This window comes from Marinobacter sp. MDS2, assembly GCF_030718085.1.
In the GTDB taxonomy this organism is placed as follows: domain Bacteria; phylum Pseudomonadota; class Gammaproteobacteria; order Pseudomonadales; family Oleiphilaceae; genus Marinobacter.
Window position 1 is genome coordinate 972,306 of the sequence record NZ_JAVAJF010000001.1, and the last position, 57,671, is coordinate 1,029,976.

General features: G+C 56.2%; 54 protein-coding genes (2 of these 54 cut by a window edge). 25 read left to right on the plus strand and 29 right to left on the minus strand.

All coding sequences use genetic code 11. From position 1 onward, the window contains the following. Positions 1-67, plus strand: the 3' end of a protein-coding gene (locus Q9245_RS04565) for a fumarylacetoacetate hydrolase family protein (RefSeq protein WP_305896041.1). Its footprint begins 596 nt before the window's first position; 67 of the gene's 663 nt are visible here — the last part of the coding sequence; its start codon lies beyond the left edge, outside the window; it ends in the stop codon at positions 65-67. Positions 68-123: 56 nt separating this feature from the next. After that, complete coding sequence (locus Q9245_RS04570) at positions 124-1,428, plus strand: AarF/ABC1/UbiB kinase family protein (protein WP_305896042.1); 1,305 nt, start codon at positions 124-126, stop codon at positions 1,426-1,428. A gap of 139 nt (positions 1,429-1,567) precedes the next feature. Here the strand turns inward: Q9245_RS04570 and Q9245_RS04575 are convergent, their stop codons facing one another. Both Q9245_RS04575 and Q9245_RS04580 read right to left on the minus strand, forming a co-directional pair. Further along, positions 1,568-2,245: an NAD-dependent deacylase gene (locus Q9245_RS04575; protein ID WP_305896043.1), complete on the minus strand. Its 678-nt coding sequence runs from the start codon at positions 2,243-2,245 to the stop codon at positions 1,568-1,570. Beyond that, the gene (locus tag Q9245_RS04580) at positions 2,245-3,648 is read right to left on the minus strand and encodes an FAD-binding oxidoreductase (RefSeq protein ID WP_305897175.1); all 1,404 of its coding nucleotides are present in this window, start codon (positions 3,646-3,648) and stop codon (positions 2,245-2,247) included. The genes Q9245_RS04575 and Q9245_RS04580 overlap by 1 nt, the downstream gene beginning before the upstream one ends. A 189-nt stretch (positions 3,649-3,837) precedes the next feature. On the opposite strand from Q9245_RS04580, the gene serA reads away from it, so the two are divergent. Further along, positions 3,838-5,067, plus strand: a complete 1,230-nt coding sequence (serA, locus tag Q9245_RS04585) for a phosphoglycerate dehydrogenase (protein WP_305896044.1) — start codon at positions 3,838-3,840, stop codon at positions 5,065-5,067. Positions 5,068-5,140: 73 nt separating this feature from the next. On the opposite strand, the gene Q9245_RS04590 is transcribed toward serA, so the two are convergent. The 3 genes from Q9245_RS04590 to Q9245_RS04600 form a co-directional block, all read right to left on the minus strand. After that, on the minus strand, positions 5,141-6,442 hold the full coding sequence (locus Q9245_RS04590) for a S8 family peptidase (protein ID WP_305896045.1): 1,302 nt from the start codon (positions 6,440-6,442) through the stop codon (positions 5,141-5,143). A 184-nt stretch (positions 6,443-6,626) separates the two neighbouring features. Continuing rightward, positions 6,627-7,283: an OmpA family protein gene (locus Q9245_RS04595; RefSeq protein WP_305896046.1), complete on the minus strand. Its 657-nt coding sequence runs from the start codon at positions 7,281-7,283 to the stop codon at positions 6,627-6,629. Positions 7,284-7,332: 49 nt separating this feature from the next. Then, positions 7,333-8,322: an alpha/beta hydrolase gene (locus Q9245_RS04600; protein ID WP_305896047.1), complete on the minus strand. Its 990-nt coding sequence runs from the start codon at positions 8,320-8,322 to the stop codon at positions 7,333-7,335. Positions 8,323-8,392: 70 nt separating this feature from the next. On the opposite strand from Q9245_RS04600, the gene Q9245_RS04605 reads away from it, so the two are divergent. Then, positions 8,393-9,286, plus strand: coding sequence for an alpha/beta hydrolase (locus tag Q9245_RS04605; RefSeq protein ID WP_305896048.1), 894 nt, complete (start codon positions 8,393-8,395; stop codon positions 9,284-9,286). On the opposite strand, the gene Q9245_RS04610 is transcribed toward Q9245_RS04605, so the two are convergent. The 4 genes from Q9245_RS04610 to Q9245_RS04625 are packed head-to-tail and all read right to left on the minus strand — an operon-like array spanning position 9,264 to position 13,288. Further along, positions 9,264-9,542, minus strand: coding sequence for a GIY-YIG nuclease family protein (locus tag Q9245_RS04610; protein ID WP_305896049.1), 279 nt, complete (start codon positions 9,540-9,542; stop codon positions 9,264-9,266). The two genes, Q9245_RS04605 and Q9245_RS04610, sit on opposite strands and share 23 nt — an antisense overlap. Beyond that, the gene (locus Q9245_RS04615; RefSeq protein WP_305896050.1) at positions 9,535-10,440 is read right to left on the minus strand and encodes a DMT family transporter; all 906 of its coding nucleotides are present in this window, start codon (positions 10,438-10,440) and stop codon (positions 9,535-9,537) included. The genes Q9245_RS04610 and Q9245_RS04615 overlap by 8 nt, the downstream gene beginning before the upstream one ends. Then, complete coding sequence (locus tag Q9245_RS04620) at positions 10,440-11,822, minus strand: sigma-54-dependent transcriptional regulator (RefSeq protein WP_371824784.1); 1,383 nt, start codon at positions 11,820-11,822, stop codon at positions 10,440-10,442. Before Q9245_RS04620 ends, Q9245_RS04615 begins: the two co-directional genes overlap by 1 nt. Next, positions 11,819-13,288: an ATP-binding protein gene (locus Q9245_RS04625; RefSeq protein WP_305896051.1), complete on the minus strand. Its 1,470-nt coding sequence runs from the start codon at positions 13,286-13,288 to the stop codon at positions 11,819-11,821. Before Q9245_RS04625 ends, Q9245_RS04620 begins: the two co-directional genes overlap by 4 nt. 227 nt (positions 13,289-13,515) lie before the next feature. Here Q9245_RS04625 and Q9245_RS04630 point away from each other — a divergent pair, with 227 nt between their 5' ends. Further along, entirely contained in the window at positions 13,516-13,920 is a 405-nt protein-coding gene (locus tag Q9245_RS04630; RefSeq protein ID WP_305896052.1) for a DUF4168 domain-containing protein, read from the plus strand. Between the two features lie 43 nt (positions 13,921-13,963). On the opposite strand, the gene Q9245_RS04635 is transcribed toward Q9245_RS04630, so the two are convergent. The 3 genes from Q9245_RS04635 to Q9245_RS04645 are packed head-to-tail and all read right to left on the minus strand — an operon-like array spanning position 13,964 to position 16,840. Next, the gene (locus Q9245_RS04635) at positions 13,964-14,764 is read right to left on the minus strand and encodes a mechanosensitive ion channel family protein (protein WP_305896053.1); all 801 of its coding nucleotides are present in this window, start codon (positions 14,762-14,764) and stop codon (positions 13,964-13,966) included. Between the two features lie 9 nt (positions 14,765-14,773). Continuing rightward, complete coding sequence (locus Q9245_RS04640; protein ID WP_305896054.1) at positions 14,774-15,982, minus strand: hypothetical protein; 1,209 nt, start codon at positions 15,980-15,982, stop codon at positions 14,774-14,776. A gap of 18 nt (positions 15,983-16,000) precedes the next feature. Continuing rightward, on the minus strand, positions 16,001-16,840 hold the full coding sequence (locus Q9245_RS04645) for a 23S rRNA (adenine(2030)-N(6))-methyltransferase RlmJ (protein ID WP_305896055.1): 840 nt from the start codon (positions 16,838-16,840) through the stop codon (positions 16,001-16,003). 176 nt (positions 16,841-17,016) lie between these two features. Between Q9245_RS04645 and Q9245_RS04650 the strand changes: the two genes are divergently transcribed. The 5 genes from Q9245_RS04650 (at position 17,017) to Q9245_RS04670 (ending at position 23,278) form a co-directional block, all read left to right on the plus strand. After that, on the plus strand, positions 17,017-18,309 hold the full coding sequence (locus Q9245_RS04650) for an imelysin family protein (protein WP_305896056.1): 1,293 nt from the start codon (positions 17,017-17,019) through the stop codon (positions 18,307-18,309). Between the two features lie 6 nt (positions 18,310-18,315). After that, complete coding sequence (locus Q9245_RS04655; protein WP_305896057.1) at positions 18,316-19,719, plus strand: di-heme oxidoredictase family protein; 1,404 nt, start codon at positions 18,316-18,318, stop codon at positions 19,717-19,719. A 9-nt stretch (positions 19,720-19,728) separates the two neighbouring features. Beyond that, positions 19,729-20,772: an imelysin family protein gene (locus Q9245_RS04660; RefSeq protein ID WP_305896058.1), complete on the plus strand. Its 1,044-nt coding sequence runs from the start codon at positions 19,729-19,731 to the stop codon at positions 20,770-20,772. Positions 20,773-20,785: 13 nt separating this feature from the next. Beyond that, a complete protein-coding gene (locus tag Q9245_RS04665) occupies positions 20,786-21,880 on the plus strand; it encodes a DUF1513 domain-containing protein (protein ID WP_305896059.1) in 1,095 nt (364 codons plus the stop codon). An 84-nt stretch (positions 21,881-21,964) separates the two neighbouring features. Next, on the plus strand, positions 21,965-23,278 hold the full coding sequence (locus Q9245_RS04670; protein WP_305896060.1) for an MFS transporter: 1,314 nt from the start codon (positions 21,965-21,967) through the stop codon (positions 23,276-23,278). Between the two features lie 69 nt (positions 23,279-23,347). Here the strand turns inward: Q9245_RS04670 and Q9245_RS04675 are convergent, their stop codons facing one another. From Q9245_RS04675 to Q9245_RS04705, 6 genes are all read right to left on the minus strand, one after another. Further along, positions 23,348-24,877, minus strand: coding sequence for a thrombospondin type 3 repeat-containing protein (locus Q9245_RS04675; RefSeq protein ID WP_371824785.1), 1,530 nt, complete (start codon positions 24,875-24,877; stop codon positions 23,348-23,350). A 2-nt stretch (positions 24,878-24,879) separates the two neighbouring features. Continuing rightward, positions 24,880-25,956: an OmpA family protein gene (locus Q9245_RS04685; RefSeq protein WP_305896061.1), complete on the minus strand. Its 1,077-nt coding sequence runs from the start codon at positions 25,954-25,956 to the stop codon at positions 24,880-24,882. A 391-nt stretch (positions 25,957-26,347) separates the two neighbouring features. Then, on the minus strand, positions 26,348-26,710 hold the full coding sequence (locus tag Q9245_RS04690; protein ID WP_305896062.1) for a hypothetical protein: 363 nt from the start codon (positions 26,708-26,710) through the stop codon (positions 26,348-26,350). A gap of 106 nt (positions 26,711-26,816) precedes the next feature. Beyond that, a complete protein-coding gene (locus Q9245_RS04695; protein WP_305896063.1) occupies positions 26,817-28,859 on the minus strand; it encodes a PhoX family phosphatase in 2,043 nt (680 codons plus the stop codon). 179 nt (positions 28,860-29,038) lie between these two features. Continuing rightward, positions 29,039-29,332, minus strand: coding sequence for a hypothetical protein (locus tag Q9245_RS04700; protein WP_199006309.1), 294 nt, complete (start codon positions 29,330-29,332; stop codon positions 29,039-29,041). Between the two features lie 78 nt (positions 29,333-29,410). Beyond that, positions 29,411-29,662, minus strand: a complete 252-nt coding sequence (locus Q9245_RS04705; RefSeq protein ID WP_247059085.1) for a hypothetical protein — start codon at positions 29,660-29,662, stop codon at positions 29,411-29,413. A gap of 166 nt (positions 29,663-29,828) precedes the next feature. Here Q9245_RS04705 and Q9245_RS04710 point away from each other — a divergent pair, with 166 nt between their 5' ends. Continuing rightward, positions 29,829-31,094, plus strand: a complete 1,266-nt coding sequence (locus tag Q9245_RS04710; protein WP_305896064.1) for an alkane 1-monooxygenase — start codon at positions 29,829-29,831, stop codon at positions 31,092-31,094. A 43-nt stretch (positions 31,095-31,137) separates the two neighbouring features. On the opposite strand, the gene Q9245_RS04715 is transcribed toward Q9245_RS04710, so the two are convergent. Then, positions 31,138-31,917 (minus strand): crotonase/enoyl-CoA hydratase family protein, encoded by a 780-nt coding sequence (locus tag Q9245_RS04715; protein WP_305896065.1) that lies wholly within the window; start codon positions 31,915-31,917, stop codon positions 31,138-31,140. Between the two features lie 203 nt (positions 31,918-32,120). Further along, entirely contained in the window at positions 32,121-33,923 is a 1,803-nt protein-coding gene (locus Q9245_RS04720) for an acyl-CoA dehydrogenase (RefSeq protein WP_305896066.1), read from the minus strand. Between the two features lie 270 nt (positions 33,924-34,193). Between Q9245_RS04720 and Q9245_RS04725 the strand changes: the two genes are divergently transcribed. Both Q9245_RS04725 and Q9245_RS04730 read left to right on the plus strand, forming a co-directional pair. Continuing rightward, positions 34,194-35,186 carry a GlxA family transcriptional regulator gene (locus Q9245_RS04725; RefSeq protein ID WP_305896067.1) on the plus strand — a complete coding sequence of 331 codons (993 nt, stop codon included), beginning with the start codon at positions 34,194-34,196 and terminating at the stop codon, positions 35,184-35,186. Between the two features lie 87 nt (positions 35,187-35,273). Beyond that, positions 35,274-35,459, plus strand: a complete 186-nt coding sequence (locus Q9245_RS04730; RefSeq protein ID WP_305896068.1) for a hypothetical protein — start codon at positions 35,274-35,276, stop codon at positions 35,457-35,459. Positions 35,460-35,523: 64 nt separating this feature from the next. Here the strand turns inward: Q9245_RS04730 and Q9245_RS04735 are convergent, their stop codons facing one another. After that, on the minus strand, positions 35,524-37,578 hold the full coding sequence (locus tag Q9245_RS04735; protein WP_305896069.1) for an NADPH-dependent 2,4-dienoyl-CoA reductase: 2,055 nt from the start codon (positions 37,576-37,578) through the stop codon (positions 35,524-35,526). A 347-nt stretch (positions 37,579-37,925) separates the two neighbouring features. Between Q9245_RS04735 and Q9245_RS04740 the strand changes: the two genes are divergently transcribed. Genes Q9245_RS04740 through Q9245_RS04770 form a run of 7 tightly spaced genes read left to right on the plus strand, consistent with a single transcriptional unit; the run spans position 37,926 to position 45,388 of the window. Next, positions 37,926-40,727 (plus strand): monovalent cation/H+ antiporter subunit A, encoded by a 2,802-nt coding sequence (locus Q9245_RS04740; protein WP_305896070.1) that lies wholly within the window; start codon positions 37,926-37,928, stop codon positions 40,725-40,727. Then, entirely contained in the window at positions 40,727-41,095 is a 369-nt protein-coding gene (locus Q9245_RS04745; protein WP_305896071.1) for a Na+/H+ antiporter subunit C, read from the plus strand. Before Q9245_RS04740 ends, Q9245_RS04745 begins: the two co-directional genes overlap by 1 nt. After that, a complete protein-coding gene (locus Q9245_RS04750; protein WP_305896072.1) occupies positions 41,092-42,609 on the plus strand; it encodes a monovalent cation/H+ antiporter subunit D in 1,518 nt (505 codons plus the stop codon). The genes Q9245_RS04745 and Q9245_RS04750 overlap by 4 nt, the downstream gene beginning before the upstream one ends. Beyond that, positions 42,609-43,097 carry a Na+/H+ antiporter subunit E gene (locus Q9245_RS04755; RefSeq protein WP_305896073.1) on the plus strand — a complete coding sequence of 163 codons (489 nt, stop codon included), beginning with the start codon at positions 42,609-42,611 and terminating at the stop codon, positions 43,095-43,097. Before Q9245_RS04750 ends, Q9245_RS04755 begins: the two co-directional genes overlap by 1 nt. Continuing rightward, positions 43,094-43,363: a K+/H+ antiporter subunit F gene (locus tag Q9245_RS04760; protein ID WP_305896074.1), complete on the plus strand. Its 270-nt coding sequence runs from the start codon at positions 43,094-43,096 to the stop codon at positions 43,361-43,363. Before Q9245_RS04755 ends, Q9245_RS04760 begins: the two co-directional genes overlap by 4 nt. Before the next feature lie 21 nt (positions 43,364-43,384). Continuing rightward, positions 43,385-43,711: a Na+/H+ antiporter subunit G gene (locus Q9245_RS04765; RefSeq protein ID WP_305896075.1), complete on the plus strand. Its 327-nt coding sequence runs from the start codon at positions 43,385-43,387 to the stop codon at positions 43,709-43,711. Positions 43,712-43,741: 30 nt separating this feature from the next. Then, the gene (locus Q9245_RS04770) at positions 43,742-45,388 is read left to right on the plus strand and encodes a fatty acid--CoA ligase (RefSeq protein WP_305896076.1); all 1,647 of its coding nucleotides are present in this window, start codon (positions 43,742-43,744) and stop codon (positions 45,386-45,388) included. Positions 45,389-45,448: 60 nt separating this feature from the next. On the opposite strand, the gene Q9245_RS04775 is transcribed toward Q9245_RS04770, so the two are convergent. From Q9245_RS04775 to Q9245_RS04790, 4 genes are all read right to left on the minus strand, one after another. Continuing rightward, positions 45,449-46,702, minus strand: coding sequence for a D-amino acid dehydrogenase (locus Q9245_RS04775; protein WP_305896077.1), 1,254 nt, complete (start codon positions 46,700-46,702; stop codon positions 45,449-45,451). Positions 46,703-46,738: 36 nt separating this feature from the next. Continuing rightward, a complete protein-coding gene (locus Q9245_RS04780; RefSeq protein ID WP_305896078.1) occupies positions 46,739-47,098 on the minus strand; it encodes a translation initiation factor Sui1 in 360 nt (119 codons plus the stop codon). Between the two features lie 21 nt (positions 47,099-47,119). Next, entirely contained in the window at positions 47,120-47,647 is a 528-nt protein-coding gene (locus Q9245_RS04785) for a DUF4136 domain-containing protein (protein WP_305896079.1), read from the minus strand. Between the two features lie 73 nt (positions 47,648-47,720). Then, positions 47,721-48,326, minus strand: coding sequence for a YigZ family protein (locus tag Q9245_RS04790; protein ID WP_305896080.1), 606 nt, complete (start codon positions 48,324-48,326; stop codon positions 47,721-47,723). Between the two features lie 10 nt (positions 48,327-48,336). Between Q9245_RS04790 and Q9245_RS04795 the strand changes: the two genes are divergently transcribed. Continuing rightward, positions 48,337-48,543 (plus strand): hypothetical protein, encoded by a 207-nt coding sequence (locus tag Q9245_RS04795; protein WP_305896081.1) that lies wholly within the window; start codon positions 48,337-48,339, stop codon positions 48,541-48,543. Here the strand turns inward: Q9245_RS04795 and Q9245_RS04800 are convergent. Then, positions 48,520-49,836 carry an ATP-binding protein gene (locus Q9245_RS04800; RefSeq protein ID WP_371824786.1) on the minus strand — a complete coding sequence of 439 codons (1,317 nt, stop codon included), beginning with the start codon at positions 49,834-49,836 and terminating at the stop codon, positions 48,520-48,522. The two genes, Q9245_RS04795 and Q9245_RS04800, sit on opposite strands and share 24 nt — an antisense overlap. Further along, positions 49,833-50,522 carry a response regulator transcription factor gene (locus tag Q9245_RS04805; protein ID WP_305896082.1) on the minus strand — a complete coding sequence of 230 codons (690 nt, stop codon included), beginning with the start codon at positions 50,520-50,522 and terminating at the stop codon, positions 49,833-49,835. Before Q9245_RS04805 ends, Q9245_RS04800 begins: the two co-directional genes overlap by 4 nt. Before the next feature lie 168 nt (positions 50,523-50,690). On the opposite strand from Q9245_RS04805, the gene Q9245_RS04810 reads away from it, so the two are divergent. The 3 genes from Q9245_RS04810 to Q9245_RS04820 all read left to right on the plus strand — a co-directional run bounded on the left by Q9245_RS04810 (position 50,691) and on the right by Q9245_RS04820 (position 52,980). Continuing rightward, entirely contained in the window at positions 50,691-51,047 is a 357-nt protein-coding gene (locus tag Q9245_RS04810; protein ID WP_305896083.1) for a hypothetical protein, read from the plus strand. Between the two features lie 61 nt (positions 51,048-51,108). After that, entirely contained in the window at positions 51,109-52,266 is a 1,158-nt protein-coding gene (locus Q9245_RS04815) for a GNAT family N-acetyltransferase (protein ID WP_305896084.1), read from the plus strand. Positions 52,267-52,314: 48 nt separating this feature from the next. Further along, entirely contained in the window at positions 52,315-52,980 is a 666-nt protein-coding gene (locus Q9245_RS04820) for a hypothetical protein (RefSeq protein WP_305896085.1), read from the plus strand. Between the two features lie 20 nt (positions 52,981-53,000). On the opposite strand, the gene Q9245_RS04825 is transcribed toward Q9245_RS04820, so the two are convergent. Then, positions 53,001-53,312 carry an AzlD family protein gene (locus Q9245_RS04825; protein WP_305896086.1) on the minus strand — a complete coding sequence of 104 codons (312 nt, stop codon included), beginning with the start codon at positions 53,310-53,312 and terminating at the stop codon, positions 53,001-53,003. After that, a complete protein-coding gene (locus tag Q9245_RS04830; protein WP_305896087.1) occupies positions 53,302-54,048 on the minus strand; it encodes an AzlC family ABC transporter permease in 747 nt (248 codons plus the stop codon). The genes Q9245_RS04825 and Q9245_RS04830 overlap by 11 nt, the downstream gene beginning before the upstream one ends. A 303-nt stretch (positions 54,049-54,351) precedes the next feature. On the opposite strand from Q9245_RS04830, the gene Q9245_RS04835 reads away from it, so the two are divergent. Continuing rightward, positions 54,352-57,671, plus strand: the 5' portion of a protein-coding gene (locus Q9245_RS04835) for an indolepyruvate ferredoxin oxidoreductase family protein (RefSeq protein ID WP_305896088.1). It continues 184 nt past the right edge of the window; 3,320 of the gene's 3,504 nt are visible here — the first part of the coding sequence; its start codon is at positions 54,352-54,354; its stop codon lies off the right edge, out of view.

The following is a 57,671-nucleotide window of genomic DNA, read 5'->3' on the forward strand; positions in this document are numbered from 1 at the left end:
GGAAATCGGCCAAACCTTGTCTTTAGAGCTGGAGGATGTACTGTTTGTGGAAACCAAAGTCGTCTGAGCCGCAACTCCGAGGGCTTCGGTTAAACTTCTGAGTTAGGGAACTTGCACGTCACTATGGCTAAGAAACCCGTCACCTCACGTTCAGGTCGTTTCCTAAAATTGGCTGGCATGACCGCCTCGGTGGCCAGCGAATACGCCGGTCAGAAAGCCCGCGGCCTGTTTCGCACGGTGGACGATGAGGGCGCAAAAAGCGAAAGCTACACCCGCATGGCAAGCCAGATTGCCGATACACTCGGCGAGATGAAAGGCGCGGTCATGAAAGTCGGCCAGATTGCCTCCCAGACTCAGGATTTCCTGCCCAAAGAGTTTTCCGACGCCTTAGAAAAACTGCAAAAAGAAGCGCCTCCAATGCCATTCGAGGTCATTCTGAAGCAGGTGGAAAGCGAACTGGGCAAACCGGTCAGCGAACTCTTCGAATACCTGCAGGAAACCCCTTACGCCTCGGCCTCCATCGGCCAGGTACACCGTGCCCGCATGCACGATGGCACAGACGTGATCGTAAAAGTGCAGTACCCCGGCGTTGATGAATCCTGCGATTCTGACTTGAAGCAGCTGCGCATGGCGTTAAAACTCGGCGGCCTGTTGAAGATGCCGAAAGAAAGCGTGGATCTGCTGTTCGGAGAAATTCGGGAGCGCCTAAAAGAAGAGTTGGACTACGAGAACGAAGCTCAGAACCTCAAAATCTTCGGAGAATTCCACAAAGATCAACCTTGGGTGATCATCCCGAAAGTCATCGATAGCCACTCCACGCGACGAGTTTTAACGCTGGAATTGGTCGAAGGCGACCACATCAGCAAGGTCACACCTGAACGGTACGATCAGGAAACCTTGAACCTCATCGGCCACCGCATTTTCACCATCATGGCCGACCAGTTGTTCCGCTTCCAATGCATCCACGGCGACCCACACGCTGGCAACTTCGCGTACAGACCGGATGGCACCATCGTGATGTACGATTTTGGTTGCGTGAAAAAGTTGAAACCAGAGATCGTAGAGGCCTACCGGAAAGCGCTTATCTCGGCACTGGAAGAAGACTACAGCAGCCTCGATCAACACCTGATCGACTTAGGCGCTCGCGTAAGCAGCCAGCCGGCTATCGACGAAGCCTACTACGCCATGTGGCGGGACATTTTGATCGTGCCTTTCGTGGATGACGAGCCTTACGATTTTGCGGAAGCCGATATCCACAAGCAGGTAGCAGCAAAAACGAGTACGGTCTTTAAATACTTGGACTCTTTTAAGCCACCCGTGGAGAGTATTTTCATAGACAGGATGATTGCCGGGCACTACTGGATGCTGAAGCGCCTGGGTGTGCAGGCTGCATTCAAAAGTGAACTGGAGAAATATCTGCGGACTTGAGGTGCAAGCCCTGACGGTGAAGGCTTGCCAAAAACCGCTCCTTCGGCACGTCCATGTGACGCTTCTGCTCCGCCATCCATGGCTCCGCACATTTTTGGCAAGCCTTCACCGCCAGGGCTCCAAAGTTAGTACATCGGCTCTAACCCAGCATCTCCACCCATTCTGCGAGACCTTCACTGGCCCCTTTCCGAATGACCCGCGCCCGGGAAACCGAGGCCGGCTCACCAGGGTCGATGACCGTAATCGGCACATCAAAATCCACCTCATGAACCAAGCCGGCAGCCGGATAGACTTGCAGGGAAGTGCCTACAATCAACAACCGGTCAGCGGTTCGCACCAATTCAGCAGCGGCTTCAAGCATCGGTACTTCTTCACCGAACCAGACGATGTGCGGGCGCAGCTGGCCGCCTCGGTCGCAGGTATCGCCAGGCTGGATATCGCGGTACCCGATATCGTAGACCAGCTCAGGGTCAACGGTGCTTCTCGCTTTGGTCAGCTCGCCATGCAGATGCACCACATTGGTTGAACCGCCCCGCTCGTGGAGGTTATCAACGTTCTGGGTAACCACCGTAACCCGGTATTGGCTTTCCAGTTCCGCCAACAGGCGGTGGGCCCGGTTGGGCTCGACTTCCTGAAGCTGCCGCCGCCTCTCATTATAGAACCGGAGCACCAGGTCCCGGTTCCGCTGGAAGGCTTCCGGCGTGGCTACGTCGTACACACTGTGTTTTTCCCACAATCCATCGTTATCCCGAAAGGTGGAAAGACCGCTTTCGGCGCTGATACCCGCGCCGGTGAGTACAACGATATGCTCTTTCATCAGTCGAAAATCTTGCCTGGGTTCATGATGCCATTCGGGTCAAACGCCAATTTAATCCCCTTCAGGTAAGCAATTTCAGCTTCACTGCGGGTGTACTGCAGGTAGGGCTTCTTGGTCATGCCCACGCCGTGCTCAGCAGACACACTGCCCTGATAGCGTTCAACGATTTCAAACACCCACTTGTTTACCTGCTGGCACTTCTCGAAGAAGTCTTCTTTCGCCATGTCTTCCGGTTTGAGGATGTTCAGGTGCAGGTTGCCATCGCCGATGTGGCCGAACCAGATGATTTCAAAGTCCGGGTAATGCTCGGTCACCACGCTGTCGATTTCCTGCAGGAAGCCCGGCACTTTGGACACCACAACAGAAATGTCGTTCTTGTAGGGAATGCGCGGGGCGATGGACTCGGAAATGCGCTCCCGTAGCTGCCACAAACTGTTGGCCTGGGTTTCGCTCTGGCTGATCACGCCGTCCAGCACCCAGCCTTTTTCCACACATTCTTCAAACAGCGCCATGGCATCGTCCATCACCTGATCCGACACCGCCTCGAATTCCAGAAGCGCATAGTAAGGCGCTTCGGTTTCAAACGGCGCCTGCACCTGGCCGTGGGCGAGAACATGCTGCATGGCTTGATGGGAGAAGAATTCATAGGCGGTCAGGTCCAGTTTGCTCTGGAATGACTGCAGCACATCCATGGTATTGACCAGATCGTTCAGACCCAGCACGAGTACTGTCAGGTTATCTGGCTTACGGGTCAGTTTCATGGTGGCTTCGGTGATAAAGCCCAAAGTGCCTTCTGCCCCAATGAACAGGTGGCGAAGGTCGTAACCCGTGTTGTTCTTGGCCAGATCTTTGTTCAAATCCAGAATATCGCCCTTACCGGTGACCACCTTCAGGCCGGCCACCCAATCACGGCTCATGCCGTAGCGAATCACCTTGATGCCACCGGCGTTGGTGGACAAGTTTCCACCCAGCTGGCTGGATCCGGCCGAGGCGAAGTCCACGGGGTAGTACAGGCCATTTTCTTCCGCGAAGTTCTGCAGTTGTTCGGTAACCACCCCGGCCTGGCAGCGCACAGTACGGTCGCTGGCGTTAAAATCCAGCACCTGGTTCATGTTATCGAAAGCCACCACGATCTCACCGTTGGCCGCCACGGCACCGGCGCTCAAACCCGTACGCCCGCCCGACGGCACCAAACCGATTTGGTTTTCGTTGGCGAACTTAACCACCGCCTGCACCTGTTCGGTGGTCTTCGGCAGAACAATGGCCAGCGGCTTGGGCGGATAGATCTTGGTCCAGTCCTTACCGTAGGTGTCCAGATCGGAAGGGTCAGTCAATACTTTGCCCGGGTTCTCGGCGGTAGTTACCAGTTCTTCAAGGGCGGCAATGATCTGTTCGGAACTCATGAGCGTGTCGGTCTCGTCAGGTTTGGGCTCGGGTTTGATCAAAATCAACACAAATAGAGTTGATCCAGGCAAACCGGCGCACTGTGAAAATCGAACTTTATGGTATCATACCGCCCCTGTTCTGTGAGCTAGGCTGACGATCCCTGGCCGCAGGTCATTTCACGTGACGAAAGGTTCGGAAGCACGCCCATGTCAAATACGTCTCTCGAAAAGAGCAAAATCCGGATCCTGCTGCTGGAAGGCGTCCATCAATCTGCCATTGATACCCTGAACGCTGCGGGCTACACCAATATTGAGTACCTGACCCACTCACTCGCTGAAGAAGAGCTGATCGAGAAAATTGCCGATGCGCATTTTGTTGGCATCCGCTCTCGCACCCAGTTGACTGAGAAAGTATTTGAAGCCGCCAAAAAACTGGTTGCTGTGGGCTGTTTCTGCATCGGAACCAATCAGGTTGACCTGCAGGCCGCAACACGTCGCGGTATTGCCGTATTCAACGCGCCCTTCTCCAACACTCGCTCTGTTGCAGAACTGGTGCTGGCTCAGGCCATTCTGTTGTTGCGTGGCGTACCGGAAAAAAGCGCCAAAGCGCACCGCGGTGAATGGCTGAAGTCTGCAAAAGACAGCTACGAGATTCGTGGCAAAAAGCTCGGCATCATCGGTTACGGCAACATCGGCACTCAGTTCAGTGTTCTGGCCGAAGGCCTGGGCATGGACGTGTACTTCTACGACGTCGTTTCCAAGCTGCCGATCGGTAACGCCACTCAGGTCGGTTCTCTGAAAGAGCTGCTGAACATCGCCGACGTGGTGTCCCTGCACGTGCCGGAAACACCGTCCACCAAGTACATGTTCAAAGCAGAGCAACTGGCCCAGATGAAGCCCGGCTCCATCCTGATGAACGCTTCGCGCGGCACCGTGGTGGACATTGATGCTTTGGCCGACACGCTTCGCTCCGGCAAGCTGTTGGGCGCCGCCATTGACGTGTTCCCGGTTGAGCCCAAATCCAACGACGAAGAGTTCGTGTCTCCACTGCGCGAGTTCGACAACGTGATCCTGACCCCGCACGTGGGCGGCTCCACCATCGAAGCTCAGGAAAACATTGGTCGCGAAGTGGCTGAAAAGCTCGCGATGTACAGCGACAACGGCACCTCGGTTTCTTCCGTAAACTTCCCGGAAGTGGCACTGCCATCGCACCCGGATCAGCACCGTTTGTTGCACATCCACGAGAACGTGCCGGGCGTTATGTCCGAAATCAACCAGGTGTTCTCGGAAAACAACATCAACATCTGTGGTCAGTATCTACAAACCAAAGAAGACATTGGTTACGTGGTTGTTGATGTTGATAAAGCCTACGGCGAGCTGGCACTGCAAAAGCTGCGTCAGGTCAAGGGCACTATCCGTACCCGCGTACTGTTCTGATATAAGCCCTCCGGGGCATTCAGGCACAAAAAAACCGGAACACTGTTCCGGTTTTTTTGTGCCTGAGCAACCGTTACTGCGGGGCGCGCAGCAACAGGTTGGGTGATCCGGCCTTGATACCGTTCAGTACATTACCGGTACCCAGATTGATCACAGCATTTGTCACCTCTGCCGGTGTCAAACCTGGCTGTTCCGCCAGGATCAACGCCGAAACACCCGCTACGTGAGGTGAGGCCATCGAGGTGCCGCTGATGGTGTTGGTCTGGTTATCCGCTTCATGCCAGGCTGCCGTGATGTCAGAGCCCGGAGCGAAAATATCCAGACACTGTCCATGGTTTGAGAAGGAAGAGCGCTGGTCGTCACGGGTGGTGCTGCCCACTGTGATCGCAGGCTCAACCCGATTCGGCGAACCACCACACGCATCCGCATCGTCATTGCCCGCCGCCACAACGAAGGTCACACCTTCTTCGATGGCACCGCGAACCGCGTTATCCAGTGCATCGGAAGCACCACCCCCCAAAGACATGTTCGCAACCGCTGGCGCCTGGTGATTTGCTGCTACCCAGTCTACGCCTGCAATCACATCAGCGTTGCTACCCGCACCCGAGCAATCCAGAACACGCACAGCTGCCACGGAAGCCTGCTTGGCAACCCCGTAGGTTGAGCCAACGGAGGTACTGGCTACGTGGGTACCGTGGCCGTTACAGTCTGTGGTATCGGTCGCGTCGGTTGAGCCACCGAGGTTCAGAAACGGCCCAACCAAAGGTAACGCGCCCAGCCCCAACAGGCCGGCATCATTGACGGCAAAGTTACGACCTTCAATAACACGGCCAGCAAACTCTTGGTGAGTATCGCGAAGCCCGGTATCGATCACATAAACATTAACACCAGCACCGCCAGATGCGGGGTAACGGTACTGCTCATCGAGCGGCAATACCGCTTGGTCGATACGGTCCAGGCCCCAGGTTGCCCCGGGCTGGGTTGCCGAATTGGCAGCAACAATACGATCCTGCTCCACCTTCAGAACGCCCGGCAGCGAAGACAACAGGCCTGCCTGTTGCTCGGTGAGCGCCAGAGCCGCGCCCGTCATCGCAGTCTGGTAGACATGCAACACTTCACCGCCCCCTACAGCCATCAGCAGTGACTGAATACCGGCCGTCAGATCGCCTAGGCCCAACAGTTCCGGCAGAGCCGGATCCAGTGTCACGATATAACGCCCGGGAATCGCATCCCCTGCTTGCAGCGTAACGGACTGGTTTGCTTCAGCTGTTGAACCGGTCAAGCCAAGCGCCTCAAACAAACCCGCCTGAACCGGCGCTGCGGAAAGAAGGCAAGCGCTCAAACTGGCTGCTGTAATCAGTGCATGCTTTTTCATAAGGTACTGCTCTCTTGTTGTATTTAACTGAACGAGTGAACTTGACACATTGTGGGCTTATTCGCAGTGTCGGATCAGGCCAATTCAAAAGCTGCCCGCCATAACAAAAAAAGCTTCACAACCCGAAGGTGGTGAAGCTTTTTAACAACCCGGCGCCCCGGGTTTTGCGCAGAACGAATAGAGCTTACTGCATGGGCACGAGCGTTAGCTCAACACGACGATTCTGTTCACGGCCCGTCGCAGTTTCGTTAGATGCCACGGGCGCACGCTCTCCGTAACCGGTCGCACGGGTACGACGAGGCTCAATGCCTTGATTCATCAAGAAGTCACGGACAGATGAAGCACGACGCTCACTCAACAACTGATTGTAGCTGTCCCGCCCGGTGCTATCCGTGTGGCCATCAATCTGGATGATGGTTTTATCGAATTCCTTCAGAACAAGAGCAACCGACTCCAACGTGCCGGTAAATCCTGGGCGAATGCTGGACTGATCCGTGTTAAACGTAATATTGCCAGGCATCACCAATTCAATCTGGTCGCCATTACGCACCACACGCACCCCGGTGCCTTCCAGTCTCTGACGCAGCTGCGCTTCCTGGCGATCCATGTAATAACCGATACCACCACCAACAGCAGCACCACCAGCGGCACCAATCAATGCGCCTTTACCACGATCGCTTTTGCTAGACGTGGCCGCACCAATTGCTGCGCCACCCAAGGCGCCGATGATGCTGCCCTTGGTTGCGTTCGACGTTTTCTCTTCTCCGGTATAAGGGTCGTAAGTCATGCAGCCACTCAGGCCAACCGTCGCAACGGCAAAGGCAAGGATTGTCTTCTTCATCATAAACTCCTGATGCTATTAGTTTGGTATCCGGCCAGTCCTGACCGTATTACTGCGAGAATGTATCAATAATGGTATTGAATACCGTCGCCTGCAAATCTTTGGCCTCATTGACCAAGTGATGGCGCCCATCCGGGATCGTGCGTTCGTTGACGGCCGAAAACTTGTTTCGAATGATCCGCAGATTGTGCTGCCAGTCGACGGTCAGGTCTTTTTCACCCTGTACCACCGTTACCGGGAAGTCCACCGGCCGAGCCGACTCAATGTGTGGCACCCACTTCCGCAAAGCCGTGACCCAGTCCACATGCACAGCCCGAGCCTGCAAAGGATCATGCTCCCGAAGAAACTTCAGAAACCGGGTATTGCTGCTGTTCTGCCCAAAGGCCCTTCGCCAACGACTCAGGAACGGGCGCGCCACACTGTGCAACATCTTGGCGCCCAGCCAACCCATGGGCCGCACCAGTGGCGCCAACAGCACCACCTTACGGAACGCAGAGGTTTCCTGGTTGTGATGGTTAGACAACAGATAGTCGATCAAAATCGCCCCACCTGTGCTCTGGCCAACCGCGAACCACGGCCCCCGGATTTTATCCTCCACCTGCGCCATAACCGAGGACAAAACTGCCTGATACTCCAGGAAGCTGCCGATGGCTGCCGGCGTGCCACTGGATAAACCATGGCCTGGCTGGTCATAGGCCAGCACATCAAAACCAGCGCCAAGGCACCGGTCAATGAGCTGGGTATAAAGGCCAACGTGATCAAAGTAGCCGTGCAATATAAACACGGTCCCTTTAGATGCACCGGCATCCGGCAACCGAAAATAATGCACCATGACTTCATGGTGCTGAGCCTTGATGTAGCCTTGGTGATAGGTCACCTGTGGATGCTCCACCCACAAGTCCAAACCGTAAAACCGACAATAGGCTTCCATCTCAGAACTCAGGTCCCGAGGCTCCTGCGGATTGAACGGCTCCAGCCGCTCAAGCAATGAGTGCCTGTCCCAGTTCGGTATTTCTATGGTATCTGTTTTCCAGTACACGTAGAGTTAAACGCCTGTCATGTGTCAATAATTGACGATCATCCTAACGCATTCACCGGGGAGAGCACAGATGTTCCAACCGCTTCTTGAAGTCGGCCTGCGCCAGATAATGTACCGACTCGTGCGCCCTTTGCTGTCGAACGGTGTCTCGCTGCATCTGCAACGCAAGCTGATTCGCCAAGCCTACCGAACATCAGTCCCGCCCCGGAACGTCCGGTTCACCAGCGACACTCTGGGCCATGTACCGGTGTTGCGAGCACAGGCGAAAACCCACTCCGCCGGCACCCTCATATACCTGCACGGCGGCGGCTACATTCTGGGCTCTGCGGCTACGCACAAAGGCATCGCGGGTCATCTGGCAAAACTGACCGGCTGCGAAGTGATCATTCCCGATTACCGGTTGGCACCCGAGCACCCGTATCCAGCGGCACCAGACGATGCGGAAGCAGTGTTCCACGCCGTGATTCAGGAAGGGAAACCCGCAGACAAAGTGGCTATAGCGGGAGATTCCGCGGGCGGCGGGCTGGCATTAGTGTTAGCGATGCGCCTTCGGGAACACGGCCACGCCCTGCCTTCATCTATTACGTGTTTTTCACCTTGGACAGATTTGACCAGTCAGCAGCTCTACACCCCCGAATGCGAACCGGTACTTCACAGTAGCTGGGTTCTCAAGGCGGCGAAAATGTATGCAGGCGGGGAAACGTTGACTGAGCCTCGGATTTCTCCGGTATTCGGCGATCTGAAGGGGCTGCCGCCGACGCTGATTCAGGTGGGCAGTCAGGAAATCCTGCTCAATGACGCAACACGACTGGCCGAAGCGGCCAAAACGGCCAATGTCGATGCAACGCTCGAAATCTACAACGGCCTCTGGCACGTGTTTCAGACCCACAGTGCCCAATTAAAACGCGCCTCCGATGCCCTTGTCGTTGCAGCCAAACACATCAGGCGTTATCTGGCAGAGTAACCTCGCCTCTTAGCAGGGCTTCTTTCCGTGCCCTTGGCCAGCGTTTGATTTGCCACTCCAATTTGGACGCCCGGCTGCGGTCACCGGCTAACATCTGAAACTCCAGCGTCAGCGGGCCTTTCCCCCGCAAACTGCGGGCACCTTTCGGAGCACCGGCCTGGTGTTCAGAGAAGCGCCTAGGTACGTCTGTTGAAATACCGGTGTATAGACTGCCCGAGGCTGTTCGCACCAGATACAGGTGCCACTGTTCAGCCATGTTCCAACCCTTGGGTCCGGGCCTGAACTTTCTTTTGCTGGAGCCATAAACCGGCGATGATCAACACCAGCCCAATGTAAGTGGAAGGCAAAATTACTTCGCCCAAGATGAAATAGATAAAAACCAATGACAAAAACGGTGCGATAAAAATCAAATTACTGACTTTTGCGGTATTTTCGGCTTTTTTCATTGCCTGGGACCATAAGATAAACGCAATTCCCATTTCAAAGACACCAATATAAACCGCCGCAGAGAGCGATCCAATCCCCGAAACCCCGAACCCGACCGTGTACCAACACACCAAGGCAATCACCGGCAGGCCAAACGAAAAGTTCAGGAACAGACCGACAACAGGATCACGGGTATCTCGTGTCGCAATAATCCAGTACGAGGCCCAAACCAGCGTGCTGCCTAATGCCAGAGACACGCCCAGAGGGTCTGAAAAGTTCAGCGACGTAACGGCGCCCCGGGTCGCAATCACCACCACGCCGGCATAACAGACCAGACCGGCCAAAATGTCGATACGGCGTAATTTCTGGCCCAGGAAGGGCACCGACAGATAGGCAAGCACCAACGCCCAGGTGTAGTTCAACGGCTGCGCTTCCTGTGCGGGTAGTCGATCAAACGCGCCAAACAATAAAAAATAATACAGGCAAGGGTTAATCAGCCCCATTCCCATGGATTGCAGGTACTGCGTTTTGCTGAGCTGAAACACCTGCTGCCAACGGCCCATAATAACCAGAGCCACCGCCATCACGACAATAGAAGCAATGCAGGCCACCAGCAGCATCTGCACCGGCGCCAAGTCCGCCAGCGCCAGCTTGAATGCAGTTGCCACGGTAGACCACAGCAATACGGTGGCCAAGCCGAACACCATGGCCTGTTTCTGATTTTTCATTACTTCTGCTCCGAAGTGGATTCCAGCCAACGGTAGAGAGTTCGTCGGTTAATACCCAATATTTGCGCGGCACGGCGCTTGTTGCCTTCCACCGCGGTCATCACCTGGCGCACATAGTTTTGCTGCAAGGCGTCCAAGGTGGGCCATTCTGGGATATTTGTACCGTCCAGGTCTATCGCATTTAGTTGAAACGCGCCCTGGCGCTTGCGAATACGCTCGGGCAAATGCTCTGGCTGAATCGTGTCGCCTCCGCAAAAGGTGACTGCCCTTTCGATGGCACTGGAGAGTTCCCGAACGTTGCCCGGAAACGGATAGTCCTTGAGCACTCTCAAGGTTACTTCGCTCAACTTGATGAACCCGCGACTGTGTCTGAGGCAGGCTTCCTTGAGAAAATGCATGGCGAGCAGCTCCACGTCCTCTCCCCGCTCTCGCAACGGCGGCACACCAAGAGACAAGGTTTCAAGGCGGTAGTAGAGATCTTCGCGAAAGGCTCCGTCCTCAACTGCCTTTGAAAGGTTCACGTGAGTGGAGGCCAGTATGCGCACATCGACGGCCTCTTCGTGGTCTGAGCCAACCGGCTTGATCGCACCTTCCTGCAATACCCGCAGTAGTTTGGCCTGGAGCGGCATAGGCATCTCGCCGATTTCGTCCAGCAACAAGGTGCCGCCGCTGGCCTCGGCAAACAGGCCTTTACGGGCTTGGCGCGCGCCGGTAAACGCACCGGCTTCATGACCGAAAAATTCACTTTCCATAAGATCGGGCGGAATGCCCGCACAGTTCACCGCTAAAAAGGCATTCGCCGCCCGGTCACTCTGGTGATGGATAGCGTGTGCAACCAATTCTTTGCCGGTGCCACTTTCACCATGGATCAGAACGGCCGCCTGACTGCGGGCAACCTGCCGGATTTCGCCCCGCAACCGCTCCATCGCCGGGCTGTCGCCCACCAATCCCATATTCAATTCGCCGTATTGGCGGGACTGAATCTCGGCCAGTTGCCGGTTAATATCGGCCTGAGCCAGCAGTCTTTTTATTTTCAGGCGCAGGTGATCCGTGGACAACGGCTTGGTCAAAAAATCATCCGCTCCCGCCTGCAATGCGTCCACAGCTTGATCAACCGTGCCGAAGGCAGTGATAACAATGAAGGGAATGCCCGGGTGTTCTGCCTGCTGGAAAGCCAACACTTGCATGCCATCGCCGTCGGGCAACCGTAAATCCGACACAATCAACGACGGGCGCTGTTCTTTTAGAGCCTTGCGAGCTGCCTGGACCGTTGCCGCACCGACAACCGTATAACCATCCGCTTCCAGTTCCTCGGTCAGCAGTTGCCCCAAACTCGGGTCATCTTCTACCAACAATATCCTCGATGCGTTTGCCGGCATCATGTCGCCTCCTTCGGGAAATAAAGACTCATACGGCAGCCTCCCAAATCACTGCCAGCAACCTCTACCCGGCCACCGTGCTCTTTCAGAACGCTGTTCACCACGGCGAGGCCAAGGCCGGTGCCCTCGCCGGCAGCGCGGGTACTGTAGAATGGCTCGAACACCCGGGACCGGTGTTCTTCAGGGATGCCAGGGCCGTCGTCTTCAACCCGGACTTCCCAGCAATCGCCGGCATCGTGGGCCGATATTCTCAGCCGGCTTCGGGCAGACTGGCACCCATTTCGAATCACGTTCAGGCAGGCCAATCCCACGCGCAAGGGTTCTGCCCGGACAGCCATCGCTTGCTCAAGCCCCTCGGTTTCAAGCATCTGACAATCGCAGCGACGGTCTTCCGAGACCCACTTCATGACATCGGCAAGCACCGATGACAAATCAAGTGAACGGCGGGAATCCGGAACGTGGCGAAAACAGTCCAGTAGCTGCTGGATAATGGTGGTCATACGAGTGACCTGATGCTCAATATCCGAGAGGTGACGATGCTGCGCTTCCGGCAAGCCTGAACGCGCAAGAATACGGGCACGGCCCTGAATAACGTTCAGAGGCGCACCCAGTTCGTGGGCCACCCCACCAGCGACCCGACCAATCATTGCCACCTTTTCCTGATATTCCAGCTGCTCGGCCAATGCTCGCTCCCGGGCAATCCGGCCTTCAATTTCCGATTCTGCCGCGGCCATTCGTTGCCCCAGATTCAGAATGCCGTGATGAATCTGCCGGAGCTCCCGAGGCCCGGAGGGCGGAACGACCAACAACCATCGCCCGGGCGCCAGACCCGCCATATTCTCAAGTAAACGGCTGACATGGCGCCCCACTGTCCGGTAGTGCCCCAGCACGACCACCAGAATCATCATGAAAGAAAACGCCGACCAGATGGTGACTGCCCACCAGCGGGACGAAGCCACCAAATCGTGAAAATCGCTGCGCTTGCGGGTGACCTGAAGCAACCCCTGAATCCGGCCGTCTTCCGCCACCAAGGGCGTAAAATGGGAAAACACCGATTCGCCATCGACCCGACGAAAGGCGCCCCCAAGTTTCCCGCTGGCGATGACTTTTTCAGCGCTCGCGCTGTTGGATACATCCGTGTCAGCAACCCCCAGACTGGCGACCCTATCGCTGTTTTCATCAAACACCGATGCCCCGGAAATGCGGCCTATCTGGAAAATGGATTTTAACGATTCCCCCAGCACCAGTTCATCGCCTTGCGCCAAAGCGTTGGATATCGGCCCACTCACGGCTTGTGCGACCAACTCCAGATCTTCTCTTAAACGTTCGTTCAGGGCTTTTTCGACGGCCCCCAGCCCGATATAGATGGCGATACCGCTGAACAGGACCAGTGGCACCACAATGCTCAAGACCAGAGTCAGCTGCAACGACCGGAACATATTCCGAAAGCGCCGGCTAAAAGGAAACATAAACGGCTCCTGTACCAAGGTGTCACAGCATTTCTGACACATGGGGCATTTTGCCACAACCTTCATTACCAACCCTTAACGCCAGATAATCGTAACCCACTGATTTAAATGCTATTAAAAAGACGCTCAAGGTTGGCATGCGGTCTGCAATACCGAACGCGACATCCACAGAAGCCGGGCTTCGCGATGTTTCGACCCGGTAAGTTCAAGCGAAAGGAGTCTGATTTATGAATAAGCTACTTGTGTCCGTAACCGCATCTTTGGCGCTTCTGGCCGCGACGCCGACTATGGCACAGCAAGAGGGGCAGCAGAATCCGGCCAACCCTCAAACTCAAAGTCCCGGCTATTCGGACCCCGCTGCCGCAGGCACCCAAAGCACCAATTTCAGTGATGCTCAGCTGAAAGAGTTCATCAAAGCTCAGGACCGTGTCATGGAAGTCCGGGAAGAGTACATCGAGAAGATTGAAGCCGCGGATTCCCAGCAGAAGGCTCAGGAGCTTCAGATGAAGGCAAACGACAAAATGGTTTCTGCGATTCAGGACGCTGGCATTGAGATTTCCACCTACAATGCCATCGCGACCGCCTACAGCAGCGAGCCGAAAATCCGCAATCGGGTTGATGCATTGATGTAAGCCCCAGCTGTCAGTTGCCCCGCCTGCGCGGGGCTTTTTCAGTTCAGTGCAACAGCAATGGGCGCGAGATCATTCTCACCTCTTCGGCGGCACAGACTTCGCCGGCCCGGGCAGTCAGGTCAGCGATGAACCGGGTTTGATCCCCCGGTGTTAACGGATACGCCTTCAAACGATACTTCATACCGATATCCGTACCCGTAACCGCAACAACCACCGGCTGATAGGTTTTGGTCAGCGGGCAGGTATAAATCACATCACGAAACAGTTCGCGCATGCGGGCCACATCGTGGTTCGGCTCAAGATACAGCTCGGCCACACACATCAGATTGTCAGTGCCGTCGTTACTGTTTGCCAGCAGGTTGTTCCACAGCAGGCCATGGGGAATGACAATGACCGTATCATCCAGCGTGACGATTTCCGCTGCCCGCGTTCCTATGGCACGCACCTCCCCGTACTGACCGTTGATCTCGATCCAGTCGCCCGGCCGGTAAGGCATTTCATACAAAGTGACAATTCCGGCAATCAGGCTGTTGGCGTAGTCCTTGAACGCAAAACCCAGTGCTAACCCCAGCGCTCCAAAAATCGCCAGCATATTCTCAAACGACGGCTCCACCAGAATCGGCACCACCATCACGATGGTCAAAACAATAATCACCAGCCGAAGCAAGGGCACCGCTGCCAAGAGGTACAAACGAGGTTTACCGGACAACTTTTGAGCCAGCATGGGTACCAGCTTCTGAATCGCCATAATCAGCAATGAAGCCAGCACCACCACTGAAATGGCTTCGATGATTGCGCCTGACGTGATGCTGGACAGTGCGTCCTTTAGCCCTAACTCTTCCATTATCTGCTCCTAGAACCCATCTACCGAAAATCCGCGCGCCTGCAGATATTTGCGGACAGACGGGTAGCCCAACGCAGTTGGCCGATACGCTTGCGTGTTCTCATCCTGAACAATCAGATCTGCCCGCAGAAAACGGGACAACAGCAATTTCAACTCAGCACCTGCAATGCCTGTGACCCGCTCAAGGGAAGCAATGGTCAAACTGCTGTGCAGCATGATCGCGTGCAACACAATGCCCGCCTGCTGGCCGGATCCCTGAGGCACGCCGGGCAAACTTAACTGATCAAACGGCACAACCCAGCACTCGGCGGTTTTACTGGCTCCGTCTTCATCCTGATCAGCGTTTTCTTCCGGTTTGGCTCGCAAGGCGCGTTGCCAAATTGCGTGGGCAACGCCCCGGTTACCTCTGGCCGCGTTGGCGAGATCCTGCGTAAAACAACTGTATTTTTCTTTGGATTCGTCGGTCTTCGGTGGCAACACATAGTGGCCGTCGTTGGTCATTCGCGCCGTCATTGAGCGCCCATTTCCGCCACGGGCCAAAAAATCCAACCAATCGGTGAGACGCTCCGAATCCAATGGCGCCAAGGTTAACGGCCCCACGTGGATTTCTGGCCAATACCTGACCCAGAACTGCCAACACCAACTCGAACACGCCACGATTCCGCGGCCCGCACCATCCATAGCCACGCGAGCAAAGAAAGACTTCAACAGGTGCAAACCGGAACGGTGGCGTAACCAGAAGTTGGCCAATTCAGGCAGAACCCAGTCATCATCACTTAACTGCTCGTCCCACCAACGGTCTGCGTCTTGCTCGCTCATCAAGAGATTATCCGGTGGCTCGATGACCCGGGCCGGCAAGGTTAACAGGGCATCAGGCACCCCCGAAAACGGCGGCGCGACGATAAAACTTACCTGACGATTATGTACGCCTTGTTGGCGCAGCGCTTCGAGCTGTTCCAGTATCGCCGAGGCTAAAGCTGAAGCATCCGGTTCCGGCGCATATCGCTTCAGTTTCTTCGCTGGCAAGGAAGGCAAATCATCCAGACTTTCAAAGGCTTCACTCTCGGGCGTGAGCCCTGAGCGCAATTGCTCCAGGATATCCTTGAACCCTGCACGCAGTGTTTTGTGCACCGAAACATCGGGCATGCTCCACTGATCCAGAGGTATCAAGCCGCCTGGCAGGCAAGGTTGCTCGTTGTCCCTTTCCGTCGTCGCCAAAACCCGTCTCCCTTTGTGTTATTCGGGTACCAACCAGGAAAGACTGGCCGACACTCCTAGTCTAGCCTCGCCTTCAAGCTCCGCCAGCATATCGCTAAGCCGCTGATCAAAGCCCCAGGGCGGATTAACCACCAACATGCCAGAACCAACCATGCCCCGCTCGGGTGGCTGATCAAGCATTACTTCACTGCGCAGTACTTTACGCACACCGCTGTTTTCCACACCTGTCATCAGCTGTTGCTGCAGCCCGCTGGTCAGCATGGGGTACCAAATCAAATAGACACCGTGGCGGCATTTCTTCCAGGCCTGAGCCAAGGTCTTCGCGACTTGGTCGTATTCGTCTTTCACTTCATAGGACGGGTCGATCAATGTCAGCAGCCTGGGTTGCGCAGGGGGCAAACACGTTAATAACCCGTTCAACCCGTCTTCATTCATAACGCGAACACCGCTCTTTTCGCCCCAATTTTCCAGATGCTGCCCCTCGGTGGGGTGTAACTCGAAGGTTGTTATGGAATCCCCGGGCCGGCCGACGTTCGCAAACCAAGCCGGCGAGCCAGGGTACCGTGACAAGGTTTCCGAGCCCTTGTTCAAGCTGTCCAGCAACTCCACCATGGGTTGCCAGTCCGGAGATTTCAGCTGTCCTCGTATCGACCACAAACGGTGAATACCGGCATCGGCTTCTGCGGTCTTTCTGGCACGTTCGCTGGTCAAATCGTACAGCGCACTGCCAGCGTGAGTGTCGAAACAAGCAATAGCCGTTTTTTTGGCTTGCATCATGGTCAACGCCAGGGTCAATGCCGCATGCTTTTGCACATCTGCAAAGTTTCCAGCGTGGAAGGCGTGAAGGTAACTCAACATATCGGGCTCCTGATTTAAGCCGTCCATTAAGCCGCAGTCATCGGCTACAAACAACACCAACGGCCACTCTTCGTAGCATCAGTAAAAAATTCTTGCGTCAAAGTAATCAGGCACCTCATAATGCAAACGCTAATACTTCCCATTACCACCCACATCTACGTTGCACGGAGTTCTTAATGACCGCTTTGTTCCGCCCGGCTCCACTGGCCATCACCATTGCCGCCACGCTTTCCACCGGTTGCGCTTTCACGAATACTGCCGCCCAGTCTGAACCGGTCACCAAAGCCTCTGTTGTTTCTCATTATGCAGACGTGGCACACGCGAATTACCAGGATGCACTGATCACAGCCAAAGTGCTGGATCACGCCACCGACCAACTGATTGCCAACCCGACCGAAGCGAACCTGCAAGCGGCCAAAGAAGCCTGGCTTGCTGCCCGGGCGCCCTACCAGCAAACTGAAGTATTCCGGTTCGGCAACACCGTGGTAGACGATTGGGAAGGTCAGTTGAACGCTTGGCCGCTGGATGAAGGCCTGATCGATTACGTTAAAGCCGACGATTACCAGTACGAACTGGGTAACGCGGGTGCAACGGCCAACATCATCGGTAACACCAGCGTTAACGTGGGCGGAGAAACTCTGGATACCACGGTATTAACGCCGGAACTGCTCGCGAACCTGAACGAGATTGGCGGTTCTGAAGCCAACGTCGCCACCGGCTATCACGCCGTTGAATTCCTGCTGTGGGGCCAGGATCAGCACGGTTTTGAACAAGGCGCCGGCGAGCGACCGGTCACTGATTACGCGACCGGTTCCGACTGCACCAACGGCAATTGCGACCGCCGCGGCCAGTACCTGGATGCCGTGACCGACCTGCTGGTTTCCGACCTGGAATGGATGGTAGCTCAGTGGGCGCCAGGTAGTGATGACAACTACCGCAGTGAACTGACAAACGGCGATGCAGACGAAGCGGTTCAGAAAATGCTGTTCGGCATGGGCTCGTTGTCTCTGGGTGAATTGGCCGGCGAGCGCATGAAGGTGGCTCTGGAAGCCAACTCCTACGAAGACGAGCACGACTGTTTCAGCGATAACACCCACAACTCCCATTACTACAATGGTCAGGGTATCCAGAATGTGTACACCGGCACTTACCGCCGCGTAGACGGCAGTTTGGTTAGCGGCCCGTCTCTATCCGACCTGGTCGAGGCCAGCAACCCCGAATTGGATGCGCGCCTGAACGCTCAGCTGGACGCTTCCATGCAAGCCTTGGGGCAACTGAAAGCACGCGCGGAAAGCAGCAACAACCCCATGGCCTTTGATACCATGATTGCTCCGGCCAACAACGAAGGTGCGAAGATTGTGAATAACGCCATCATGGCGCTTGTTGAACAGACCGGCTCCATCGAACAAGCCGCGCGCCAGCTCGGGATTGAAGCGCTGTCCCCTGACGATGCCGGCCACGCATTCTGAGGCACGATGAAAAACGTACTGATTTGGGGAACGCTGGCAATCGCCAGCGTTCCTGTTTTCGCCGATAGCCATTCTGGCTACCCGATACAAACCACACCGAATACCGGTGGTGAAGGCACCGTCAAGCAAGCCGACACCAACGCCTATTCGCTGCCCCAAGCCAACCTGTCGATGACCAAACGGCTGGATTTCAGCGTGGGTAACAGCTTCTTCCGAAACCCCTGGGTTGAAGCACCGGCCAGCACCGATGCCCGCGATGGCCTCGGGCCACTGTTCAACACCAACTCCTGTCAGGGCTGTCACATCAAAGATGGCCGCGGCCATCCTCCGGGTGTGGACGAACCACCCGTCTCCTTGTTCCTTCGGCTAGCGGTACCGGCAGATCCGCTGAAAGACGCGGATATACTCCGCACGCAAGGTTTCAAACCGGCTCCTGTTTATGGTGCTCAACTCCAGACCGCAGCTTTGCCGGCGGCAAAGCCGGAAGCCAACCTGCGTATCGAATGGCAACCAGTCACCGAAACGTTACCCGATGGCCATCAGGTTTCTTTGCGCAAACCGGCGTACCATATTGATAACCCCAACTACGGCCCGCTACCGGAAGATTTGTTGATTTCTCCTCGCGTAGCGCCGCAAATGATCGGTATGGGTTTACTGGAAGCTATTCCAATCGGCGATCTTGAGGCGTTGGCCGATCCCGACGACGAAGACAAAAACGGCATCTCCGGTAAACTGAATCAGGTTTGGGATTTGGCGACCAACCAGACTGTGCCCGGCCGCTTCGGCTGGAAAGCTGCCGAGCCTAACGTACACCAACAAAGCATGGGAGCATTCGCCGGCGACATGGGGCTGACCTCCAGCCTGAAACCCGCTACCGACTGCACACCTGAGCAGAATTGCGCGCAATTTCCAGATGGCGGCGCACCTGAAGTGACCGATAAAGTCGCCGGTTTTGTCACCTTCTACGCCAAGAGTCTGGCCGTTCCCGCTCGGCGCAACCTGGATCAGGAAACCGTTCAGCAAGGCGCCAGGCGTTTTAACGAAATTGGCTGTGCGGCGTGCCACACGCCCAAACACACCACAGGCCAAATCGCTGACCGCCCGGACCTCAGCAACCAGACCATCTGGCCTTATACCGATCTGTTGTTGCACGACTTGGGGCCTGCCTTGGCGGACGGGCGTGATGAATTTTTGGCCGACGGCAACGAATGGCGTACGCCACCCCTGTGGGGCACCGGACTGGTCAACGTGGTGAACCCGCAAGCCGGCTTCCTGCATGATGGCCGGGCCCGCACGCCGGAAGAAGCCATTCTTTGGCACGGCGGCGAAGCACAAGCCGCGGCCGACCGTTACCGTCAACTGCCCGCCAGTGACCGACACGCACTGATCGATTTTCTCAATTCGCTTTAAGGAGTTGCCATGGAGCCCATCATTCGAGCCTTTTGCGTTTCGGCCCTCGCCGTTGCCACCTCCATGAGCTTTGCGGCGGCACCGATGGATGGGCCGGAAAGTGCCCGCGCAGGCTGGCATCCATCGATTCAGTCCGGCTACGACTTGCTGGCCAAGCGAACCGGTCAGCTTGCAGACCAAGCCAGCAGCTACTGCACAACCCCCAACGAGGCGGGCAGAGAACAGCTTGAACAACATTGGCTCGATGCCTTTCTGGCCTGGCAACAGGTACGTTTTGTCGATTTCGGGCCGATAGAAAACAACAATCTGGCCTGGCAATTTCAATTCTGGCCAGACCCGAAAAACCTGGTTGCTCGCAAAGCTGGTTACCTGACGAAATCAGACCAGCCCATCACCGCTGAACTCATTGAACAATCCGGCGTAGCGGTTCAGGGTTTCCCGATGCTGGAATACCTGCTGTTCGATGAGGCATTGGCCTCCAGCGAACGCGCATTACCCGCCGAGCACAGCTGCGCGCTGCTTACCCGTGTCACAACGCATCTGGCTTCAAACAGCGAACAGCTCAGAACGGACTGGCACAATTTCAAACCGCCCTATCTAAACACCGTGGCCTATCATACCGCCACCATCAAGGCGGCGATGGCCACTTTGGAGATTCTGGAAGAGCGTCGATTGGCCAAGCCCATGGGGCTGCGCGGTAACGGCAAGCGCAACCCTTACATCACCGATGCTTGGCGCAGTGGCGCCACCCTGTTGTCGGTGGAAGCGACCCTACGCGGGCTGCAACAACATTTTCTGCCCGAGTTTCTGAGCTTACTGAAACGGAACGGCGAATCGGCACTCGCCGACCGAATCCTGCAACAATTTAACGAGGCACTGGATAACTTCCCGGCGGCAGATCAACCGATGATCACGCTGCTATCGGACGACACTGCCTTTCGAACCCTGCAAGGGCTGTACGTAGATGTGTCGCAGCTCGCCACACTGGTCAACGACCAGGCCGCCGTTGCCTTGGGCATCGTGCGCGGCTTCAACTCCAGTGACGGGGATTAAAGGGCCAGCTCTAATGGATAGACGCCGACGCCAACTATTGAAAACGGCTCTTGCCGGCAGCGCTGCTTTGAGCTTGAGCGGCTGTAGCCTGCTGCCTCGAAAGCCCGGTTTTAATCCCGAGCAATATTCCGCGGCTGTGGGCAAGCCGGATGGCACCTTCGGGGTGAGCGCTTTCGACCTGAAAGGCCAGCCGCTTTGGTTTTCACCGGTGAAAACCCGTTGCCACAGCGGCTGCACCCGCCCAGTGGGCAACCAGCTGGTGTTCTTCGAGCGCCGGCCAGGGTGGAGTTTTTACGTACTGGATGCCCGTACCGGCAAACGCCTTCACCAGATTGACGCCGCGCAAGGCGAACACTTCGTCGGCCACGGCGTATTTTCCCCGGACGGGCGCTGGCTGTACGCCACCGCCAGCCGTTATGAACCCGGCGAAGGCATCGTGGCGGTTTACGATGCCGAGCAAAACTACCAGCGGGCAAATACCTTCGAACTGGCCGGCATAGGTCCGCACCAGATTACCCTGCACCCGGATGGCGAAACCCTGGCCATTGCCTTGGGGGGCATTCTCACCCATCCGGATTACGACCGCCTCAAGCTTAATCTGGACACCATGGCACCGGCGCTGATTCTGATGAACCGCCGTTCAGGAGAGATTGTCGGCCGCCTGAATCCAAGCCACCATCAACAGAGCCTTAGACACCTGGACGTTCACCCTTCCGGCAACGTCTATGTCGCCTACCAACACCAGGGCCCGAGGCACGAAATGCCGGCCTTGCTTGCCCGGATGGAACACAACCGGCTTACAGAAATTCGTTTTGACGACGAAACCCAAGCGGGCCTTGCCAACTACATTGCCAGCGTGATCGCCCATCCGGAGAACGATCTGGTGGCAGCCGCCTCTCCGGTCGGTGGCACGGCGGTGGTTTTTCAAGGCAGTACCGGCAAACTGCTCGCAAAAGCCTCGATTCCCGATTGTTCGGGCGTACAGGCATTAGCCGGCGGTGACTTTCTGATTTCCTCGGGCCAAGGCAAACTGGTTCGGCTTGGCGCACATCAACCGGCGCAGGACATTGTCCAACTACCTCTGTATTGGGATCACCACCTGGTGTAGTCGGCCACGACTGCATCAGCCGGCCCTTAAGCAACTTCCCCGCTCCTGCTATGCTTGGCGAAACCCTTCGCCGGAGTAGCCACCTTGTCCGAAAAGTCCTCCTATTCAATTGATCAGTTATACAGCCTGATCGCCAACGAAGAAGACGCCCGTGTTTGCAAAGACATCCCCGCCGAAGCCTGCCGGGAGGTGCCTCGTAATTTCTTTTTGATCCTGTTCAGTAACGTACTGACCAAGCTGGGCGACCTGCTGATCAGCCCGAAAACGGTTCTGGCCTGGCTGATGAGCGCAGTCGGTGCACCGGCACTGGTGGCCTGGCTGGTGCCCATTCGCGAATCGGGCTCGATGGTTCCTCAAATGGTGATCGGGGCCTGGGTTCGGCGCAAAGCCGTGCGCAAATGGTTCTGGACGCTAGGCAGTTTCGGGCAAGCCCTGAGCGTGATGGCCATGGCGGCCAGTGTGTGGTTTCTTGAGGGCTACGCAGCGGGCGGCGGCATTGTTGCCGCTCTCATTGTGTTCTCGTTATCCCGAGGCTTTTGCTCTGTCTCCATGAAGGATGTGCAGGGCAAATGCATCCCCAAAACCCGCCGGGGCCGCTTGTCCGGTTTGGCCAGCACTTTGGGCGGCACCGCAACCGTGATTCTGACCGCGCTGCTATTCTGGGACCGGGGCGACCCCACCATTGGCTTTTACGCTTTGCTACTGTTGCTCGCCGCCAGCATGTGGATTATCGCCGGTCTTCTGTTTGCCGGAGTGGAAGAATACGCGGGTGAAACCGATGGCGGAGGTAATGCATTGGCGGAAGCCTTTAAAAGCCTGTCGTTGTTGCGCACCGACACCCTGTTCCGGAACTTCGTGATTACCCGGGCCTTGTTGCTGTGCTCTGCGCTGGCGTCGCCTTACTTCGTGGTACTGGCTCAGAAAGAATCTGACATCGGCTGGATGCTCGGCGTATTCCTGCTCGCCAGCAGTCTGGCCAGCTCCCTCAGCGCCAGTTTCTGGGGCTGGGCTGCGGATACCTCCAGCCGCCGGGTGATGATACGTGGTGCTGCCATGGCCAGTGGTATTTGCGTGGGTGTGGGTTGCCTGGCCCTCGTGTTCGGCCCAGGCTTCGGTGGGGCCTGGTTCTACCCGGTTGCCTTCTTCATTCTGAGCATTGCCCACGCAGGCGTTCGCCTTGGCCGTAAAACCTATCTGGTGGATATGGCTGGTGGCAACAAGCGCACTGATTACACTTCGGTCAGCAATACAGTGATTGGCATTTTGTTGCTAGCCACCGGTGGGCTAACCGCTGCGATTTCACTGATCTCCAATGTTGCGGTGATTATCGTGCTGGGGTTGATGGGGTTTGCGGGGATGATCAGTGCAATGCGGCTGGATGAGGTCACAGAAGACTGAGCGAACGTGTTCGACAAACAACAAAAAGGCCGGCAATTTGCCGGCCTTTTTGCGTAATTCAGGCTATTGTTACGGCACCTGAACTTCGGTTTTGGACGCGCACACAGCGTGTACGTTGAATTCATCCAACAGTGACAGAAGCTGGAATCCGCCACTGACCACTTCCACCGAATCAAAGCGCTTTGAAGTCTGGAACACCAGGAAACCAACCTCATCGCCGCCCAATAGACCGGATATGCCTAACAGATCCAGCTCATAACCGACCTGCCCATCAGACTCTTCCTGAATTTCACCGTCCAACAGGGTCCGTACTTTCAAACCACCGTTGGTCAGCAGCCCCAACTGCACCAATTGTGGTGCTTCTGCAATCGACACACCAATCACGTTTTGGCCAGGGTAGGCAAAACCAGACGTGGCCGCTACGCGGAGGCTAACGTTCGAAAGACCGAGCAAGTTGGTGTTCTGAATGGTCGCAAAATTGGCGAGGTCATCATCAATCACATTGCCTTCATTGCTGACGTTGCATAGCAGGCCACCCAACGCAGGCAACAAGCAAGCAGATTCGTCTACGGAAGCCACCGCAGCGATCTGGCTGTCGCTAGCCAACATCGGCGTGAACTGTTCTCCAACGCCGCAAGCGAACTCGATGTCATTAACACGGTCACACGCGTCACCCACGCCGTCACCGTCGGTGTCGGTCTGATTACCTACGCCGTCAACGCCTGCTTGATCTGCACCGTTAGGCACATACGGACAATTGTCTGCGCCAATCAGCTTAGGACTGAAGTTACCGGCTATTTCGATTTTATCATCGACACCGTCGCCATCCATATCCACATCACAGGCATCGCCAGTTCCGTCAGAATCGGTATCTTCCTGGTTCGGATTGGACACCGACGGGCAATTGTCTCCAGTAACAACACCGTCTCCATCTTCGTCTTTGTCGGCTGAACACGCATCACCTACGCCGTCGCCATTCGCATCTTCCTGACCCGCATTCGCTTCCAGTGGGCAGTTATCGCCACCGTCGGCCGGATCAAGCACCGAAAACTGGCCGGTAGCCTCATCCAAGACTTTATCGGGCACCCCATCTCCGTCTGCATCAGTATCACAGGCATCACCCACACCATTTCCGTCACGGTCAGCCTGAGACGCATTGGCGATCAACGGACAGTTATCGGCGCCCGTATCGGTGTAGCTGCCATCGTCATTTTTTACCTTGTCGTCAACACCGTCGCCATCGGAATCGATATCGCAGGCATCGCCGTACAAATCACGATCTGTGTTCAGCTGGTCCGGGTTCGGAATCAACGGGCAGTTATCCACACCATTGAGAACGCCGTCACCATCGATATCGTCCTGATTGGAGGTTTCGCCGTCACAGGCGTCATCAATACCGTCCGCATCAGCATCCACGCCGTCGTTGCCGGCGTTCGGGCAAGAATCTTCGTTATCTGGTATGCCATCACCATCAGAATCAAACTGCTCGGTTCCATTTGCAGTTGTGCCGGAACCAGAGCTATCTGCCTCACAGCCTGCCAGTGACAGCAACGCTGTCAGCAACAGGATCAATGGGAAATTCAGGTTACTCAACTTCATGATCAAACACCCTCCCCGGCCGTCACCGAGATAACATTGAATTCAACGCGGCGGTTACGTTCACGACCTTCCTCAGTGTCGTTGCTGCGTATCGGGTTGGCCTCACCATAGCCGTTGGCCGTTAGCTGCTCAGGAGCAACGCCCAGATCCAGTAGATAATTGCGAACTGCGTTCGCACGCTCTTTCGACAATTCGAGATTGTAGGCTGCGGAACCCTGGCTATCGGTGTATCCGGCCAGTTCCACTTTAAGATCCGGCTGGCCTTTTAACGCGTCAGCCGTGCTGATCAGAATGTCCCGGGCATTCGCGGTCAGGCGATCCGAGTTAAATTCAAAGGTCACACCCTGCAGGACAACCGTCTGGGCTTGGGTTGTTTCAACACAACCTACCGCGTTCACTTCGAGGCCTTCCAGAGTATTCGGGCACTGATCTACACCATCGACCACGCCGTCGCTGTCCGAGTCTGCCAGGCTTTTCTCAACCACTACGGGTTTCTCGATGACCACCGTTTTTTCAACAATGCGGGTGCGTGTCGCGCCAATCGGAACGGTCAAGCCGAGACTAAAATGCAGATCCGAGTAATTGTCCTCGAAGGCATCCCAGAGGTATCGGGCCTCAGCTCGCATACGCAAGCCCGTCGTCGTAAAGGGCGAGGTGATGAACCCTAGGGCCGCGTTTGCGTAGCCATCAAACTCGCTGGCGCTGTTATTGAATACATCGTTTCGGGAAACGCCCACACCAAGGGAGGCGTAAGGGCTGAAGGTTTCTGCACCAAACAGGCGGTAGTTTATATCCGCACCAGCACCCTGCTGGTAATGGTCGGTGGCACCGTCAATGCCGGTTTCTATGGTCGCCATAAAAAACTGGGGTTCGAACCACCAGTTCTTGTTCAGGCGATGGCTGTACATGCCGCGCACCGCTGTACCGTATTCATCGGTGCGGTCACTGTCCGGATCGATGTAACTGCCGAGAATGGACACCTCACTTTCGTGCTGCACCGGCTGTGCGTATACCGCGTGAGATGTTGCTGCGATACAGAGACCTACCGCGGCCCCTGCCAACAAATTCTTTCGTACCATTCAAACGCTCCCCTAGTGCTTTTTCGTTGTTATCAACTTGGGCTTTCAGCCTTATCGGTCGTCATATTAGGCCAAGACCTGGCTTCGGCCTGTGACCCAAAGGTCAGTGGCCAGCGTCAATTTCGCCATTAGCAGGCGGTCAGAACCAAAACCGAGACGCACATCTCAAAATAAATCCTTTTTATTACATTAAGATAATCTAGGGTCAGCGTAGACAAACCAGTCGCAGTTGTTCAAACCCCAACCATTAAAATTATGTAAGACAATATTTCAATACGGCATGCAGAAGCACCCGTTTTAGAAGACAGAGAGGCACAGACTCCGCCCCAATTAATGAGGCAGAGTCTTTAGAAGAAGGGAAGCGAGGAGTTAAGAAGGGAACAACGAAAGGTTACACGGTTTTCCGGTCGTTCAGCGCCAACGCGCCTTTGACAATTTTGTAGATGACCCAGATGGATGTGCCCAGCAAGATGAACCACCCAATAATCAACGGCGTGGTGACGATGCCAATCACCGTCCAAAGTAAACCAATCCAGAAGGTACGGATTTGCCAGCGAAAGTGGCTTTCAACCCAGGTGCCACGAACGTCGTCCAGTTTGACGTAATTGACGATTACGCCCACCAGGCCGGTGATGCCGCCCAGAAAGAAAGACAACGCCTGAAGGATGTATACGATAACCGCCAGGTTGCGTGCAGAATCTTTTGCGGGTTGCTGGGGATCGTCGTTGCGGGGTATATATTCCGATTCGGCCAAGATCGCGGCTCCTAGAAGTGGTTTTTCCCAAGTCTAGCATAGCGGGCTTGCTCGCTTGCAAAGCCCGCCATGTTCCAGCCGCGCGGCTAACCTTACATTGGCGGGATCAACTGCCAATCACCCCGCCGTCGTCGCGGGTCACGATCACCGTGGCATCCCGGGGTCTTGGATCACTGGCATCCGGCCAGTTAGCTGCGGGGTGCTGGATATTCACAAACAGAGTGGCCATGTCCGGCGTTCCGGTGACTCCGGTCACTTCGCAACCCTGCGGCCCAACAAAGAATCGTTTGATTTCCCGGGTTTCCGGGTTCGCCGCCAGCATCATATTGTTCTGATACGGCGCTTCGTCCCGACCGTCCGTCTGAATCCACAACCGTCCGTTATAGTCAAACCACAAACCATCCGGACTGTTGAAGATGTTGTCGTCATTCAAGGTAACAACGGCTTCGCCATCAACCACCGTTTCTGTGCCTTGCTCACCGGCAAACACAAAAATATCCCAGTCAAAGCGCGTGGCTGTGTGGTTATTCTCCGCTTCCTTCCAGCGAATGATGTGGCCATTCTGATTATTGGCAATCGGGTTGGCAGCGTCGGTTTGTTCTTCGGTGCGCCTGGAGTTGTTGGTCAGGGTGAAATAAACCTCTCCCGTATTCGGATCTACGGCGCCCCACTCTGGCCGATCCATCGGCGTGGCACCGGCAATATCCGCCGCCAGACGGGTATTCAGCAGTACATCCGCCTGGCTGTCAAAACCATCAAACGCAATGGTGCCCACAGTGGTGCCCTTGGCGGCGGTGACCTTGGCGGCAAAACCGGCATCGCTCAGATCGAGCGGCAGCCATTCACCGGTGCCATCGTCGTCAAAGCGCGCCACGTACAGAGTGCCTTCATCCAGCAAATACCCACCCGCCGTCGCCGCGTAGTAGGGCTGGGACGAGACAAACTTGTAGATGTACTCAAACCGGGAATCGTCACCGGAATAGCACACCACGGGTTGCCCTTCTTTGGCCGGGGCGAAGATCACGCCTTCATGGCCAAAACGCCCCAGGGCCGTACGTTTCTGCGGCGCACTTTCGGGCGTGAAAGGATCGATTTCAACCATGTAACCGAAGGTATTGGCTTCGTTCCGGTAATCGTCGGCCGCAGCGCCAATACCTGGAGTCACATCAAAGCGCACATAGGCATCAGCGCCGTTATCCGCCAGCTCCCAGTCGTAGCGGGAGGTTCCGTCCACGCCGTGGCGAACCTGTTCACGCGGGCGAACACCCTGCGTTTTGTTGGCAAAGTAGCCGTGCCAGTTTTCCTCGGCGGCCAGATAGGTGCCCCAAGGTGTCGGCCCCATGGAACAATTGTTCAAGGTACCGCGCGTGCGCTCTCCGGCCGGACTAAACTTGGTTGCCAGTTTGGCGTAGCCCCGGAGCGGGCCGCGAATGTCCATTTCAGTACCGCCGGTAACGCGACGGTTGAACGGGCTGCCAAACACGATGTCCCAGGTGCCATTTTCATCTTGTTTGATGTGGACCACTGACACACCGTGCGCGGCAATTTCCTTACGCACTTCATCGGCGGGACGCACCCCGCCATTCGCACTTGCGCCCGTGGCGCCATTTGCATGCAAAGCGGATTGGTTTATGTACTCGTGGTTCATCACCAGCAAGCCTTCGGTGGAACTGCTGCCTCCCGCTTTCAGATCGATGGGAAAGAAATGCACGCCATCGTGATGCATACCCATTTGCTGTTCTTGCTCGGCACCGGTATTGGTGCCATCCGCTTTGTAGGCCGGGTAGCTACCGGTAATCGGGGTGCCCCAAGGCAGAAACGCCGTCGTGGTATAACCTTCCGGTACCACCACGTGATTGGCATTGGAAACAGGCACCGCGTTGAAGCCCATAGAAAGATCAGGCGTTTGACTGCCCGGGCCACCGGTGCCATCAGGTGCAGAGGCTGAACCATCGTCATCACTGCTGCCGCAGCCCGCAAGCCCTACACCCACCAGGCTGGCCAGGGCGGCTCCTACCGATCCTTTCAGAACCGCACGGCGCTGCATTCGTGTCGTCAACACCTGATCAAAGGGACGGTTGCCCGCGTGATTCACCACCGGTTCGTAGTCTGGGTCCAGATAATTGGAATCAAGATCGTGCTTAGCCATACTTTCTCTCTCTTGAATTATTGAGCCATCCGGCGTTGTCGAGAGATCAGTGTCCTGACTTTGTATGACAGGCTCGCCTCGATTTCGTGTCAATTCAATGACCGATAAAAGACAGGGTGTGCAAGGCACAAAAAAGGCGCCTGAATGGCGCCTTTTCGTGAACTGCTTATGCAACAGACTTATTTGGCAACATCGTCTGCCGCTTCTTCCATAGCGTCGCTTGTGTCGTCAGCGGCTTCTTCCATTTTGTCACCGGCTTCTTCAAAGCCTTCCTGAATCTCGCCCAACGCGCTCTCGTCGGTGCCGGTCGCTTCTTCCATGCCCTCTTCCGCAGAATCGGCGGCATCGTCCATCATTTCCGCAGCGTTTTCGCCGGCTTGCTCGAAATCAGCGCCTTCGTCGCTTTCGGAACTGCAAGCTGCAAGGCCGAGCGTCATCAGGAGCGCCAGTGCACTTAGTGTGAGCTTGTTCATAACATTTCCTTCTGTTGGTTCATGACTGTAGTGTTTCTAGCGTAGAGCTCCAGCCATTCGATCGCAATTACCGCAGAATTACTGTTTCGTTAACTCTTTACCGTCGATCAGCAGTATCCGTTCAACGCCGAGCACTTTTCCGGTGCCTAACACCAAAAAATCATGACCGGCCCGGCTTAGAATATCGTGCAACACTTCGTGCACGATCATCATCTGCCCGGACGGATCCTGATAAACAATTTCCGCCTGCTGCTTTGTTCGTATGTACTCTCGAACCCACTCCTGAGCACTCCAGGAAATAACCGCCCGCGCGGGGTTTGTAGCACTCATCTCGATATGTCCTTGTTGTTTTTATTACCCGAAGAATGGACCACCGTTCCGCTTTACGCCAATTTGCCGAACTTATCATTCCAGGCCAGATATCGCATATATTGTTGTATTGACAGATTGTCCGACATAGATTGATTAGAACAACGAACAAGAGGGAGCGCCTGCTATGAATGCCAAAGTCCAAATATCTTCTGACACATCACACAACACCTCCGCCCGCCCGGCCGGTAAAGACTGGAAAGACCCAAAGCGTTACTTGTGGTTACTCGGCCCGGCACTGCCCGGCATTGGTGTGGCGGCACTGGGCGCGTATGCCATCGCTCCGAAAAAACTGAAAGCGTTGGCGTGGACCGGGCCAATTTTGATTCACGGCGTTATTCCCGCCCTGGACCGAGCAGTAGGCGTGGATAAAAGCAATCCGCCCGAAGACGCCGTAAAAACTCTGGAACACGACAAGTACTACGACCGGATTGTTAAAGCGTTTATCCCCACCCAATACGTCCTGACGTTTATGGGCGCCTGGCTGGCAAGCCGAAAGAACGTGCCACTCGAAGACAAAATCGGCTTAACCCTTTCGGTGGGGGCCATCAATGGCATCGGGATCAATACCGCTCATGAGCTGGGCCATAAATCGAACAAATTAAACAAGCTGATGGCCATGGCTGCCTTGGCACCAACCGGTTACACCCATTTCGTGGTTGAGCACAATTTTGGCCATCACAAGCGGGTAGCCACTCCGGAAGATCCCGCCAGCAGCAAGATGGGCGAGAGTTTCTGGAAGTTTTTACCGCGCACGGTGGTGGGGGGACTGAAATCCGCTGTCAAGATCGAGAAGGCGCGTCTGGCCCGCAAGGGTAAGGGTTTCTGGAGCCTGGATAACGAGCTGCTACAAGGCTGGGCCATGAGCGCCGGCTTCTTTGGTGCCACCACGCTGATTTGCGGTCCGCGTGCGGTTCCTTTCCTTGCTGGCCAGGCGATTTACGGAGCCAGTTTGCTGGAAAGTGTAAATTACATCGAACACTACGGTCTGCTGCGCCAAAAGAACGAAAACGGTAAGTACGAACGGACCAAGCCGGAGCATAGCTGGAACAGCAACAATATTGTGACCAATCTGTTCCTGTATCAGTTGCAACGGCATTCGGATCATCACGCTCATCCGAGCCGGAGTTTCCAGGCGTTGCGTCATTTTGAGGACGCGCCGCAGTTACCCAGCGGTTATGCATCAATGCTGCTGCCGGCGTATTTCCCGAAATGGTGGTCGGAGACAATGGATAAGCGGGTGATTGATCACTACGAAGGTGATTTGTCGAAGATTAACTGGGATCCGGATCGCAAGGAGGAGTTAATGGCCAAGTATGCGGATTATGCCGCGGAAGTCGCTGCTGCGGCTGCCGCTGGCAAGGCTAAAACCCGCAAGTCTGACGCGGCCTGAACCCTGAGCAGGTTCCGGCAAACAACCGGAACCTGCTTTACTCTTACTTTCCTTTAAAAACAGCTTCCCGTCTTTCGAGAAACGACTGTATACCTTCTTTAACATCTTCGCTGGCCATCACGGGGCCAAGGTCGGGAAACAACCGCTGCTTAGCGGTTTCCTGCCCTTCACTAACGGCGATTTTGGACGATTTCAAACTGCCCTGAACACCCAACGGTGCGGCTTTCGCGATCTTTTCGGCAATCTCTAGAGCTTTGTTCAGCTGCTCACCGGGTTCGACCAGTTCTTGAATCAAACCCCATTGATAGGCTTGTTCAGCCGTCCATTCGTCACCGGTCAGCAAATAGCGCTGAGCATTTCCCCAGCCGATTTCTCGCTGCAGCCGAATCGTAGCGCCGCCGCAGGCGAATATGCCGCGCTGCACTTCAAGCTGGGCAAAGCGGGTACCTTTGGCCGCCACACGGATGTCGGTGTTGAGCATCATTTCCACACCGCAGGTGAAACAAATGCCTTGGGCCGCGAAGACAACCGGTTTGGTGAGAGCTTCACCCGTAATGTGAAAAGGATCCAGTTCACCTTCGGCGGGTTCGATACCGGTGCCACCGGCAAAAACTCCCGCCCAATCATCCAGCTGCAGGCCGCTGGTGAAGTGGTCACCCTCTGCGTACATCACTGCGACGCGCAGTTCCGGGTCGTTTTGCAGCTGGTGATAGGCGGCAGCGATTTCGTGATACATAGCCCGGTTCATGGCGTTCATTTTTTCCGGGCGGTTCAGTCCGATCAGCAGGATGTGGCCCTGCTTTTCTACGTTTACCAATGACATTGTTCTTGTCCTCTAATTTGGCAACCTAGCCTGGGTGTTCGGGAGGCTGCGCGGTCAACGGGGAGGGCTTTTCAGGACACGCCCACGAGTACGTCCCTGTAGGCTCGTTTCGGGCCGTCCATGGCCCTCAACGGTCCTGAAAACCCCTCCCCGTCGCCCGCGCGTCATATTTCTGGGATATACCAGTCCACAAAGCGGTAAACTCAGAACCAATCAGCTTTCATGTTCAAACAGGTATCATCCTGATTTCGGAGCAATACCAAGTCCTGCGCCACCGTTGGCAATTCCCAGTGAAAGAAGTACTGGGCCGCCTGCAACTTGCCTTGGTAGAAGTTGCGTTCGCTATCACTGTTCACGGAAGCCAACGCATTGGCAGCGGCATTGGCCTGACGCAGCCACATCCAGGCAACCACAATGTGCCCGAACAGGTGCAAGTAGCAGCTGGCGTTGGCCAGGGTTTTATCCACTTCGCCACCCATCAGGGATTTACCCAGGCTCTGAGTCACTTTCACCGCTTGCTGCAAGGTTTCACTTAGTGACAACGCCCACTGCTGGCAACGGTCTGTGGTAGCGGCTTGCAGGTCGGCCTGCATTTCCTGCATCAACAACTGCAGCCCATGACTTTGGTCTTGCCAGATCTTCCGGCCCAGAAGATCCAGAGCCTGAATGCCGTTGGTGCCTTCGTGAATCGGGTTCAAGCGGTTGTCACGCCAGCATTGCTCCACCGGGTATTCCCGGGTGTAGCCTGCACCGCCGTATACCTGAATGGCCAGATCGTTCGCTTTGGGGCCAAATTCCGAGGGCCAGGCTTTGATCACCGGAGTCAGCAGGTCCAGCAGTTTGCCGGCTTCAGCACGCTTTTGTTCATCCGGATGGGTGTGTAGTTCGTCCATCAAGCGGGCACCGTAAAGGCACAGCGCCAAGCCACCTTCGCTGTATGCTTTCTGGGCCAGCAGCATGCGGCGCACGTCGGCGTGATCGATGATCGGCACTTGCGGGCTTTCCGGGTTTTTCTCGCTGGCTTTGCGGCCCTGCAAACGATCTTTGGCGTATTCGAGGCTGTGCATATAACCCCGGTAGCCAATTACCGCCGCGCCCATGCCGACACCAATGCGGGCTTCGTTCATCATCTGGAACATGTACTTCAGGCCTTGGTGGGGTTCACCCACCAAATAGCCGTGGCACGGGGCGTCGTCGCCAAAGCTCAGGGCGGTACTGGTGGTGCCGCGGTAGCCGAGCTTGTGAATCAGGCCGGCCAGGCTCACACCGTTGCGCTCCCCCGGATCTCCGTTTTCGTCTACGTGGAATTTGGGGACGACAAACAGGGAGATGCCTTTCACACCGGCCGGGGCACCTTTGATTTTGGCCAGCACCATGTGAACGATGTTTTCGGTGATGCTTTGTTCGCCGCCGGAGATGTATATCTTCGCGCCTTTGATCAGGTAGTGCCCGTCATCGGTGGGCGTGGCAGAGGTGCGGATATCGGCGAGGCTGGACCCGGCGTGGGGTTCGGTCAGGGCCATGGTGCCGCTGAAGCGGCCATTGAGCATGTTCGGCAGGATAGTCGCTTTTTGTTGGTCGTTGCCGAACACGCGAATCAGGTTGGCCGCTGCCGTGGTCAGGAACGGGTAGCCGGCAGTGCCGGGGTTGGCGGCTGTGAAGAAGCCGTTGCAGGCGGCCATGACCGATTCTGGCAATTGCATGCCGCCCAGTTCGTAATCATAGCGCCCGGCGAGAAAGCCGGCTTCGGCGTAGGCGTCGAAGGCTTCTTTGACCTCGGGGAGCATTTCAACCTGGCCGTTAACGAACTTGGGTTCGTCTTTATCGGCGGCGCTGTTGTGGTTGGCAAACTTTTCTTTTGCCATTTTGTCAGCGGTTTCGATGACGGCATCGAAGGTTTCTTTGCTGTGTTCGCTGAAGCGCTCGCGCTTGGTCAGGGCTTCGGTGTCCATGACTTCGTAGAGCTGGAATGCCAGGTCGCGGCGGTCGATCAGGGTGTCGGTCATTCGTGTTCTCCTGTTGATTGGCTATAGCCTCTCACAACCGTTACGGTTGTTGAAATTGTCGTTTCTGACTTATTCTTGGCTAAAACCGCCATTACCTTACTATGCTGCCGGGAACTTCTGCGGGAGAGGGCTTCCGAGAGACGCCGTAAATACATCCCTGTAGGCTTCTGCGCAGCTTCCCTGCTGCGCACACTCTCGGAAGCCCTCTCCCGCAGCAGTTCCCTACTTTTGAGATGGGTGGCCTAGTTTTGTTTATCAGGGGTTATCTTTGTGAAAACCGTCACGATTATTGGTTTTAACGGGGCGCTTGCCAGCGCGATTACAGGGGTGATTGATCTGTTTCGTCTGGCCGGTGTGACTTGGGCGCGGGTTCATGGCGAGTCACCGCATCCGTATTTCCGAACGCACTTGCTGACGGAAACCGGCGAGGCCTGTCGGTGTATCAATGGGCTGACCATTGGTGCGGACGGCTCCTGGCAGGATGTTACCGCGCTGGGTGAAAACGATCTGGTGATCATTCCGACCATTGGCGCACCGATTGATCAGGTATTAGCCGAAAATCCGGGCTTGGTGGATTGGCTTTCGCAGTTCCAGTCCTCAAACGAAGATCAGGTGCGAATTGCGAGTAATTGCACCGGGGCTTTTTTGTTGGCTGAAGCCGGGTTGTTGGAGGGTAAACAAGCGACCACCCATTGGGGGTTTAGCAATCAATTCCGGCAGCGATTTCCGAACGTGGATTTGCAACCGGATCGGCTGGTAACGGTGGATGGCCACGTTGCCTGCGCCGGGGGCGGGATGGCTTGGTGGGATCTTGGGGTGTATCTCGTAGAGCGGCATGCGGGTGCACAGGTTGCCCGGGAGTTGGCGAAGGCGTTTGTGATTGACGCGGGTCGGTCGAGTCAGGCGCCTTACAGTGCGCTTCAGGCTCGCCGGTACCATTCCGACGCTGAAATCCTTACGGTTCAGGAGTGGCTAGACACACATTACAGCGAGCCGGTGACACTGGCATCTTTGGCGTCATTGAGCGGGTTAACCGAACGTTCGTTGATCCGTCGCTTTAAGGCAGCAACAGGCGACACCCCCACCGGTTACTTACAGGTTTTACGTATCGAATCGGCCCGTCAGCATCTGGAAAACTCTCGGCTCACAATTGAGGAGGTGACGCGTTTGGTTGGTTACGAGGATGTGAGTTCGTTTAGCCGTTTGTTCAGAAAACACACGGGATTAGCGCCCGGAGCTTATCGTGCCCGGTTTGGGCGGTAATGATTTGCCGCTTAGTTCTGGCGCGTGTTATGCAGCGATCTTCGTGAAAGGCCTGTTTTAGGCTGCTAGTGTAAGGAATCCCGACAGATGTACGAAGGGGAAGACGCCGTGAACAGATTATTAAGGCAAAGCCAGTCCGAGGTTTTAAGCCGGCTCTATGAGATGAAGTGCAAGCAAATCAAGCACGCTCGCGAGCAAGGGCAAAGCTTACACAGTCAGGTGCTGGAAGCCGAGGCCGAGGCCATTTCGAACGCGCTGAAAGCCGTTCGGTAAGGCCTCAACCCCACAGTGCCCAAAAGTGACCACTACAGTCACTTTTGGGCAAGGAACAGCAGCATCAGAGTGCTGCAGCCACTTCGGTACCTTGGCGAATCGCTCGCTTCGCATCCAGCTCTTCTGCCAGATCCGCGCCGCCGATCAAGTGCGCTTTCAGGCCCGCGCCTTCAAGCTGATCGTATAGCTCGCGGAACGACTCCTGACCGGCGCATAGCACTACGTTATCAACCGGCAGCACTTTCTTCTCGATTTCTTTGCCATCTTTATCCGACACGGTGATGTGCAAGCCTTCGTCATCGATGCGGTCGTAACTGCATCCTTTCAGCATTTCCACATCGCGGTGCTTCAGGCTGTTGCGGTGCACCCAACCGGAGGTTTTACCCAGACCACCACCTACTTTGCTGGTTCTCCGCTGCATCAGGTAGATCTTGCGCGGTGTCGGTGTTGCCTCGCGCTCTGCCAAACCACCGGGCCCGTCGAATTCCGGATGAACACCCCACTCCGCCTGCCAATCACTGACTTTGACCTGCTCACCTTCAGGTTGGCGCTCGAAGTCGTGAGTCAGGAATTCACTGACATCGAAACCAATACCACCCGCGCCGATCACCGCAACGGTTTTACCCACCGGCTTGTTGTGGCGCAGCACGTCGAGGTATCCAAGCACTTTCGGATGATCGATACCTTCAATTTTCGGTGTCCTTGGCTTAACACCGGTGGCAATGATCACGTCGTCAAAACCCTCGGCCTTCAACGATTCGGCATCCACGCGGGTGTTGAGCTTCAGATCGATTTCCAACAACTCGATCTGGCGCTGGAAGTAGCGCAGCGTTTCGTAGAATTCTTCCTTACCCGGAATGCGCTTGGCGTAGTTGAACTGACCGCCAATTTTGTCGTCCGCTTCGTACAACGTCACTTTGTGACCGCGTTTGGCTGCGGTTGTGGCGGCCGCCAGGCCCGCAGGTCCCGCTCCGACTACCGCAACATTGCGCACCACCGGTGCAACCGTCAGTACCAGTTCCGTTTCGAAACACGCGCGCGGGTTCACCAAACAGGACGCTCGTTTGGCCTGGAATACGTGGTCCAGACACGCCTGGTTACAGGCAATGCAGGTGTTGATCTCGTCACTGCGATCTTGTTCGGCCTTGCGCACGAACTCGCTGTCGGCCAACAACGGCCGCGCCATAGACACCATATCCGCTTTGCCGTCTGCGATAATCTCTTCGCCCTTTTCGGGCGTGTTGATGCGGTTGGTGGTGCACACCGGGATATCGACTTCGTCGTAGAACTTGGCGGTTACATCCGCAAACCCGCCGCGGGGCACGGAGGTCACGATGGTGGGTACCCGGGCTTCGTGCCAGCCAATGCCGGTATTAATGATGGTCGCGCCGGCTTTCTCAATGGCTTTACCCAAGGTCACGATCTGATCCCAGGTTTGGCCGCCTTCCACCAGATCCAGCATCGACAGACGGTAAATGATGATGAACTCGGGGCCTACCGCTTCGCGCATACGGCGAACGATCTCAACCGGCACACGCATGCGGTTTTCGTAGGGTCCGCCCCACTTATCTTTACGCTTGTTGGTACGTTCGCACAGGAATTGGTTTATGAAATAGCCTTCGGAGCCCATCACCTCAACGCCATCGTAGCCGGCAAACTTGGCCAGCTTGGCCGCATTCACGAAGTCGTTGATATGGCGATCAACGCCTTTGGTGGACAATGCTCGAGCTTTGAAAGGGCTGATCGGCGCTTTGGTGGCCGAAGCGGAAACAATCAGAGGCTGGTAGCCGTAACGGCCTGCGTGCAGCAACTGCATACAGATCTTGCCGCCCGCTTCATGCACAGCGCCCGTCACGTGGCGATGCAGCAACGCCGTGGCACGATTATTCATCGTGGAGGCCAAGGGCGCCAATTGGCCAGCTAGGTTGGGCGAGAAACCACCCGTTACCATCAGGCCTACGCCGCCTTCCGCACGCTCGGCAAAGTATCGGGCCAGCTTGTGAATATTCCAGAACCGGTCTTCCAGCCCCGTGTGCATGGAGCCCATCAGTACGCGGTTTTTCAACTCGGTAAAACCAAGGTCCAGCGGTTTCAGAAGGTTAGGATACGGAGTGCTCATGGTTCTCTCTCAGCGATTATTTTTGGGCAGTATACACTTGATTGGCGTGATGTTGACTTGACCTACCCCGCGAGCCACGTATTATCAGCTTTCAAGTTTCATTGACGGAGCAAACATGACCGGAAGGTCCACCGGCCGCATCGTTTCGCCAGGATTCCTCCAGCCCGCTGACATTGTCTTGCAGCGTGGGCGTCTTCCCTATTTTCCGGATCCGCCAAGGTTCAACTAACCCCTGTATAAACCGGTGCTTACTCGGTTTTTCTGTGCAGTGAGGCTGGCCGCCCACTACACTTTGAGGGGCATTTCGCCCTACATTCACGCCTGAAAACACCAAAAACGAGGTTGCGATGTCGCTACCGCTGGTTGTCCTACTGCCCTTTTTAGGCGCGATTGCTGCTCCCCTGTTTGCGCAGGGAGGGCGTACAGCGATTGCTATTGCTTCTTCCGTGCCCGCGTTGATTGCGCTGGCGGCCCTGTTTCCGCATTGGGCAACGCTGGCCGACGGAGGTGTTGTTCTACACAGCTTCGAATGGTTACCGGCAATCGGAATTTCCTTCTCGTTCCGTCTTGACGGCTTGGCGCTGATGTTCGCACTGCTGATTCTGGTCATCGGGTTGCTGATTATCATCTACGCCCATTACTACTTGAAGGCCAGCGAAAACGTCAGAAAGTTCTACTCGCTGCTGCTCTGCTTCAAGGGTTCTATGTTGGGCATTGTGTTGTCCGGCAACCTGTTGCTGATGCTTATTTTCTGGGAAGTGACCAGCCTGACCTCATTCCTGCTGATCAGTTACTGGACGCATAAACAAGATGCCCGCCGAGGTGCCCGGATGGCACTGGCGGTAACCGGTGGCGGCGGACTGGCATTGCTGGCCGGTATTCTGATCATCGGCAACATTGTTGGCAGTTTCGAGCTGGATGATGTGCTGGCTGCAGGCGATTTGATTAAAGCTCACGCCATGTACCCGGTCGCACTGACACTGGTCCTATTGGGGGCGTTCACCAAATCTGCGCAGTTCCCGTTCCATTTCTGGCTGCCCCATGCCATGCAAGCACCGACACCGGTTTCTGCGTATCTGCACTCGGCCACCATGGTGAAAGCCGGCATCTTCCTGATGGCGCGTTTGTACCCGGCATTGGCCGGCACGGAGCTTTGGTTCTATCTGGTCAGCTTTACGGGCATGGCCACACTGCTGATCGGCGCCTACACGGCGATGTTCAAGCACGACCTTAAGGGTCTGCTGGCGCATTCGACGGTCAGCCATCTTGGTTTGATCACGCTGCTGTTCGGCATGGGCACCAAACTGGCGGCGGTTGCAGCCCTCTTTCACGTTATTAACCACGCCACCTTTAAAGCCTCGCTGTTTATGGCGGCCGGGATTATCGACCACGAAACCGGCACCCGGGACATGCGCAGAATCAACGGCTTGTGGCGCTATATGCCCCACACAGCCACCCTTGCGATGGTTGCTGCGTCGTCCATGGCTGGTGTTCCGTTGCTGAACGGATTCCTGAGTAAAGAGATGTTCTTTGCCGAATCTCTGGCACTGAATCTGCCCGGCTTATGGGCATGGCTCCCCCCCATCGTCGCGACTCTGGCGGGAATATTTGCGGTTGCCTACTCCGCTCGTTTTATTCACGACGTGTTCTTTAACGGCAAGCCGGTGAACCTGCCGATCTACCCTCCTCATGAGCCACCCCGCTATATGAAGTTCCCGGTAGAAATTCTGGTATTTGCCTGCATTATGGTGGGCATGTTCCCTGCCATATCGGTTGGCCCGCTGCTGTTTTCTGCGGCTCAGGCAACCCTGGGTGGCGCCGTTCCGGATTACCAGTTAGCGGTGATGCACGGCATCAATTTACCGTTGATGATGAGTGTTGCCGCGTTCGTTGGTGGCCTGTTGATGTACAGCCAGCGCCAGCGTTTTTTCGACTTCCACGAGCGTTTCAAGGAAATTGATGAGAAAGCGATCTTCGAAGCCGTACTGATGCGTATCGAAGACTTCGCTCACCGCCTGACAGCGCGTATAGAGAACGGCTCCTTGCAACGCTACGCCATGTTGATGGTGGTCAGCGTGATTGCGGTTTCGATCGTTCCGGTCATGGATTTGGGCATCTTTGTGGGCAGCAATGGCCTGTCCCCTATCGACTGGCCCACCGCGCTTGGCGCAGGCTTTTTGATCGTGTCGGCGCTGGCGACTGCGTTCGTCCATCGTGAACGTTTCACCGCATTGGTACTGCTCAGCGTGGTCGGCCTGATGGTGGCATTGGCTTTCGCGCGTTTCTCGGCGCCGGATCTGGCCATGACCCAGCTCTCCGTAGAGGTGGTCACCATGGTTCTGCTGATGCTGGCGCTGTACTACATGCCGTCGTGGACGCCGCTTGAGACACCGAAAGGACGCCGGATACGGGATATCGCTCTGGCCTTGCTGGCAGGCACCGGCATGACGCTGATCACTCTGGCCATGCTGACTCAGCCGTTCACCTCTATCTCCGAGTTCTTCCTTGAGAACAGCAAGCCCGGCGGTGGCGGCACCAACGTGGTGAACGTGATCCTGGTGGACTTCCGGGGCTTCGATACCCTGGGTGAAATCAGCGTGCTGGCCATTGCGGCTATGGGCATTTACGCGATGCTCAAGAATACCGCCCTGACACCGCCTCCGGGCGATGGTCAAGGTCACACCTGGACCCGTGACGCCTATCCGCTGATGTTGAAACAGGTCGCTCGTCCGATGTTGCCGATGGCGCTCATGGTATCGGCTTACATCTTCCTGAGAGGCCACAACATGCCGGGCGGCGGTTTCATCGCTGGCCTGATCACTTCGGTGGCGCTGGTCATCCAGTACGTTGCCAACGGCATGGTCTGGACTCAGGACCGGGTGGGCATCAAATACCACAACGTGATCGGCCTTGGATTGCTGTTCGCCACCATTGCCGGCGCAGGCAGTCTGGCCTTCAGCTATCCGTTCCTGACCTCCACGTTCGGGTACATCACCTGGCCGGTGGTCGGCAAGTTTGAAGTGGCCTCGGCGCTGATATTTGATCTGGGCGTTTATCTCGCCGTTATCGGCGCGACTCTGCTGATTCTGGTCAGTATCGGCCGGGTATCACCGCACTCAGCCATCAAGAGCCCGCGGAGGAAATCGTAATGGAACTTTTGTTTGCTTTGGTTATCGGTACGCTCACCGCATCCGGCGTTTACCTGTTATTGCGGGCTCGTACCTTCCCGGTTGTTATGGGGCTGACGCTGTTGTCCTACGGGGTCAATCTGTTCCTGTTTGCCTCCGGTCGGCTGAGTACCGCACAACAACCGATCTTGGGCACGGCGGAAAGCTACTCTGACCCGCTCCCCCAAGCACTGGTGTTAACCGCGATCGTTATCGGCTTCGCCATGACCGCCTTTGTCGTGGTGCTGTCTCTGCGGAATCTGGCCGACAACGATGACGATCATGTAGACGGCTGCCCGCCGGCACATCCTGCCAACAGCAAGCAGGAACAGGAGGAAACCGGCAAATGAATCACTGGCTCATTGCTCCCATCGCCATTCCGTTACTTGGCGGGATATTGCAGACCTTTATGGGCTATGCGCCCATCAGTTTGCGGCGAACGCTGGCCATTACCACCAGCGTGCTGGTTTTGGTCGCCTCGATCGTTCTGGTGGGCCTGGCCGACGACGGCAGCTACCGGATATACGCTTTCGGCAACTGGCAGCCCCCCTTTGGCATCGTGCTGGTGCTCGACCGCCTCGCCGCGCTGATGCTTGTACTGACAGCGGTGCTGGCGGTGTTCGCCCACATATTCTCCATTGGCGGAGCAGACGAAGGTAACCGTCAGTTCCACACACTGTTTCTGTTCCAGATCATGGGCCTGAACATTGCGTTCCTGACGGGCGACCTGTTCAACCTGTTTGTGGCGTTTGAAGTGCTGCTGATTGCCTCTTACGGTCTGCTGATGCATGGCGGCGGTACGATTCGGACGGTGCCGGGGCTGCACTATGTTGCCTTGAACCTTGTCGGCTCAGCCATCTTCCTGATTGCCGTGGGCATGATCTACAGCGTTACGGGCACCCTCAACATGGCCGATCTGGCCGTAAAAGTGCCGCAGGTGACCGGAGAAAATCTGGCGTTGGTGAAAGCCGGCGCAATGATGCTGCTGGTGGTGTTCGGCCTGAAGGCCGCAATCTTGCCGCTATGCTTCTGGCTGCCGAAAGCCTACGCCAAAGCCACGGCGCCGGTAGCGGCCCTGTTCGCAATCATGACCAAAGTCGGTGTTTACGCCATCATTCGGGTATATGTGCTGATCTTTGGCGAAAATTCCGGAGAGTTAGCGTTCCTCGGTATGGACTGGCTGTTCCCGCTGGCGCTGATTACGCTGTCGATGGGCGTTATCGGTGCTCTGGGCGCAAACAACCTGAAAACGCTCATCGCCTGGCAAGTTATTATCTCGGTCGGCACCTTGCTCGCGCCGGTTGCCCTGGGTTCCGAAGCGGGTGTTTCGGCAGCATTGTTCTATCTGCTCAGCACCACCTGGACCGTGGCAGGCCTGTTCCTGGTTGCTGAGCTGGTGGCCATTCAACGAGGCAGCGCAGGGGATCGCATTATCACCGCGCCCAAAATGCCGCACCGGACTCTCATCAGCGTATTGTTCATGGTTGGCGCCGTCGCCGCAGCAGGCTTACCACCGCTGAGCGGCTTCTTCGGCAAAGTGCTGATACTGAAATCGGTCGAACCCGGCCCTCAAATGGCCTGGCTGTGGTCTGTACTGCTGGGAGGCAGTTTCCTCACCCTTATTGCATACAGTCGCGCCGGGAGCATCCTGTTCTGGCGCACCATTGATGGTCACATCAAGCCACCTGAGCCGATGAAAGGCGTTGTTTCGGTATCAACCGGCGCACTGATCGGGCTGACGGTACTGGTCGTGGCTTTTGCTGGCCCGATCAACGAGTACACGGAGGCCACCGCCGCCCAGCTATTCGACACCTCCGCTTATACTCAGATTCTCACAACACCGATGTTCGGGGAGGATAACTGATGCTGGATCGTTTGAATTTCCCGCAACCCTGGCTCAGTCTGGTGCTATTCAGCACCTGGCAATTCCTGAGCGACGGTATTTCCGGAGCCAGCGTGGTGATGGGCCTGTTGCTGGCGTGGATCATCCCGCAAATCACACACGGCTTCTGGCCGGAGCGACCGGCTTTCGTTAAAGTCTGGCGGATGCCGATGTTCGTACTGATCGTGATCTGGGATATTCTGGTGGCCAGCTGCAAGGTAGCGGTGCTGATTCTTAACCCCAGGCAGCCCAGACCCGTGTTCGTCAACTACCCCCTGCAACTGGATCACCCTCTGGCGATCTCGTTACTGGCAAGCACCATTTCACTGACACCGGGCACCGTAAGCGCCGATGTCAGCGATGACAACAAAACGCTTCTGATCCACGCGCTGGATGCCGAAAACGAGCAAGAGGTCATCGATGCCATCCACAAGCGATACGAGAAGCCGCTGATGGAGATGTTCCGATGATGATAACTGCACTCTACATAACCATCGCCATGGTCATGATCGCGGCTTTACTGAACGTGTATCGTCTGATCATTGGTCCAGACGCGCCAGACCGCGTGCTGGCACTGGACACGCTCTATATCAACGCCATCGCCATGATCATCCTGCTCGGCATTACCTTCAACTCGCGAATGTACCTCGAGTCAGGTTTGCTGATCGCGGTCATGGGGTTTGTCAGTACCGTTGCCATGGCTAAATACCTGAAACGCGGCAGCGTCATCGAATAATCGGGCCGAAGGAGGCATTCCATGAGTCCACTGACAGAATACATTATCTCTGCCTTGCTGCTTCTGGGCGGCGCGTTTACCTTGGTTGGTGCCATCGGTTTGGCCCGACTGCCCGATTTTTTCACCCGCTTGCATGGCCCGACCAAAGCGACCACAGTAGGTGTGGGCGCAATCATGCTCAGCTCCGTGATCTATTTCAGCAGCCACGGCTTTGGCATTTCCGAAGTACTGATCACCGTTTTCCTGTTTATAACAGCCCCGGTGAGCGCCAACATGCTGGCGAAAGCCGCCATGCACATAGGCGTCAAATCCATGAAAGGCACCCAAGGTAATCCCTGGGAGCAATAACAACAAACAAAAGACACGAGGTGTTCCAAGATGGCCAAAACAAAAATTCTTCAGCCAGCAGAAAATGCCTACCAGTACCCGCTACTGATCAAACGCCTCCTGATGTCCGGGCCCCGATACAACCCGGATCAGGAAATCGTCTACGCCAATCGCAGCAAGTACACCTACAGCGATCTGGTTGAACGTGTGCACCGCCTGGCAAACGCGCTGACGGATGCCGGCGTAAAAGCCGGAGATACCGTTGCGGTGATGGATTGGGACACGCCCCGTTACCTAGAATGCTTCTTCGCCATTCCGATGATCGGCGCCATCCTGCACACCGTGAACGTGCGGCTGTCCCCGGAACAGATCGTCTATACCATGAACCACGCTGAAGACGACGTGGTGTTGGTGCACGATGATTTCATGCCGATTATTGAAGGCGTGAAAGACGACATCCAGACGGTCAAAACCTGGATCCAGCTTACCGACAACGATTCCGCTGCCGACACCTCAATCAACACGCTCGGCGAATACGAAGCATTGCTGGGCAAAGCGGACACGCAATTCGACTTCCCGGACTTCGACGAAAACAGCGTTGCCACGACGTTCTACACCACCGGCACAACCGGCAACCCCAAAGGGGTTTACTTCAGCCACAGGCAGCTGGTTCTGCACACGCTCGCCATGACTGGCACCCTGTCGGCTTACGACGAGATGCCGTTCCTGCGATCGTCCTCGGTTTACATGCCGGTAACGCCCATGTTCCACGTGCATGCGTGGGGCGTGCCTTATGCGGCCACATTACTGGGCATCAAACAGGTGTATCCGGGCCGGTACGAGCCCGAACTGCTGGTGGATCTGATCAAAACCCATAAGGTCACTACGTCGCATTGCGTACCTACGGTGATGCAGATGATGATGGCTACCGAATCCATCAAAACCGCAGACCTCAGCAACTGGCACGTACTGATCGGCGGCAGCGCCCTGACCAAGGGGTTGTGTGATGCCGCGGCCAAACTCGGCATCAAGATGTACACCGGCTACGGTATGTCGGAAACCTGCCCGTTGTTGAGTGCCACCTACCTCAAGCCGGAAGATCTGGAATTGCCATTGGAAGAGCAAACCCACATCCGCGTAAAAACCGGCATTGCAGTACCCATGGTGGAGCTGGAAATTGTGGACCCGAGTGGCAAGCCGGTTGCCCACGACGGAGAAGCCAAAGGTGAAGTGGTGGCCCGAGCACCCTGGCTAACCCAAAACTATTTCAAAGAGCCCCAGAAAGGCGAAGACCTCTGGCAAGGCGGCTGGCTACACACCGGCGATGTGGCCTCGATGGAGCCAAATAACACGCTCACCATCAAAGACCGGATCAAGGATGTGATCAAAACAGGCGGCGAGTGGTTGTCTTCTCTGGATCTGGAAAACCTGATCAGCCAGCACCCGGCCGTTGCCGGTGCCGCCGTGGTGGGCGTACCCGACGAGAAATGGGGCGAGCGGCCTTACGCTCTGGTAACGCTAAAACCCGGCGAAAACGTTGGTTTGGAAGACATTCAACAGCACCTGCAGAAATTTGTAGAGAGCGGCGAAATCAACAAGTGGGCAATTCCCAGCCAAATTGATATCGTAGAAGACATACCGAAAACCAGCGTTGGTAAAATCAACAAGAAACTGATTCGGGACCAGTTGGCTGAGTGATCTCTCTGCCAACTCAAAAGCCGGTGCACGTTCTCGCGCACCGGCTTTTTTATGGGCGACTCACAGCCCGGTAAAGGCGAAATCCACCTCGGGCGTTCGCCCGCTGACGATGTCTGCCAACGCAGCCGCCGAGCCGCAGGAATGAGTCCAACCCAAAGTGCCATGCCCGGTATTCAGGTACAGATTGCTGAACGGACTTTTGCCGATGTAAGGCACATTGGACGGCGTTGTTGGCCGGAGCCCGCTCCAGAACGCGGCCTGTTCCCAATGCGCGGCTTCTGGCATCAGCTCAGCCGCCCTGCGCACGATGGCCCGGCAACGGGTGGCGTTCAGAGTCCGGCTATAACCACCCAGCTCTGCGGTTCCGGCAACCCGAATACGATCCCCCAAGCGGGAGTAAACCAGCTTGAACTCGTCATCGGTCAAACTTACGTTAAAAGCAGCTTCTTCGTTTTTGACCGGTACCGTAATGGAATACCCCTTGGCCGGGTAGATATTCAGAAACAGACCTAACGGCCGGGCGAGCACCGCACTGAAACTCCCCAGGCTCAGTACATAGCTATCGGCACGGAGCGTGTGATGTTTGCCCTCACTCAAGGCCTGCACCCCGAGAATCCGGTCACCCACTTTCTCGAAACCCAACACCTCGGTGCCATAAAGAAACTCGACGCCGGCTTCGCGGCAGCGTTCAGCCAGTGCCTGGGTAAACTTCCGGGCATCACCACTTTCGTCTTCTGAGGTATACGTGGCGCCGGCAATACGATGGCGAACGGGTTTCAACGCCGGTTCAAGCTCCACCGCCCGATCCGCCTCAACCACCTGCCGATCACAGCCCAGTTCGCGCATAATCCGCGCCGGCTCTAACGCCGCTTCGAATTCTTTGGGGTTGGTATAGAAATGAAGAATGCCCTTGTCGAGCTGGTCGTAATCGAGATCAATATTTTTCCGCAAAACCTGAAGCTGGCCCCGGCTATAGGTGCCAAGGTTCACCATCTGTCGGATGTTATGAGCCGCTTTGGCCGAGGTACACTGCCCGAGAAACGAAAGCGCCCAGCGCCACTGGTAGGGATCCAGCCCCGGGCGAAACAGCAAGGGAGCCTCGGGTTGCGCAAGCCACTTAAGGACTTTCAGCGGCGCGGCCGGGTTGGCCCAAGGTTCCGCGTGGGAGACAGAGATCTGGCCACCGTTGGCGTAACTGGTTTCCAGCCCGGATTGAGGTTGACGATCGACCACCGTAACCTGGTGCCCCTGCGCCTGAAGAAACCAGGCCGTAGTAACTCCCACGACCCCAGCGCCCAGTACCAGAAGGTGCATACCTCTTGTTCCTTACAAATCGGATTGAATAGAACTTCAGCCGCCGGACCGTTTCACGGTCCATCCTTTTTGCTGAAGCAAAGGCACCAGCAGATCTCGATGATCGCCCTGGATCTCCACCACACCGTCTTTTACTGTACCACCTGTGCCGCATTTTGCTTTTAGCACTTTGGCGTAGTCTTTCAGCGCTTTGCTGTCGAGGGGAATGCCGGTAATCAAGGTCACGCCTTTGCCTTTCCGGCCTTTGGTTTCGCGGCTGACACGTACGACACCATCGCCTTCCGGCTGTACTGGCTCGCCGCACGCACATTCGGAAACCGGGTTACGGCAACCCGGACACATGCGACCTTGCTCGGTGGAAAAGACCAGGCCACCTTCCCGCTTCTTCATACCCATCAACAAAATCCTGTCGGTTTATCAGTTTAAGCCGGGAGGGTATTTCGAAAACATTTCCGCGACAACCTCATCAATCAGTTTACGCCGGGTTTCCGGAGACTGGTTTTCATTCAGGTAACGGCGACTGGCAGCACGCCAAACAACTTCAGCGCTGTCCTGATCAACCAGCTCTACCACCAACTTGCCTTCGGTGACTTCGCGAACCGGTGGCGGTGCCGACAGGGCCCAGCCAAAGTTACCACGACCAAAACCGAAGCCCAGACCCAATCCGCTCTGTTCCAGCCGCTCCTCAGACACAATCTGCCAGCTAACCAGCAGGTCGGCGTTATCCTTCGCAACTTTTTTCATGGCCTTGCGGTTGAGCTCCCGCTCAACGGCACTGCGCACCCGAGCATCGTCAAGGGAGGCGAATCCGGTGCCTTGATCCATCGGAGCATAGGCCCAACTGCTGTAATTCCCGAACACGGTCGAAGTGTTGTAATCCGTCACCACGTTGCTGGCACAACCGGCCAGAATCATGGTCAGGGCTGCAATCATTAAAACGCGCATCGATGTTCTCCTGTTTTGGAGCTTGTTTGTCACATTATACCCGGTGTACCTGCAGTGCCACCCGACAGACTGGTCAGGTTTCCAAACGGTAATCCAGCTTTTGCGATTCGCAAAACGCGGACAGTTCGCCCTGCCGGACTTCCGGGACAGAAACCAACGCGTGAACTTTAGCACTGTACTCAATCGATTCAATCGTGCCTTCGTGGCCATCGCACCAATGCCGCAGCGGCTGTTCGTCGGCGAAGTCGAGTTCCACACGGGCTTGCACGCGGGCTTGATGAATTTCTCTTCCGACTTCCGACAGCACGCTTTCCGCAGCCCCGGCATAGGCACGAACCAAGCCGCCAGCACCCAGTTTGATGCCGCCGAAATAGCGCACCACAATCACCAACACATCGCCCATATCTTTGTGCTGAATCACGTTCAAAATCGGCTTGCCCGCCGTGCCGGATGGCTCGCCGTCATCGTTCATGGCAGCTTCAGCCGCAGAGCCGGGGCGACCAATCTGGTAACCCCAACAGACATGACGGGCATCCGGATAATCCCGATGCGCCTCGGCGACACGTTCGCGCACCTCCTCACGACTACTGACCGGATACACCCGTGCAATAAAACGGCTTTTCTTCACTTCCGTTTCCCGCTCAAGGTATCCTGACGGAACCGGGTAATCTTTACTCATGAGGCAACCTATGACATCCAACGACGGTGAAAACAGAACTACTGGCACAGCCAGCCCGGCAAAATTCCGAAAAGCAGGCTGCGGCATTCGGTTTGAAGAAGACGAGTTGCAAGAAGGCATCGATTTCTCGAATGCCACTCATCTGAAACCTCGTGACAGCGAAGCCGAACAACCTCCCCTGACCAAAGCCCGGTCAGCTTCCGAAGAACACCGGTAACTGAAGCGTTACCTGAAGCCCCCCGCGCGGCCGATTTTGTGCGGTGATCGAGCCCTCGTGGGCACGGATGATATCCCGTGCAATGGAAAGCCCCAAGCCCCAGCCCTGACCACCTCGGGATTCGTCGGCACGAAAGAAAGGCTCGAACAACTGGTCAAGCATCTCGTCAGGCGCCCCGGGGCCTTCATCGGATATCGACACTACCACCTGGCCATTCGTCACCGAGAGCTCGACACCGACAGATTGTCCGGGCGGCGTGTGGTCCAGCGCATTTTGCAGAACGTTATCGAATGCCCGCTGCAGCAACCCCGAATCGCCCAAAATGGAAACCGCCGCGACTTCATCGCTTGCCACCAATTTACAATCTATCCCTTGCTGCTCGGCATAATCACCAGCATCACCCAATACCCGATTGATCAGCGATAAGGGTTTGACGGGCTGCTGCTCGAAAGCACTGCCATTTTCAGATACCCGATACAGAGTCAGGATCTGGCCGGTCATGGTTTCAAGCCGCTCATTCTGCCGCAGAATGCTCTCCATAAGCGCCGGATCAGCGCCCTCGTCACTGGCCAGTTCAATCGCAACCCGCTGGCGCGCCAGAGGGGTCCTCAAATCATGGGAGATATCTCTCAACAAACGATTGTGCCGATCCAGCAGTTGGCACAAACGATCGGTCATGGCGTTAAACGCAGCGGCCAACTGCCCAATTTCGTCCCGGCGGCGGGCGATGGTATCGGCCACGCGCAATTCCGTGTCACCTTTAGCAATCGAGCGAGCGGTGCCCTCCATGTGCTTGAGCGGCCGGGAGACAAATCGGGCGACCCACCAGCAAGCCAGCGAGATAACAACAAACGCCAGAACCAGCTCAAACATCCGGAACAACCCGGGATGTAACCAGCCTTCAGCGCCCATGCGGGGCCAGGCAATTAATTGATACCCGCCGCCCAAATCCAATACCGCAGGTTTACTCAGGTGCCAGTTTGACTGCATGCGCTCGCGCACCATGCGCGGCAAACGGTGGTGGCCCTGGTCCGGTTCAATCAGCATCAAATGAAGTTGCAGCCGCTCACCTTCCATCCGCAAAAATCGCCGCGCCTCGGCCCGGCCCAGCTGCTCTTGCAGGTTGATGGCTTCGCCGGCGATGTCCTGCAAGCCGGCCTGACGAACAATGGCCTGGCGTTCCCGATCCAGCAGAAAGCGGGTGGCCAGCTGGCTGGCCACAACCGTCACCGCCATCGCCAGCCAGATCGACAGGAAAATACGCCAGAACAAGGTAAACCTGAAACGCATCATTCCGTTGGGACCCGATAGCTGTATCCAAGACCGCGCACCGTTTCGATTCTGGGCGGGTCGTCATTGCCAAGTTTTTTGCGCAAGTTGCTCACGTGCATGTCCAGCGTGCGGTCGTAGGCTTCGAGCCTGCGGCCTAACGCCCATTGCATCAAATCGGTTTTACGAACCACGCTGCCGGCATGGGCAAGCAAAACCTGCAACACCTCGTATTCGGTCGCGGTCAGCTCAAGCGGCTTTTCGTTCTGATAAATACGGCGCTGATCAGGCTCCACACGAAGATCCCCGTATACCCGGCCGGCATCCACATCGGCTTGCTGATCCCAGGCAACCCGGCGCAACAGAGCTTGCAAGCGAGCCACCAGCTCACGCGGATTACAGGGTTTGGGAATATAATCGTCTGCACCGACTTCAAACCCAACAATCCGATCGGTTTCGTCACCCCGGGCGGTCAGCAAGATAACCGGCAAATGGGTTTTGCCTCGCAGCTCACGCAGCACATCCAGACCATTGATATCGGGCAGCATGATATCCAGAACCACGATGTCACAATCCTGCCCCAAAGCCAGCGACAAACCATCACGACCATTGGCCGCCTCGCGGACACTGAAACCTTGCGTTGCCAGATAGCGCGACAGCAATTGTCTCAACTCATCGTCGTCTTCAACCAGCAATACCCGATTTTGCATCTTTGCCCCTCAATCGTTATCTGCAGCTAGTCTAGCACGGTGCTTAAGCCCCTCTGCCGAGCCGATTTTTTTCTTTACCCAACCTTTACACAAGCCTGACGCTCGCTGACGTTTCAAGGGCGTAACATGGGTTCCGTAGACAGTCCAAACACGAAAAAGGAACACATCATGAAAGCACATACTTCTGTAATGACCGCCGGCGTTCTGATGGCGGCGCTGTTCGCAGCCAGCCCGGCTGCCTTTGCCCATGATCACAAAGGCATGGACCATCACGGAGGCAAGCACAACAAGAAAGAGATGTGCGAAGACTTCCGCGAAGGCAAAGGTAAATTCAGCAAAGAACACCGTGAAGAACGCCGCCAGGAAATGCAGGAACATCGCGCCGAAATGGCCGACCGTCTGATGCTTACCGACGAACAGCGGGTGATCTGGAGCGAAATCCACGACGAGCGTCAGGAAAAGCACCATAAGCGTATGGAAAAATGGCAGAAAAAAATGGAGAAACGCTGCGCTGACATGAAATAGTGATCACCGCTCGGGTTCTGTCGTATGGTATGGCCTTGGTTTACAAGAGTTCACTATCATCATGGCAGCACCCGAGATCACGGTAACCACCTGCGCCAGCATCGCCGACATTCCCCAAGCGGAGTGGCAGCGACTGGCCGGTTGTGAAAATCCGTTTCTTCGCTACGAATTCTTTCAGGCGCTGGAGACTTCCGGCTGCACCCGCCCGGAAACCGGCTGGACACCCAGTCATCTGGTTTTCCGTCGCAACGGCCACATCTGTGGCGTGGCCCCCGCTTATCTGAAAAGCCATTCGATGGGCGAGTACGTGTTCGATTGGGGGTGGGCGGAAGCCTACCAACGCCACGGGCTACCCTATTACCCGAAGCTACTGATCGCCGTCCCTTTTACGCCGTCTCAAGGCCCACGTCTGCTGCTGAATGAGGAGGCCCGGGAACAGCTAACGCCTCTAACGCTGGACAATCTGCTAACCACCCTGACCGAGAAGCTTGGCGCCCACTCCTGGCACCTGCTATTCCCGAATGAGTCGGATCAAGCGTTACTCAGCCACGACCAGGAACTCCACCGCATTGGCTGCCAGTTTCATTGGCACAATCGCGGCTATGAATCGTTTGACGACTTTCTGGCTGAACTCACCTCCCGCAAACGCAAATCCATCCGTAAAGAGCGGCGGCAAGTGGCTGAGCAAGGCATCGGCTTCCGGCGCGTTCACGGGCGGGATATTTCAGATCAGGTGCTGTCGGCGTTTTACGTATTCTATCAAGCCACCTACCTTAAACGCGGCCAACAGCCCTACCTGAGCAAAGCCTTCTTCGAACAACTGAGGGAGAACCTGCCCGAGCACCTGCACATAGTCATGGCCATACGCGACGGCGAAATGATAGCGGGAGCGTTATTTCTGGCGAACGGTGCAACGCTCTACGGTCGCTACTGGGGCTGCCTGGATGAATACAACCACCTGCATTTCGAAACGTGTTACTACCAAGGCATTGAACTGGCCCTCGAATTGGGCCTCCAGCATTTCGATGCCGGCGCCCAGGGCGAACACAAACTGGTCCGGGGTTTCGAACCAGTCATTACCCATTCTTGGCATGGCATTCTTCATCCGGGTTTCAGAGACGCCATTGCCGAATTCACACGAGAAGAAGCAGAGCACGTGAACGGCTACTACGAAGACGCCCACTCGGTGCTTCCTTACCGGCAACAGAATCAGGAATAAGCTCTATACTAAAAGCTTGAAACGGGAATTCGACGGAGGTCGAACGCCATGGACGCGGGTCAATTCTGGACCATGCTGCCGCCCCACAACCTGTCGCTTCTGATCGCAGCGGGCGCTTCGCTGCTTGCCTTGGTGGCCCTTCTGATGCTGCTCATCAGCCGAAGGCGCAATCAGCATCAAATCCGTGCTCTGAAGCAGCGCATTGACAGCCTTTGGCGGGAAATAGACGACATGCGAGTGGTGGATTTCAATCAGCCGTTAGGCGGCAAAGCGTCCGATCAAGGGGCCGCTCTGGAACAGGAACGCTACCACACCGAAAAGACGGCCTACGACGTCATTTGGCCCAAAGTGTGGCAACTCCACGACCGGCTGGGCGTTTTTCTGCGTGCCGTAGAAGCGGGAGAAGCCGCAAACGACCTACGCCTTGAGGCTCGCCAAGCCGCCATTGAAGCCCGAACTCAGCTGAACCAATGCCGTCCGTTCTGCAGCGAAACGGTTGAAAATCTGGCTTCACGACTGATAGATACCGAAATCAAAGCCCATTTGGCAGCCTGCCAACATCTGGACCTGAAGAAAGGCGCTGCTAACGCTCCATCAACACACGACCTGCACGTGTTTCAGGAAAAGTGCCATGCCCTGCACGATGACGAAGCCCGGGGACTGCTGAACCAATTGGCCTCAAGCATCCGTCACCGAACCCTGAGAGACGCCTGACGCTCAAACTCCATCAGCCGTTAGGTGAAATAACGCACCAAAGCCGCCGCCACCAAGCCCACCGAGATCGCAGGCAGCGGCTTACGGATCGCCAGCATCGTGACCGCAGTAGCCACCAGCGCGGCCAAAGCACCGGCGTCGCCCGCCACCGCCATAGGCACAATGATCGCGATCAAAACTGAACTGGCCATGGCGTTAATGAAGCTTTCAACGCGCGGACTGATTTTCACGAACGACATAGCGAACACACCGCCGAAGCGGGTGATCAACGTAACCAACGTCATGAGCACAATCAGAATCAAAACGCCGACCGGTGTGGTTTCAATGGTCATGCCCGGCTCCTTTCTGGTCAGCGCTGTCAGCGGTTCGGGGCTCCAGCCAAAACAGCCCGACGGCCCCGCCTGCCAGCGCACCAATCACCACGTGCATGTTGGCTGGCAGCCACTTCCAGGCGGCAAGGGACGTGACACCCGCCACCAACCAAACCACCACAACCCGTGGCGTGGCTTTGCCGCCCAACACCATCGATAACAAAAAGCAGCCAAGCACCATATCCAGCCCAAAGGCTTTCGGATTTTGCAGCAAACCGCTGAAGTAGGCGCCAAATGCCGTGCCCAATACCCACGCCAGCCACAACACCACGCCACCGCCGAGAATCACTTCAAGGTTGCGCCGGCCGTTCTGGTAATCCTGAGCTGAAACCGCCCAATTGGCATCGGTAAGGAACAGCAACAAGCCATATCGGCGCGCAGGCGAGACATCTTTCAGCATGGGATAAAGCGAGGCTCCCATCAGCAGGTGGCGGGCGTTGATCGCAAACACCACCACCAGCATGGGAATGACCGACACTTCTGCCCCCCACAAGTCCAATGCTCCGAACTGTGAAGCCCCGGCAAATACCGTGAAACTCATCAGGATGGACTGAAACGGAGACAAGCCGGCCTGAGTCGCGGCCAATCCAAACGCTGCGCCGAAGGCAACAACGAACAGGGATATGGGCAGCAACCGGAAGAACTCAGCCCGCACCTTGCGCGGTTGAAATTGGTAGCAATAAGAATAAGCAGACATCGAGAGAAATTAAGCCTAAACCCGCCAAACACGAATAGGTAAAAACCACTAACCAGAAATATTTTCTGCCATCAACTCAACCAGTTAGATGTAGAACTCATGTTTCCGGAAATGCACACGCGTCACGACGGTTGACGTACACGTAAACTTACTCTAGTTTATTTTTCGTCCAGTCCCAAAAGGACAACCCGGGAAATCCTCCGGGTAGGACCAATGAAATCGACCATCCGGCCAAAAGCCGGGATTACAAAAACAAGACATTACCTACCGCCGCGATCCGGTCAGGTAGTAGAGGATTTCAACATGTCAGATCTTTCACGCTCCCCCACGGGGCTGCGTCCCGTCAGCCTTGACGATGTCTGGAAAAAAGATACCGGTTCGGTCTACATGAACGGTAGCCAGGCTCTGGCGAGACTCCCCCTGCTCCAAGCCCAACTCGACCGTAACAACGATCTGAATACCGCCGGCTTTATCTCCGGTTATCGCGGGTCTCCTCTTGGCGGTTTCGACAAGGTTTTGTGGAAAGCCCGCGATCACCTCAAAGAGCGCAATATTCACTTCTTGCCCGGTGTGAACGAAGACCTGGGAGCGACGGCTGTCTGGGGCAGCCAGCAGGTCAATATTTTTGAGGGCGCGCGTTACGATGGCGTGTTTGCGCTCTGGTACGGCAAAGGCCCGGGCGTAGACCGCACCGGCGACGTCTTCAAGCACGGTAACGCGGCAGGCACCTCCCGGTTTGGTGGCGTACTGGCAGTCGCGGGCGACGATCACGCCTGCAAATCGTCCACTCTGCCCCATCAAAGTGATTACGCCTTTCTCGATGCCGGCATGCCGGTGCTTAATCCCGCCGGCATTCAGGATATTCTCGACCTCGGCCTTTATGGCTGGGCGATGTCGCGCTTCAGCGGCTGTTGGGTCGGTTTCAAAGCCTTGGCCGAAAATATGGACTCGTCCATTTCCGCCAATCTGGATCTCAGCCGAATCAACATTCGCATTCCCACACAATTTTCCATGCCGGAAGGCGGTCTGAATTCCCGCTGGCCCGATAAGCCCATGGAGCAGGAAGAGCGCCTGCACCGGCACAAGCTGGAAGCGGCGAAAGCCTTTTGCCGGGCCAACCGGCTGGATCATACCGTGCTTCAGGCAAAACAGCCCCGGCTCGGCATTGTTACCACCGGCAAAGCCTACCTCGACGTTATTCAGGCGCTGGCGGATCTCGGCTTGGGCGACGAGGAACGTGAAGCCATAGGGCTAGCTGTTTACAAAGTCGCCATGCCCTGGCCTTTGGAGCCTGAAGGCATTTATGAATTCGCCTCGGGGCTGGAAGAAATTCTGGTGGTCGAAGAGAAACGGGGCTTGATCGAAGAACAGATCAAAACCCAGCTTTATACCTGGCAGGATGGCAAGCGCCCCAACGTGATCGGCAAAAAGGACGACCACGGCAATGACCTGTTACCAACCATCGCAGAACTAACGCCAGCCATGGTGGCACGCGCCATCGCGTCCCGACTGGATGGCCGCTATTGCAACGACACACTGCAACAGCGCCTCGGATTTCTGACCGAAAAAGAAAACAGCCTGGCACAACCCAAAGAGCGACTGGAGCGCACACCTCACTTCTGCTCCGGCTGCCCACACAACACCTCCACGCAGGTACCCGAGGGAAGCCGAGCCCTCGGCGGCATTGGCTGTCACTACATGGCCACCTGGATGGAACGAGGCACCGACACCTTCACTCAAATGGGTGGTGAAGGGGTAACCTGGCTTGGCCAGGCCCCGTTTACCAACCAGAAGCACGTGTTTCAGAACTTGGGCGACGGCACCTACTTTCATTCTAGCGTTTTGGCCATTCGAGCCGCTATCGCTTCCGGTGCCAACATCACCTACAAGATTCTCTACAACGACGCCGTCGCCATGACCGGCGGCCAGCCGGTGGACGGCACCTTGACGGTTCAGCAAATCAGCCACCAGCTCTACGGCGAAGGCGTGCGACGCATTGCCGTGGTCAGCGACGATATCGACAAATATCCGTCCCGGGCCGATTTTGCCGACCGCACCACCTTCCATCACAGGGATGATCTGGACGCTCTGCAACGGGAAATGCGGGAGATTGAAGGCTGTTCGGTGATCATCTATGACCAGACCTGCGCGGCAGAAAAACGCCGGCGCCGCAAGCGTGGCACCATGGAAGATCCGGATCAGCGCGTGATGATTCACTCGGATGTATGCGAAGGCTGTGGTGATTGCGGTATTCAATCCAACTGTTTGTCGATTCTTCCGAAAGAAACCGATGCCGGGCGCAAACGCACCATAGACCAGTCTTCCTGCAACAAGGATTTCTCCTGTGTGCGTGGTTTCTGCCCCAGCTTTGTCACGGTTAAAGGCGGCAAACTGAAAAAACCGGCGGGGGTCAGCTCTGCGGTAGACTTCCCGGAGCTTCCGGAACCCACGCCCGTATCTGGCAGCAATCCCTACGGCATTTTGCTGACTGGTGTGGGTGGTACCGGCGTGGTGACGGTAAGCGCCCTGCTGGGCATGGCCGCTCATCTTGAAGGCAAAGGCGTCTCGGTGCTGGATCAGGCCGGTCTGGCTCAAAAATTTGGCGCGGTGGTCAGCCACATCCGCATCAGCGACAAGCAAGAAAACATCCACGCCGTGCGTATTCCCGCCGGCGAGGCCGACCTGATGATTGCTTTTGACCTGATGGTTTCGGCCACAGACGATGCCTTGGCTAAACTGGATAACCGTTTCTCACGGGCGGTGGTTAACACCGAAAAAGCCATGCCCGCGGCCTTTACCCGGGATCCGGACATCCAGTTCCCCGGCGAGTCGATGGAACAGACGGTTAAAGAAGCCTGTCGTCCCGATGGCAGCTGGTTCCTCAACGCCGGCGACCTGGCCAAAGCGTTGATGGGCGATGGCATGGCCGTAAACCTGTTCACTGTTGGTTTCGCCTGGCAACAGGGTTTGTTGCCACTGAGCGCTGAAGCCATTGAGCGAGCCATCGAGCTCAACAACGTGGCGGTCGAGAAAAACAAACAGGCCTTCCTCTGGGGCCGTCGGGCCGCCCATGATCTTGATCGGGTCATGGCGTTGGCATTCCCGAAGCCACAAGGTACGCCGGTACAGGTCATGGAAACCACAGACCAGCTAATCCAGCGCAACATGGCCCATCTGAGCGATTACCAGAATGCGTCTCTCGCCAAACGCTACGAGAAGCTGGTGCGCCACGCAGAACAGACCATCGCTCACAAACTGGACCGAGACCCGCTACTGCTCCGGGCCATTGCCGAAAACTACGCTAAAGTCCTGGCCTACAAGGACGAGTATGAAGTCGCCCGTCTGTTCAGCAATGGCAGCCTGCGCAAGCAACTCGAGGAACAATTCGAAGGGGATATCGAGCTGGAATTTAATCTGGCACCCCCTCTGCTTAGCCGCGGTAAAAACGGCGAACGGCCGAAAAAGCACACCTTCGGGCCCTGGATGGAAACCGTATTCACTTGGCTGGCGAAAGCACGGGGCCTGCGCGGCACTCCTCTTGACCCATTCGGATACACCGCCGACCGACGCCTGGAACGCAAAATCATTCGGGAGTACGAGGCAGACGTGGCATTCCTGCTCAA

Coding starts and splice junctions, on each gene's coding strand:
- Q9245_RS04570 (WP_305896042.1), top strand. CDS start 124: ATGGCTAAGAAACCCGTCACCTCACGTTCAGGTCGTTTCCTAAAATTG.
- Q9245_RS04575 (WP_305896043.1), bottom strand. CDS start 2,245: ATGAAAGAGCATATCGTTGTACTCACCGGCGCGGGTATCAGCGCCGAA.
- Q9245_RS04580 (WP_305897175.1), bottom strand. CDS start 3,648: ATGAGTTCCGAACAGATCATTGCCGCCCTTGAAGAACTGGTAACTACC.
- serA (WP_305896044.1), top strand. CDS start 3,838: ATGTCAAATACGTCTCTCGAAAAGAGCAAAATCCGGATCCTGCTGCTG.
- Q9245_RS04590 (WP_305896045.1), bottom strand. CDS start 6,442: ATGAAAAAGCATGCACTGATTACAGCAGCCAGTTTGAGCGCTTGCCTT.
- Q9245_RS04595 (WP_305896046.1), bottom strand. CDS start 7,283: ATGAAGAAGACAATCCTTGCCTTTGCCGTTGCGACGGTTGGCCTGAGT.
- Q9245_RS04605 (WP_305896048.1), top strand. CDS start 8,393: ATGTTCCAACCGCTTCTTGAAGTCGGCCTGCGCCAGATAATGTACCGA.
- Q9245_RS04610 (WP_305896049.1), bottom strand. CDS start 9,542: ATGGCTGAACAGTGGCACCTGTATCTGGTGCGAACAGCCTCGGGCAGT.
- Q9245_RS04615 (WP_305896050.1), bottom strand. CDS start 10,440: ATGAAAAATCAGAAACAGGCCATGGTGTTCGGCTTGGCCACCGTATTG.
- Q9245_RS04620 (WP_371824784.1), bottom strand. CDS start 11,822: ATGATGCCGGCAAACGCATCGAGGATATTGTTGGTAGAAGATGACCCG.
- Q9245_RS04625 (WP_305896051.1), bottom strand. CDS start 13,288: ATGTTTCCTTTTAGCCGGCGCTTTCGGAATATGTTCCGGTCGTTGCAG.
- Q9245_RS04630 (WP_305896052.1), top strand. CDS start 13,516: ATGAATAAGCTACTTGTGTCCGTAACCGCATCTTTGGCGCTTCTGGCC.
- Q9245_RS04635 (WP_305896053.1), bottom strand. CDS start 14,764: ATGGAAGAGTTAGGGCTAAAGGACGCACTGTCCAGCATCACGTCAGGC.
- Q9245_RS04645 (WP_305896055.1), bottom strand. CDS start 16,840: ATGTTGAGTTACCTTCACGCCTTCCACGCTGGAAACTTTGCAGATGTG.
- Q9245_RS04650 (WP_305896056.1), top strand. CDS start 17,017: ATGACCGCTTTGTTCCGCCCGGCTCCACTGGCCATCACCATTGCCGCC.
- Q9245_RS04655 (WP_305896057.1), top strand. CDS start 18,316: ATGAAAAACGTACTGATTTGGGGAACGCTGGCAATCGCCAGCGTTCCT.
- Q9245_RS04660 (WP_305896058.1), top strand. CDS start 19,729: ATGGAGCCCATCATTCGAGCCTTTTGCGTTTCGGCCCTCGCCGTTGCC.
- Q9245_RS04665 (WP_305896059.1), top strand. CDS start 20,786: ATGGATAGACGCCGACGCCAACTATTGAAAACGGCTCTTGCCGGCAGC.
- Q9245_RS04675 (WP_371824785.1), bottom strand. CDS start 24,877: ATGAAGTTGAGTAACCTGAATTTCCCATTGATCCTGTTGCTGACAGCG.
- Q9245_RS04685 (WP_305896061.1), bottom strand. CDS start 25,956: ATGGTACGAAAGAATTTGTTGGCAGGGGCCGCGGTAGGTCTCTGTATC.
- Q9245_RS04695 (WP_305896063.1), bottom strand. CDS start 28,859: ATGGCTAAGCACGATCTTGATTCCAATTATCTGGACCCAGACTACGAA.
- Q9245_RS04700 (WP_199006309.1), bottom strand. CDS start 29,332: ATGAACAAGCTCACACTAAGTGCACTGGCGCTCCTGATGACGCTCGGC.
- Q9245_RS04705 (WP_247059085.1), bottom strand. CDS start 29,662: ATGAGTGCTACAAACCCCGCGCGGGCGGTTATTTCCTGGAGTGCTCAG.
- Q9245_RS04710 (WP_305896064.1), top strand. CDS start 29,829: ATGAATGCCAAAGTCCAAATATCTTCTGACACATCACACAACACCTCC.
- Q9245_RS04715 (WP_305896065.1), bottom strand. CDS start 31,917: ATGTCATTGGTAAACGTAGAAAAGCAGGGCCACATCCTGCTGATCGGA.
- Q9245_RS04720 (WP_305896066.1), bottom strand. CDS start 33,923: ATGACCGACACCCTGATCGACCGCCGCGACCTGGCATTCCAGCTCTAC.
- Q9245_RS04730 (WP_305896068.1), top strand. CDS start 35,274: ATGTACGAAGGGGAAGACGCCGTGAACAGATTATTAAGGCAAAGCCAG.
- Q9245_RS04735 (WP_305896069.1), bottom strand. CDS start 37,578: ATGAGCACTCCGTATCCTAACCTTCTGAAACCGCTGGACCTTGGTTTT.
- Q9245_RS04740 (WP_305896070.1), top strand. CDS start 37,926: ATGTCGCTACCGCTGGTTGTCCTACTGCCCTTTTTAGGCGCGATTGCT.
- Q9245_RS04745 (WP_305896071.1), top strand. CDS start 40,727: ATGGAACTTTTGTTTGCTTTGGTTATCGGTACGCTCACCGCATCCGGC.
- Q9245_RS04750 (WP_305896072.1), top strand. CDS start 41,092: ATGAATCACTGGCTCATTGCTCCCATCGCCATTCCGTTACTTGGCGGG.
- Q9245_RS04755 (WP_305896073.1), top strand. CDS start 42,609: ATGCTGGATCGTTTGAATTTCCCGCAACCCTGGCTCAGTCTGGTGCTA.
- Q9245_RS04760 (WP_305896074.1), top strand. CDS start 43,094: ATGATGATAACTGCACTCTACATAACCATCGCCATGGTCATGATCGCG.
- Q9245_RS04765 (WP_305896075.1), top strand. CDS start 43,385: ATGAGTCCACTGACAGAATACATTATCTCTGCCTTGCTGCTTCTGGGC.
- Q9245_RS04770 (WP_305896076.1), top strand. CDS start 43,742: ATGGCCAAAACAAAAATTCTTCAGCCAGCAGAAAATGCCTACCAGTAC.
- Q9245_RS04775 (WP_305896077.1), bottom strand. CDS start 46,702: ATGCACCTTCTGGTACTGGGCGCTGGGGTCGTGGGAGTTACTACGGCC.
- Q9245_RS04780 (WP_305896078.1), bottom strand. CDS start 47,098: ATGGGTATGAAGAAGCGGGAAGGTGGCCTGGTCTTTTCCACCGAGCAA.
- Q9245_RS04785 (WP_305896079.1), bottom strand. CDS start 47,647: ATGCGCGTTTTAATGATTGCAGCCCTGACCATGATTCTGGCCGGTTGT.
- Q9245_RS04790 (WP_305896080.1), bottom strand. CDS start 48,326: ATGAGTAAAGATTACCCGGTTCCGTCAGGATACCTTGAGCGGGAAACG.
- Q9245_RS04795 (WP_305896081.1), top strand. CDS start 48,337: ATGACATCCAACGACGGTGAAAACAGAACTACTGGCACAGCCAGCCCG.
- Q9245_RS04800 (WP_371824786.1), bottom strand. CDS start 49,836: ATGATGCGTTTCAGGTTTACCTTGTTCTGGCGTATTTTCCTGTCGATC.
- Q9245_RS04805 (WP_305896082.1), bottom strand. CDS start 50,522: ATGCAAAATCGGGTATTGCTGGTTGAAGACGACGATGAGTTGAGACAA.
- Q9245_RS04810 (WP_305896083.1), top strand. CDS start 50,691: ATGAAAGCACATACTTCTGTAATGACCGCCGGCGTTCTGATGGCGGCG.
- Q9245_RS04815 (WP_305896084.1), top strand. CDS start 51,109: ATGGCAGCACCCGAGATCACGGTAACCACCTGCGCCAGCATCGCCGAC.
- Q9245_RS04820 (WP_305896085.1), top strand. CDS start 52,315: ATGGACGCGGGTCAATTCTGGACCATGCTGCCGCCCCACAACCTGTCG.
- Q9245_RS04825 (WP_305896086.1), bottom strand. CDS start 53,312: ATGACCATTGAAACCACACCGGTCGGCGTTTTGATTCTGATTGTGCTC.
- Q9245_RS04830 (WP_305896087.1), bottom strand. CDS start 54,048: ATGTCTGCTTATTCTTATTGCTACCAATTTCAACCGCGCAAGGTGCGG.